This window comes from Streptomyces sp. NPDC050508, assembly GCF_040655155.1.
GTDB lineage: Bacteria > Actinomycetota > Actinomycetes > Streptomycetales > Streptomycetaceae > Streptomyces.
The window spans coordinates 99009-141627 of the sequence record NZ_JBFAJJ010000022.1 but is presented as its reverse complement, the minus strand read 5'-3'; the positions used below and the strand labels follow the sequence as shown (position 1 = coordinate 141627).

General features: G+C 69.6%; 36 protein-coding genes (1 of these 36 running past the window's edge). 8 read left to right on the top strand and 28 right to left on the bottom strand.

Annotation, left to right across the window (positions count from 1 at the left end; translation table 11 throughout):
• Positions 1-125 precede the first annotated feature (125 nt).
• From AB0I69_RS41820 to AB0I69_RS41805, 4 genes are all read right to left on the bottom strand, one after another.
• A complete protein-coding gene (locus AB0I69_RS41820; protein WP_363101024.1) occupies positions 126-830 on the bottom strand; it encodes a DUF2567 domain-containing protein in 705 nt (234 codons plus the stop codon).
• 34 nt (positions 831-864) lie between these two features.
• A complete protein-coding gene (locus AB0I69_RS41815) occupies positions 865-1692 on the bottom strand; it encodes an ABC transporter permease (protein WP_363101023.1) in 828 nt (275 codons plus the stop codon).
• A 64-nt stretch (positions 1693-1756) separates the two neighbouring features.
• A complete protein-coding gene (locus AB0I69_RS41810) occupies positions 1757-2728 on the bottom strand; it encodes an ABC transporter ATP-binding protein (RefSeq protein ID WP_363101033.1) in 972 nt (323 codons plus the stop codon).
• 124 nt (positions 2729-2852) lie between these two features.
• Positions 2853-4076, bottom strand: coding sequence for an NYN domain-containing protein (locus AB0I69_RS41805; RefSeq protein WP_363101022.1), 1224 nt, complete (start codon positions 4074-4076; stop codon positions 2853-2855).
• 224 nt (positions 4077-4300) lie between these two features.
• On the opposite strand from AB0I69_RS41805, the gene AB0I69_RS41800 reads away from it, so the two are divergent.
• Positions 4301-4465 carry a hypothetical protein gene (locus tag AB0I69_RS41800; RefSeq protein WP_199827393.1) on the top strand — a complete coding sequence of 55 codons (165 nt, stop codon included), beginning with the start codon at positions 4301-4303 and terminating at the stop codon, positions 4463-4465.
• Between the two features lie 90 nt (positions 4466-4555).
• On the opposite strand, the gene dnaE is transcribed toward AB0I69_RS41800, so the two are convergent.
• The gene (dnaE, locus tag AB0I69_RS41795; RefSeq protein WP_363101021.1) at positions 4556-8095 is read right to left on the bottom strand and encodes a DNA polymerase III subunit alpha; all 3540 of its coding nucleotides are present in this window, start codon (positions 8093-8095) and stop codon (positions 4556-4558) included.
• Between the two features lie 245 nt (positions 8096-8340).
• On the opposite strand from dnaE, the gene AB0I69_RS41790 reads away from it, so the two are divergent.
• From AB0I69_RS41790 to AB0I69_RS41770, 5 genes are all read left to right on the top strand, one after another.
• The gene (locus AB0I69_RS41790) at positions 8341-9666 is read left to right on the top strand and encodes a DUF2252 domain-containing protein (RefSeq protein WP_363101020.1); all 1326 of its coding nucleotides are present in this window, start codon (positions 8341-8343) and stop codon (positions 9664-9666) included.
• A gap of 68 nt (positions 9667-9734) precedes the next feature.
• A complete protein-coding gene (locus AB0I69_RS41785) occupies positions 9735-10424 on the top strand; it encodes a hypothetical protein (RefSeq protein WP_363101019.1) in 690 nt (229 codons plus the stop codon).
• An 86-nt stretch (positions 10425-10510) separates the two neighbouring features.
• Positions 10511-11329: a DsbA family protein gene (locus AB0I69_RS41780; protein WP_363101018.1), complete on the top strand. Its 819-nt coding sequence runs from the start codon at positions 10511-10513 to the stop codon at positions 11327-11329.
• An 80-nt stretch (positions 11330-11409) separates the two neighbouring features.
• Positions 11410-13071 carry an alkaline phosphatase D family protein gene (locus AB0I69_RS41775; protein WP_363101017.1) on the top strand — a complete coding sequence of 554 codons (1662 nt, stop codon included), beginning with the start codon at positions 11410-11412 and terminating at the stop codon, positions 13069-13071.
• Between the two features lie 97 nt (positions 13072-13168).
• Positions 13169-13492 (top strand): hypothetical protein, encoded by a 324-nt coding sequence (locus AB0I69_RS41770; protein ID WP_363101016.1) that lies wholly within the window; start codon positions 13169-13171, stop codon positions 13490-13492.
• A 15-nt stretch (positions 13493-13507) separates the two neighbouring features.
• Here AB0I69_RS41770 and AB0I69_RS41765 read toward each other — a convergent pair whose 3' ends face one another.
• Positions 13508-14077, bottom strand: a complete 570-nt coding sequence (locus AB0I69_RS41765; RefSeq protein ID WP_363101015.1) for a dienelactone hydrolase family protein — start codon at positions 14075-14077, stop codon at positions 13508-13510.
• 29 nt (positions 14078-14106) lie between these two features.
• Between AB0I69_RS41765 and AB0I69_RS41760 the strand changes: the two genes are divergently transcribed.
• Complete coding sequence (locus tag AB0I69_RS41760; protein ID WP_363101014.1) at positions 14107-15213, top strand: mechanosensitive ion channel domain-containing protein; 1107 nt, start codon at positions 14107-14109, stop codon at positions 15211-15213.
• A 326-nt stretch (positions 15214-15539) separates the two neighbouring features.
• Here AB0I69_RS41760 and AB0I69_RS41755 read toward each other — a convergent pair whose 3' ends face one another.
• The 6 genes from AB0I69_RS41755 to AB0I69_RS41730 all read right to left on the bottom strand — a co-directional run bounded on the left by AB0I69_RS41755 (position 15540) and on the right by AB0I69_RS41730 (position 21217).
• Positions 15540-16280 (bottom strand): SDR family oxidoreductase, encoded by a 741-nt coding sequence (locus AB0I69_RS41755; RefSeq protein ID WP_363101013.1) that lies wholly within the window; start codon positions 16278-16280, stop codon positions 15540-15542.
• A 132-nt stretch (positions 16281-16412) separates the two neighbouring features.
• On the bottom strand, positions 16413-17999 hold the full coding sequence (locus tag AB0I69_RS41750) for a Na+/H+ antiporter (protein ID WP_363101012.1): 1587 nt from the start codon (positions 17997-17999) through the stop codon (positions 16413-16415).
• Between the two features lie 105 nt (positions 18000-18104).
• On the bottom strand, positions 18105-18575 hold the full coding sequence (locus tag AB0I69_RS41745) for a GNAT family N-acetyltransferase (protein WP_363101032.1): 471 nt from the start codon (positions 18573-18575) through the stop codon (positions 18105-18107).
• A gap of 5 nt (positions 18576-18580) precedes the next feature.
• Positions 18581-19525 carry an RluA family pseudouridine synthase gene (locus AB0I69_RS41740; protein ID WP_026178396.1) on the bottom strand — a complete coding sequence of 315 codons (945 nt, stop codon included), beginning with the start codon at positions 19523-19525 and terminating at the stop codon, positions 18581-18583.
• A gap of 52 nt (positions 19526-19577) precedes the next feature.
• Positions 19578-20156, bottom strand: a complete 579-nt coding sequence (gene lspA / locus AB0I69_RS41735) for a signal peptidase II (RefSeq protein WP_363101011.1) — start codon at positions 20154-20156, stop codon at positions 19578-19580.
• A 101-nt stretch (positions 20157-20257) separates the two neighbouring features.
• Positions 20258-21217, bottom strand: a complete 960-nt coding sequence (locus tag AB0I69_RS41730) for a TraR/DksA family transcriptional regulator (RefSeq protein ID WP_363101010.1) — start codon at positions 21215-21217, stop codon at positions 20258-20260.
• A gap of 604 nt (positions 21218-21821) precedes the next feature.
• On the opposite strand from AB0I69_RS41730, the gene ileS reads away from it, so the two are divergent.
• Positions 21822-24959 carry an isoleucine--tRNA ligase gene (ileS, locus tag AB0I69_RS41725; RefSeq protein ID WP_363101009.1) on the top strand — a complete coding sequence of 1046 codons (3138 nt, stop codon included), beginning with the start codon at positions 21822-21824 and terminating at the stop codon, positions 24957-24959.
• A gap of 163 nt (positions 24960-25122) precedes the next feature.
• Here the strand turns inward: ileS and AB0I69_RS41720 are convergent, their stop codons facing one another.
• The 16 genes from AB0I69_RS41720 to rsmH all read right to left on the bottom strand — a co-directional run.
• A complete protein-coding gene (locus AB0I69_RS41720) occupies positions 25123-26361 on the bottom strand; it encodes a DivIVA domain-containing protein (RefSeq protein ID WP_363101008.1) in 1239 nt (412 codons plus the stop codon).
• Between the two features lie 52 nt (positions 26362-26413).
• On the bottom strand, positions 26414-26704 hold the full coding sequence (locus AB0I69_RS41715) for a YggT family protein (protein WP_019062316.1): 291 nt from the start codon (positions 26702-26704) through the stop codon (positions 26414-26416).
• A 50-nt stretch (positions 26705-26754) separates the two neighbouring features.
• On the bottom strand, positions 26755-27396 hold the full coding sequence (gene sepF, locus AB0I69_RS41710) for a cell division protein SepF (protein ID WP_363101007.1): 642 nt from the start codon (positions 27394-27396) through the stop codon (positions 26755-26757).
• Between the two features lie 128 nt (positions 27397-27524).
• Positions 27525-28244, bottom strand: a complete 720-nt coding sequence (locus AB0I69_RS41705) for a YggS family pyridoxal phosphate-dependent enzyme (protein ID WP_363101006.1) — start codon at positions 28242-28244, stop codon at positions 27525-27527.
• A gap of 6 nt (positions 28245-28250) precedes the next feature.
• Positions 28251-28979 carry a peptidoglycan editing factor PgeF gene (pgeF, locus tag AB0I69_RS41700; protein ID WP_363101005.1) on the bottom strand — a complete coding sequence of 243 codons (729 nt, stop codon included), beginning with the start codon at positions 28977-28979 and terminating at the stop codon, positions 28251-28253.
• Positions 28976-30163: a cell division protein FtsZ gene (gene ftsZ / locus AB0I69_RS41695; protein ID WP_363101004.1), complete on the bottom strand. Its 1188-nt coding sequence runs from the start codon at positions 30161-30163 to the stop codon at positions 28976-28978. The genes pgeF and ftsZ overlap by 4 nt, the downstream gene beginning before the upstream one ends.
• 277 nt (positions 30164-30440) lie before the next feature.
• Positions 30441-31235, bottom strand: coding sequence for an FtsQ-type POTRA domain-containing protein (locus AB0I69_RS41690; RefSeq protein WP_363101003.1), 795 nt, complete (start codon positions 31233-31235; stop codon positions 30441-30443).
• 25 nt (positions 31236-31260) lie between these two features.
• Entirely contained in the window at positions 31261-32352 is a 1092-nt protein-coding gene (gene murG / locus AB0I69_RS41685) for an undecaprenyldiphospho-muramoylpentapeptide beta-N-acetylglucosaminyltransferase (protein ID WP_363101002.1), read from the bottom strand.
• A gap of 6 nt (positions 32353-32358) precedes the next feature.
• The gene (gene ftsW / locus AB0I69_RS41680) at positions 32359-33726 is read right to left on the bottom strand and encodes a putative lipid II flippase FtsW (RefSeq protein ID WP_363101001.1); all 1368 of its coding nucleotides are present in this window, start codon (positions 33724-33726) and stop codon (positions 32359-32361) included.
• 21 nt (positions 33727-33747) lie between these two features.
• On the bottom strand, positions 33748-35181 hold the full coding sequence (gene murD, locus AB0I69_RS41675) for a UDP-N-acetylmuramoyl-L-alanine--D-glutamate ligase (RefSeq protein ID WP_363101000.1): 1434 nt from the start codon (positions 35179-35181) through the stop codon (positions 33748-33750).
• Entirely contained in the window at positions 35163-36236 is a 1074-nt protein-coding gene (gene mraY, locus AB0I69_RS41670) for a phospho-N-acetylmuramoyl-pentapeptide-transferase (protein ID WP_363100999.1), read from the bottom strand. Before mraY ends, murD begins: the two co-directional genes overlap by 19 nt.
• Entirely contained in the window at positions 36233-37648 is a 1416-nt protein-coding gene (murF, locus tag AB0I69_RS41665) for a UDP-N-acetylmuramoyl-tripeptide--D-alanyl-D-alanine ligase (protein ID WP_363100998.1), read from the bottom strand. Before murF ends, mraY begins: the two co-directional genes overlap by 4 nt.
• 4 nt (positions 37649-37652) lie before the next feature.
• On the bottom strand, positions 37653-39173 hold the full coding sequence (locus AB0I69_RS41660) for a UDP-N-acetylmuramoyl-L-alanyl-D-glutamate--2,6-diaminopimelate ligase (RefSeq protein ID WP_363101031.1): 1521 nt from the start codon (positions 39171-39173) through the stop codon (positions 37653-37655).
• A gap of 173 nt (positions 39174-39346) precedes the next feature.
• The gene (locus AB0I69_RS41655) at positions 39347-41332 is read right to left on the bottom strand and encodes a penicillin-binding protein 2 (protein WP_363100997.1); all 1986 of its coding nucleotides are present in this window, start codon (positions 41330-41332) and stop codon (positions 39347-39349) included.
• Positions 41333-41337: 5 nt separating this feature from the next.
• Complete coding sequence (locus AB0I69_RS41650; RefSeq protein ID WP_363100996.1) at positions 41338-41922, bottom strand: septum formation initiator family protein; 585 nt, start codon at positions 41920-41922, stop codon at positions 41338-41340.
• Between the two features lie 44 nt (positions 41923-41966).
• Positions 41967-42619, bottom strand: the 3' portion of a protein-coding gene (gene rsmH / locus AB0I69_RS41645; RefSeq protein WP_363100995.1) for a 16S rRNA (cytosine(1402)-N(4))-methyltransferase RsmH. The gene runs 304 nt beyond the window's last position; only the last 653 of its 957 coding nucleotides appear in the window; its start codon lies off the right edge, out of view; it ends in the stop codon at positions 41967-41969.

Sequence of the window (42619 nt, the reverse complement as noted above, 5' to 3'; positions counted from 1 at the left end):
GAGGACGAGGCCGTTCAGGCCGAAGCGGGGGTCTGGGGGCGGCAGCCCCCAGGGATGGGACGGGTAGGGGCGGCGGGGGCGAAAACTCCTCGCCGCGCCCACCACCCACCGCACACCACCCACCCCTAAGCCATCGGAGCCCCGTACCCATCCTCGGGAATCGCCCCCGGTTGCGCATACACCGGCTCAGGATCCCGAGGCCCGAACAACGCGGTCAGCCCGAGATGCACGACCAGCGCGGCAACGGACCACGCCATCAACGCCCCCTTCGCCCCCAACTTCAGCGGCGCGGAGAACGTAACCCCCTTACCCACGGCCTTGGCGTGCGCGAGCACATCCTTCGTGGGCCCGAACCACATCCCCAGCCGCCAGGCGAGGAACGAAGCGAGCAGCCCGCCCAAGGCCAGCGCGGCGACAAGCGGCACTCCCCCACGCCGCCGCAGCAAGAAGACAACAAGCGCGCTCACGACCCCGAAGGCGACCGCGAGCAGAGTGAACGTTCCGTCCACCCCCACGGCCTGCTCACCCTCGGAGTCCTTGAGGTAGACGACCCAGCTCTTGTCGACCACGTCCCCGACCAGCGGCACATGCGGCGCCAGCCACCACCACAGCACCCCGAGCAACACCCCACCGAGCGCCACGGCGACCGTGACGACCACGGCCTCGATCAGTTCGGTCTTCATCCCGGGCCCGTCCTGGCCGTAGGAGGCGTCCTGCGGGGCGTGCACGGGATATCCGGCACCCGGGGTGCTCGGGTCACCCGGAGGCTGCCACGGATCGTGCGGGGACTGGTCACGCGGCGGCGGAGGCGGAGTCAGCGGTGCGGTCACGATGCCATCGTGCCAGGCCCGGCTGTGCGGCGCGTCACCGGACGGCAGCCCGACGGTAGGCCCAGGCGGCGACGGCCAGCGAAACGACGCCGACCCCGGCGCATACGGCGAGGTCACCGAGGACGAGCGCCCAGTCCGGATGCGCCCCGAACGTCTGCGCGAACGCCTCCACGCCGTACGTCGAGGGCACCAGATCCCGCAGGAACCGCACCGCGTCCGGCATCCGATCGGCAGGCAGCACACCCAGCAACAAAGCTGCGGACATGCCCAACTGCCCAAGCAGCGTGGCGAGTTCAGGGCGAGGCGCAAGCAGCCCCAGGGCCGCTCCGAGCCCGGCGAGCGCGGCCCCGGCGAGCGGGATCACCGCCGCCAGGATCCAGATGTTCCCCATCGGCAGCCCGAACAGCACACACCCGAAGACGGCGGTCAGCACGGTCCCGGGCACGGTGAAAGAGGCGTACGCCCCCGCCGCACCCAGCACCACGGCCGCGGGCGGCACCGGCAGGGTGGCGTAGTGGTCGAGCCCGCCGCTGCCGCGCAGCTGGCCGAAGTACTGCGCGAGCAGGTTCAGCCCGACGTAGGCGACGACGAGCACGGACGAGCCGGCGACCACGAACTGGGCGTCGTGGCTCCCGGCGTCGACGACCCCGCGCATCATGATCAGGATGCCGACCGACTGGAAGGTCGCCACGAACAGCAGCGGGATCCGCGCGACCCGCGCCCGGGACAGCTGTGCCCGGTACACGGCGGCCATGGAGGGCCACAGCCTCGCCTTCGGCCCCAGCTCGGCCGCGCCCGTCCCGGCGGCCTCCGGCACGGCCAGGGGACCGCTGGGCAGAACATCGGCGGATACGACACTCACGTCGCGCTGCTCCTCTCGACGCCGGCAGTCGCCCTGTCCCATACGGATACGACGGCTCGTGTACTCATGCCTTCACCAGCCCCTGCGCGTTCCCGCCCAGCGTCAGATACACGTCCTCCAGGCTGGGCGTGGCCAGGGTGAAGTCGTCCAGGGCGGCGAAGGCGGCCCCGCCGGTCACCGTGGCGACGGCCACCCGGGCCTCCTCGGGGGCCAGCCGCAGCGTCCAGCGGCGGCCGGACTCGACGGCCCGGTCCCGCAGTGCGGCGACCTCGGGGACGTCCAGCGGCGGCTTCTCCCGCCACACCAGCTCGACCCGCACCTCGCCCGCGACCTGTTCCTTGAGCCCGGCGGGGGTGTCGCAGGCGATGACCTTGCCCTGGTCGAGGACGGCGACCCGGTCGAGGACGGTCTCGGCCTCGATGACGTTGTGGGTGACGAGCAGCACGGTGGACCCGCGCTCGGCCCGGCGCCGGTCGACGGCGGACCACACGGCCCTGCGCGCCACCGGATCCATCCCGGTCGTCGGCTCGTCGAGCACGAGCAGCGACCGCTCCCCGACCAGCGCGGCGGCCACACACGCCAGCCGCCGCTGCCCACCGGACAGCTTCTTGAGCGGCCGCCCGGCAAGGGCCGTAAGCCCCAACTCGTCGAGTACGGCGTCCCGTTCGGCCCGTGCGTCGCGCAGGTCCAGGCCGCGCAGCCGGGCGGTGGTCTCGGCGGCCAGTGACACGGTCAGCTCGTCGAGCGCGGAGGACTCCTGGCCGAGGTAGGCGAGGATCCGCGCGGCCCGCTCCGGGTGGCGCACGATGTCGTGGCCGAGGATCTCGACGCTGCCGGCGTCGGGCCGCATGAGCCCGGTCAGCTGGCGTACGAGGGTGGACTTGCCGGCGCCGTTCGGCCCGAGGAGCCCGAAGATCTCGCCCCGGCGGATGTCGAGGGTCACGTCGTCGGTGGCCCGCACCTCGGGGGTTCCCGGCGCACCGCGTCGTCCGCGCACCGCCGGATAGGTCTTGCTGAGTCCGCGCACCGCGCACACGACATCACCACCGTGTCGAAGTGCCTGTCCCGCGCGCGTGCTCACAAGGGACGAGGGTACGGGGTCGCGGAGCCCCGCCCGCCCTCGGGTTGGTCCATAACGACAAATACGCCGGTAAAGAGCGTCACTCTCCGGCAGGGGCGTGCTCGGCCGCCGTCCGTACGTCGATCTCGCGCCAGAACCCGGCCCGGATCGCGTACCGGTCGTGCTCGTCGATCTGGTCGTCCTTGTGGGCGAGGAGGCCGAAGCGGGCCGCGTAGCGCAGCAGTTCGCCGTCGATGCGGTGCGGGACGCGCGGGTACATCCCGGACAGTTTCTGCAGGTGGCTGCCCTGGTCTCCGAGTCGGCCCATCCAGCGGCGGGCGAAGACCTGCCCGACCTCGAAGGGGTCGCCGCCGACCGTGGTGATGTCCTCCTCGCGGTCGGCCCAGCGCTGCTCGGCGGTGGTCAGCTGGGCCAGCGTCGGCATCGAGGCGATGTCGGGCGACTCGGCGGCGCCGCCCGGCCGGTCGACCCACCCTTTGTCGGAGGACCAGCGCAGGGTCGCGCTCGCGGGATGCTGTGCGGGCGCCGCGGCACCCGGGGCCTTCAGGCTCGCCAGGTCCTTCGGGGTGGGCACGCCCTTGGCGGCGGGCACCCGCTCCTGTGTGCCGTTCTCCGAGCCGGCCTCCGCCGCTGCGTGCTCGCCCTCCTCGACGGGCCGCTCGCGCGCCGCCGGCGCGGACTCCGGCAAGGGCGCGGACAGGATCGCGGCGATCTCCGGCCGCGGCACGGGCTGCGGCGCACAGACCCCGCCGAGGTCCTTCGCGCGTACGGCCTTGGTGATCCACGTCCGGTCGAGCACCCGCCGCTCGTCGGCCTCGGCGACCAGGTCCTCGGACTGGTTGTAGTCCCCGTCCGCGGCCTGTACGGCCCACAGGTGTACGGCGACGCCGTGCTCCTTGGCGGCCATCATGCCGGGCAGCAGGTCCCCGTCGCCGGTGACGAGCACGACGTCGGAGCAGGCGCGGTTGCGGGCCAGCTCGGTCAGCTCGGCGTGCATGGCGGCGTCGACGCCCTTCTGTGCCCAGCGGCCGTCGCTGCGGGTCAGGGCGCCGAGGCGGACGGTGACCCGGGGCATCACGCGCAGCCTGCGGTGCTCGGGCTGCGGGACGCGGTCGGGGGCGCCGTCGAACCAGTAGATGCGCAGCAGCGGTCGTTCCGTGTCGGACTCGGCTCGCTCGCGCAAACCCTGGATGAGGGCGGCGTGATCGACGGTGATACGGGAACGCGAGGGCTCTCCGGCGAGGAGACTGGCCGCCGCCCCCAGCAGATACCCGGCGTCCACCAGGACGATGCAGCGGTCCACGCGACTCACCCTCTTCCCGGTCGGTTTGCTTCGGGCTTGCTTCGAGTCTGCCCGACCGCGCAGGGGTTAACGGCCCGAACTCGATCTTCGGCGTGGCGTTTCGGGGCTTCTCTCTCGTATCAACCATGTCACACACGGTAATTATCCGAAATGCGTTCTTCGTCAGCCTATGTGAATCTGGTCGCGGCCCTGGCCCCTAGATCCCCCTCAGGAGGCAGATCACCATGGCCAAGAACAAGCACCGTGACCGCAAGCAGCCGCAGTCCGAGCGCGCCGAGGAGCAGGCCAAGTCGTCCTCGATGCAGGACCAGGCCGAACAGCGCATATCCCAGGCGACTCCGAGCGACATGGCCCGCAAGGGTCGGGAGAAGCGCTTCGGCCACAACTGAAGCCTGTTTCAAGGGTTGTTGAACGACTGAGGGGCGCATCTGTCGACGGATGCGCCCCTCGGTACTTCTCTACTTCTCTGTGTCGCTTGCTCAGCCGGCCAGGCAGGCCGGGCCGAGCAGCACCTTCAAGTCGCCGAACAGGGCCGGGTCGGGCTTCACCCGGTGCCGGTCCAGGCGCAGGACGGTGGTCTTGGTCGGGCCCTGGAGCTTGATGCGGACCTCGCTGTCGCCCCGGTGGTGGCTGAGGATCTCACCGAGCCTGCTGATCATCGGCGGGGTGACCCTGGTCGCCGGGATGGTGAGGATCACGGGCGCGTTGGTGCCCGCGTTCGACACGTCCGGGACCTGCATCTCCATCGCGACCAGACGGGGCACGTCCTCGCGCTTGTCGAGGCGGCCCTTGACGAACACGATGGTGTCCTCGACGAGTTGGGTCGACACCAGCTGGTAGGTCGCCGGGAAGAACATGCACTCGATCGAGCCCGCGAGGTCCTCCACGGTGGCGATGGCCCACGCGTTGCCCTGCTTGGTCATCTTGCGCTGGAGGCCCGAGATGATGCCGCCGATGGTGACGACCGCGCCGTCCCCGTGCTCACCTCCGGTGAGCTGGGCGATGCCCGCGTCGGCCTTGTCGGACAGTACGTGCTCCAGGCCGAAGAGCGGGTGGTCGGAGACGTACAGACCGAGCATCTCCCGCTCCTGGGCGAGGAGATAGGTCTTCTCCCACTCGTCGGTGGTGAACTCCACGTCGAGTCCGAAGCCGGGCTCGCTGGTGTCCTCCTCGCCCATGCCGCCGAAGAGGTCGAACTGGCCCTCGGCCTCCTTGCGCTTGACCGCCACCACGTTGTCGATCATCGGCTCGAAGTGCGCGGTGAGGCCCTTGCGGGTGTGCCCCAGGGTGTCGAACGCACCGGCCTTGATGAGGGATTCGGTGGTCCGCTTGTTGCAGGCGGCGGCCTCGACCTTGTCCAGGTAGTCGGGGAAGGAGCCGTACTTCCCCTTCGCCTTGCGGGACCTGATGATCGAGTCGACGACGTTCGTGCCGACGTTGCGCACGGCCTCCAGGCCGAAGAGGATCACGTCGTCGCCCTGGGCGGCGAAGTTGTGCACCGACTCGTTCACGTTCGGCGGGAGCACCTTGATCTTCATGCGCCGGCACTCGTTCAGGTAGATCGCGGACTTGTCCTTGTCGTCCTTGACCGAGGTGAGGAGCGCCGCCATGTACTCGGCCGGGTAGTTGGCCTTGAGGTAGGCGGTCCAGTACGAGACCAGGCCGTACGCGGCGGAGTGCGCCTTGTTGAACGCGTAGCCGGCGAAGGGGACCAGGACGTCCCACAGGCCCTGGATCGCCTCGTCGCTGTAGCCGTTCTTCCGGGCGCCCGCCTGGTAGATGGTGAAGTTCTTCGCCAGTTCCTCGGGCTTCTTCTTGCCCATCACGCGGCGCAGGATGTCGGCCTCGCCGAGCGAGTAACCGGCGACGATCTGGGCGGCCTTCTGCACCTGCTCCTGGTACACGATCAGGCCGTAGGTCACCGCGAGGACCTCCTCAAGAGGCTCCTCCAGCTCCTTGTGGATCGGGGTGATCTCCTGGCGCTTGTTCTTGCGCTCGGCGTAGTTGATGTGCGAGTTCATGCCCATCGGGCCGGGGCGGTACAGGGCCGAGACGGCGGAGATGTCCTCGAAGTTGTCGGGCTGCATCTGGCGCAGCAGTGAACGCATCGGGCCGCCGTCGAACTGGAACACGCCCAACGTGTCGCCGCGGCACAGCAGTTCGTACGTCTTGGGGTCGTCCAGCGGGAGGGCGAGCATCTCCAGGTCGATGCCCTTGTTGGACTTCACCATCTTCACGGCGTCGTCCATGATCGTGAGGTTGCGCAGCCCCAGGAAGTCCATCTTGATCAGGCCGAGCGACTCGCACTGCGGGTAGTCCCACTGTGTGATGGTCACTCCGTCCGTGTGCCGCACCCAGATCGGGGCGTGGTCGACGATGGGCTCGCTGGACATGATGACGCCGGCGGCGTGCACGCCCATCTGCCGGACCAGGCCCTCGACGCCCTTGGCGGTGTCGATGACCTTCTTGACGTCCGGCTCGTTCTCGTACATCCCGCGGATCTCGCCCGCCTCGCCGTAGCGCGGGTGCTTGGGGTCGGTGATGCCGGAGAGGTCGATGCCCTTGCCGAGGACGTCGGCGGGCATCGCCTTGGTGAGGCGGTCGCCCATGGCGTACGGGTAGCCCAGCACGCGCGCGGAGTCCTTGATCGCGTTCTTGGCCTTGATCTTGCCGTAGGTGCCGATCATGGCGACCTTGTCGGCGCCGTACTTCTCGGTCACGTACCTGATCACCTCGACGCGCCTGCGCTCGTCGAAGTCGATGTCGACGTCGGGCATGGAGACGCGCTCGGGGTTGAGGAACCGCTCGAAGATCAGGCCGTGCGGGATGGGGTCGAGGTCGGTGATGCCCATGGCGTACGCGACGATCGAGCCGGCCGCGGAACCACGCCCTGGCCCCACCGCGATGCCGTTGTTCTTCGCCCACATGATGAAGTCGGCGACCACGAGGAAGTAGCCGGGGAACCCCATCTGGATGATGACGTCCAGCTCGTACTCGACCTGCTTCTGACGGTCCTCGGGGACGCCGCCCGGGAAGCGGCGCTCCATGCCGAGGCGCACCTCCTCCTTGAACCAGGTGACCTCTGTATAGCCGTCCGGGATGTCAAACTTCGGCATGAGGTTCTTCGCCTCGAACATGCCGGTGGTGTCGATCTGTTCGGCGACCAGGAGGGTGTTGCGGCAGCCCTCCTGCCAGGCGTCCGAGGAGTCCACGGCGTACATCTCGTCCGTCGACTTCAGGTAGTAGCCGGTGCCGTCGAACCGGAAGCGGTCCGGGTCGGAGAGGTTCTTGCCGGTCTGAATGCACAGCAGGGCGTCGTGGGCGGTCGCCTCGTGCGCGTACGTGTAGTGCGAGTCGTTCGTCACCAGGGGCGGGATGCCGAGCTTGCGGCCGATGTCGAGCAGGCCGTCACGGACCCGGCGCTCGATCTCGATGCCGTGGTCCATCAGCTCCAGGAAGTAGCGGTCCTTGCCGAAGATGTCCTGGTACTCGGCCGCCGCCTTCAGGGCCTCTTCCTCCTGGCCCAGGCGCAGCCGGGTCTGCAGCTCGCCCGAGGGGCAGCCGGTGGAGGCGATGAGCCCCTCGGACCACTGGGAGATGGTCTCCTTGTCCATGCGCGGCCACTTCTGGAGCCAGCCCTCGGCGTACGCGTCCGAGGACAGCTTGAAGAGGTTGTGCAGGCCCGTCTTGTTGGCCGCCCAGATCGTCTTGTGGGTGTAACCACCGGAACCGGACACGTCGTCGCGCTTCTGGTGCGGCTGGCCCCACTGGATCTTGCGCTTGTTGCGCCGCGACTCGGGGGCGACGTACGCCTCGATGCCGATGATCGGGGTGACGCCGGCCTTCGTCGCCGTATGGAAGAAGTCGTAGGCACCGTGGAGGTTGCCGTGGTCGGACATCGCGATATGGGTCATGCCCATCTCGTTGCACGCGTTGAACATGTCCTTCAGCCGCGCGGCACCGTCCAGCAGCGAGTACTGGGTGTGGACGTGCAAGTGCGTGAACGGCGGCTTTGACACGGCTTGGCCTCCAGGGATAACAGGGGAAACGATCGACAAAGAGCAGCGGACGGTCTGGGGGGACGAGACCGAATCCTATGCCTCGCCACTGACATAAGAGATGAGTACTGTGACGCGGAGCGTCTCGTTGGGGGGCGGTGGTCGGGTGACGGGTGGGCGGGCACTCCCGCGTACCTTCAAGCGTTGGAATGTGACGACAGACCCGTCACATGTCACGTACCACCCGTACCAGGAGGCACAGAGCGATGTCGGTTCCGCAGCTCAACGACGAGCACCGCGGCGAGGAGATCCTTGCCGTCTTCGACACCGCCTTCGGCGAGCTCCTGGCCGCCGACCCGGCCGCGTTCCGCGTGAAGTTCCGGAAGATGGCAGCCTCGGCGTTCGCGTTCTACCGGGGTACGGCGTGCCTCTTCTACCACGACCTCGATGCCGAGAAGCGGGGCGGCCCGTACCTGGACGACCGCACCTCGCGCGTGTGGATCCACGGCGACCTGCACGCCGAGAACTTCGGCACGTACATGGACTCCAACGGCCGTCTGGTCTTCAACGTCAACGACTTCGACGAGGCGTACGTCGGCCCGTTCACCTGGGACCTCAAGCGCTTCGCCGCCTCCGTCGCGCTCGTCGGGTACGCGAAGGCGCTCAGTGACGAGCAGATCACCGAGCTGGTGAAGGTCTACGCGGGCGCGTACCGCGAGCGGGTGCACGCGCTGGCGACCGGCGCGAAGAGCGACGAGGTGCCGCCGTTCACGCTGGACACCGCCGACGGCCCGCTGCTGGGCGCGCTGCGTACGGCCCGTTCGTTGACCCGGTTCGAGCTGCTGGACTCGATGACGGAGATCCGCGACTTCGAGCGCCGGTTCGCGTCGGGCGGCGGCTCCATCGAGCTGGACGCGGCGACCCGCTACAAGGTCCTCGCGGCCTTCGACGGCTACCTGGAGACGCTCCCCGAGTCCTCCCTGGACCGCCCCGACTCCTACCGGGTCAAGGACGTCGTGGGCCGCCGCGGCATCGGTATCGGCTCGGCCGGGCTGCCGTCGTACAACATCCTCCTGGAGGGCAACAGCGACGCCCTGGAGAACGACGTCGTGATCTACATCAAGCAGGCGCAGACCCCGGCCGTCTCCCGGCACATCACGGACGCGGCGATCCGGGACTACTTCCAGCACGAGGGCCATCGCACGGTGATCTCCCAGCGCGCCCTCCAGGCGCACGCCGACCCGTGGCTGGGCTGGACCGAGCTGGACGGCTCGGGGCAGCTGGTCGCCGAGGTGTCGCCGTACGCGGTGGACCTGGACTGGAGCGACATCGACGACCCGGAGGAGATCGCCGCCGTGGTCGCGGACCTCGGGCGGGCCACGGCCACGATGCACGCGGCGGCCGACGACCAGTCCGGCGAGTCCCTGGTGCCGTTCTCCACCGAGCGGGCCATCGACGCGGCGATCGCGGCCGACGAGGACGGCTTCGCGGGCGTCCTGGTCGACTTCGCGCACAGCTACGGCGCACGCGCGCGTGCCGACCACCAGACCTTCGTCGACCTGTTCCGCAACGGCCGGATTCCGGGTCTGTAACCATCCGTACGCTCACAGGAACCCTTTAGGGGTCCCTTACCGGAGCACATGACAGACTCACCTCCGCTATGGACATATCCGGGATCCAGCTCAGGGCCGTACGCGCGGCGCTGTTCACGGCACTGGTCGTGACGCTCAGCACCGCGTCGCACGTGCTGCTGTCCCGGGTCCCGCTTCCGTTCGGCACGGTGGCGGCGATCGCCGCCACCGTGTTCGTGATCGCGTACGCGCTGGCCGGCCGCGAGCGCGGCTTCGGCCGGATCGCCGCACTGCTGATCCCGCTGGAGCTGGCCGCCGACACGGTGTTCACCACCGGCCAGCACGCCTGCTACGGCAGGGCGGGCGGCCCGGTCGCCGGACCGCTGCGCGCGGTCGGCCTGGACGTGCTGTGCAGCGGCGGCAGCGTGGGCACCTCGCTGGCCCGGATGACCGACGACCCCCATCAGGCAGCGGCGCTGCTCGCGCACACCGACGCCACCGCCGCCTGGCTGCTGCTCGGCGCGCACATCGGCGTCGGACTCCTCGCGGCCGCCTATCTGCGCCGCGGCGAGCGCGCGCTGACCGAACTGCTGCGCGCGGCGACGGCGCTGGGCTTCCGCCCGCTGCTCCTCGCCGTGACCGCGGTGTCGGGCCGGCGCACCTCGGCGGTCCGCCGGCTGCCGCGCGCCACGCACCGCATCGCCACCGCCCGTGAGCGGCTGCTGGTGCACTCCCTGGGACGGCGTGGACCGCCGTGCTCGGTCCTCCTCGCGGTCTGAACACCCCACAGGTACCTGAGCACACATAAGTCCCCCACACGTATTCCGCGTACGACGTGTACGCGTCCCATATGGAGATCACCAACATGAGCAAGCGGAACAGCGCGGCGGCGAAGACGGCGGCCCGTGAGCGGCTGCGTGCCGAGCGCGAGCGCGAGGCCAAGCGTGCCAAGGTCAAGCGGCAGATCATCGTGGCCGGTTCGGTCGTCGGCGTCCTGGCGATAGCCGGCGGCATAGGTTACGCCGTCGTGCAGAACAACAAGCCCAGCTACTGGGAGGGCCTGAAGGACGCCAAGGTCACGGCCCCGGCCAACACCTCGGGCACCAAGGGCACGACGGTCGTCATCGGCAAGTCCACGGCCAAGAAGACCCTCAAGGAGTACGAGGACCCGCGCTGCCCCGTCTGCGCCCAGTTCGAGCAGACGGTCGGCTCGACCGTCGTGAAGGACATCGACGACGGTAAGTTCAAGATCCAGTACATCGGTGGCACGTTCATCGACAACAAGGACAACGGCGTGGGCTCCAAGAACGCGCTGAGCGCCCTGGGCGCCGCGCTGAACGTCAGCCCCACCGCGTTCCTGGAGTACAAGACCGCGCTGTACTCGACGAAGTACCACCCGGACGAGACGACCGACAAGTTCAAGGACGACAGCTACCTGATCAAGGTCGCGAACACGGTCTCCGCGCTGAAGGGCAACACGAAGTTCCAGACCGCCGTCAAGAAGGGCACGTACGACGCCTGGGCGATGGCCATGTCGAAGACCTTCGACAACAACAAGGACGGCGTGACCGGCACCCCGAGCTTCGTCATGGACGGCAAGAAGCTCACCGCCGACACCGCGGGCAACGCGCCCATGACGGTGGTCGACTTCAACAAGGTGGTGGACGCGGCCCTCAAGGGCTGAGACAACGGCTGGTGGAAGAGCGGGCGAACTTTTACGAGTTCGCCCGCTCTTGTTAATACCGGTCAGTAACCTAATCGCTCGTGACCAGTCGATACAGAGCACCCGAGGGCGTCAACCCGCCCTCCCCGCGCCGCCGTACGGTCGTCAAGGCCGCGGCCGCCACCGCCGTCCTCGCAGCCCCGCTCGTCGCCGCGCTGCCCGCCGGGGCCGCCACCGAGGCCCCGGCCTTCCTGCACGGGGTCGCCTCCGGGGACCCGCTCCCCGACGGCGTCCTGCTGTGGACGCGGGTGACGCCCACCACCGAGGCGGTCCCCGGTTCCGGGCTCGGCCCGGACACCGAGGTGAGCTGGACCGTCGCCACCGACAAGGCGTTCACCACCATCGTGTCCAAGGGCTCCCTCACCGCGACGGCCGCCTCCGACCACACCGTGAAGGCCGACATCCGCGGCCTGGCACCGGCCACCGACTACTGGTTCCGCTTCTCGGCCGGCGGCACCGAGTCCCCGGCGGCGCGCACCCGCACCGCGCCGGCGGCGGACGCCAACGTGTCCGGCCTGCGCTTCGGCGTCGTCACCTGCGCCAACTGGGAGGCCGGCTACTTCTCGTCGTACCGCCATCTCGCGGCCCGCAACGACCTCGACGCGTGGCTGCATCTCGGGGACTACATCTACGAGTACAAGTCCGGCGAGTACGGGACGCGCGGCACGGTCGTACGGCCGCACGCGCCCCTGAACGAGATCATCACGCTCGCCGACTACCGCACCCGGCACGGCAAGTACAAGACCGACCCCGACCTCCAGGCGCTGCACCTCAAGGCGCCGGTCATCGCGATCTGGGACGACCACGAGTTCGCGGACAACGCCTGGTCGGGCGGCGCGGTCAACCACACGGAGGGCGCCGAGGGCACCTGGACGGCCCGTCAAGCGGCCGCGAAACAGGCGTACTTCGAGTGGATGCCGGTCCGCCCGGCGATCGCGGGCACCACCTACCGCCGTCTGCGCTTCGGCAAGCTGGCGGACCTCTCCCTCCTCGACCTGCGCTCCTTCCGTTCGCAGCAGGCGAGTTCGGGCAGCGGTTCGGTGGACGACCCGGACCGTACGATCACGGGCCGCGCCCAACTCGACTGGCTGAAGGCCGGGTTGAAGGCGTCGGACACCAAGTGGCGGCTGGTCGGCAACTCGGTGATGATCGCGCCGTTCGTCATCGGCTCGCTCACCGCCGACCTGCTCAAACCGCTGGCCAAGCTGCTGGACCTGCCGCAGGACGGCATAGGCGTCAACACCGACCAGTGGGACGGCTACACCGACGACCGCCGTGAACTCCTCGCCCATCTGCGCTCGAACGCGATCGGCAACACGGTCTTCCTCACCGGCGACATCCACATGTCCTGGGCCAACGACGTGCCGGTGGACGCCGGAACGTACCCGCTCTCGCCGTCCGCCGCAACGGAGTTCGTGATCACTTCAGTCACCTCCGACAACCTCGACGACCTCGTGAAGGTCCCCGAGGGCACGGTCTCCGCGCTCGCCGCACCGCTCATCCAGGTCGCCAACCGGCACGTCCACTGGGTCGACACGGACCGCCACGGCTACGGCGTCCTCGACATCACGGCCGACCGCGCGCAGATGGACTACTACGTCCTGTCCGACCGCACTTCGGCCACCGCGACCTCGTCCTGGGAGCGGTCGTACCGCACGCGCAGCGGCACGCAGAAGGTCGAGCGGACCTACAACCCCGTGTAGCCGAAAAGCAGTTGAAGTGGTCTAGACACTGCTGTGTACATTGCGACACGTCAAGATCAACCATGATTGGAGTCAAATGGCCACCCCCCAAGGTGTTTTGACGAAGACCGCAGTACTCACGGCCGCCCTGGCCTTCGCCGGGCTCACCTCGACCTCCGCCCAGGCCCTGGAAAGCTCGGCCGCGGCGGCACCGGCGTTCGTCAACCTGGTGACGGCCGAGAGCTCTCCCATATATGCCCAGCCGACGTCCTCGTCGACGAGGTACCGCACGGAGCCGGCCGGCACGACCCTGCGGATCCAGTGCTCGACCACCAACACCCCTTCGGGGGCGATGTGGTACAGGATCTACGACGCCCAGCCGACGTCCTGGGTGTGGTCCGGGCACTTCCAGTCGCTGGTCAACCCGCCCAAGAAGTGCTGACCCGGTAGGCAGCCGCTACAGGCTGTCGAGGAAGCCGAGCGCCACCCGCCAGGTGGCCTCGGCGGCCTCCTCGTCGTAGTCCGGGAGGCCGGGGTCGGTGTACAGGTGACCGGCCCCGGCGTACCGGTAGATCTCGACGTCGGCGCCTGCCTTGCCCATCTGGAGATACCAGGAGCTGAGCCAGTCGTCGGTCTCGAACTGGTCGGGCTCGGCGACGTGCAGTTGCACCGGCAGGTCGTCGACGGAGGCGTTGGCCGCGATGTCCGAGGTGCCGTGCAGGAGCAGCAGCCCAAGTGCCTTCTCGTCCCCGAGGGCCAGGGTCTGGGCCACGGAGGCCCCGAGCGAGAACCCGGCGTAGACAAGCCCGCGCTGCGAATAAGGGGCGGCGGCGAGCACAGCCCGCTTCAGCACCTCGTCCTTCCCGATCCCGTCATTGAAGGCCATGCCTTCCTCGACCGTCTCGAACGTATGCCCCTCGAAGAGGTCCGGCGTCCACACCTCGTGGCCCGCCGCGCGCAGCCGCTCGGCGGCGTCGCGCACCGCCGGCCGGAGACCGTACGTCGAGTGGAAGAGCATGATGTTCATGAAGCCATCGTGCCAGTACGGTCGGACACATGGAGAACGTACTGCGCCCGCTGATCGTCATCGGCGGCTCCGTCGTCCTCACACTGCTCATCGGCTGGGTCACCGACCTGCTGTTGCGCAAGGCGGACGCCCGGCACGACGACACCACGCTGTGGGGCCTGCTGCGCCGAGGCCGAGTGCCGTACCAGCTGGTGCTCTGCGCGGCCTTCCTCAGAGGCTCCTACGACCAGGCCCAGCTCCTGGAGGAACACCGGATCGGCATCGGCCAGACCCTCACCCTGGTGCTGATCGGCGCCACCGCGTGGCTGATGATCCGGGTCGCGGCGGCGATCGTGGAGTCCTCGTACGCGCGCTACGCCCGCGCCTCCCGTGACCCGGCCCGGGTCCGCAGGGTCCGGACCCAGGTGACGCTGATCACGCGGGTGGTGGCCGCGATCGTCGGTGTGGTGGCGGTCGCAGCGATGCTGCTGACGTTCCCGGCGATGCGCGCGGCCGGTGCGTCCCTGCTGGCCTCGGCGGGCGTCCTGGGCATCGTCGCCGGTGTCGCGGCCCAGTCGACACTCGCCAACCTCTTCGCGGGACTGCAGATCGCCTTCGGCGACATGGTGCGCATCGGCGACACGGTGGTGGTGGACGGCGAGTGGGGCACGGTCGAGGAGATCACGCTGACCTTCCTGACGGTACGGACCTGGGACGAGCGCCGGATCACCATGCCGGTGTCGTACTTCACGTCCAAGCCGTTCGAGAACTGGTCCCGCGGCACCCCGCAGATGACCGGCATCGTCTACTTCCAGGTCGACCACTCGGCCCCCGTGGACGCGATGCGCACGCAACTCCGCGAGATCCTCCGCGCCTGCCCCGCCTGGGACGGCCGCAGCTACGGCCTGGTCGTCACCGACACCACCCCGAACACCATGGAGGTCCGGGCCCTGGTCACGGCGAAGGACGCGGACGACATCTGGACGGTACGGGTCACAGTCCGCGAGCAGATGATCCGCTGGCTGTACGTGGAGCATCCGTACGCCCTCCCCCGCGTCAACACGGCGGACGCGGCACCGGTACCGGGCGAGGACCCGTCGCCCAACGGGGGCGCTACTCGCCCGGCTCATGAGCCGCCGGGGCCGAACCGGGGTTGAGGGCGGGGCGGGGGTACCAGGGCTGCGGGCTGCGGGGCGGCTCCGGGGGCCTCAACGTCCGTGCTCGGCAGCGCCGTTGGCCTGGGAAACCTGCGCGGCGACCGGGAACCCGCTGCGACTTCGCCTGCGACTGATCGACACGGGACGCCTCAACGCCCCCGCTCGGCACCGACGTTGACCTGGACCACCTGCTAGGTCACGCGCCCGGCGGGCTGGCGGCTGGCGAGACCAGCCGGTCCAGGGTCGCAGCACCCGTGCCGGGCGAGAGCCCCTCCCTCGCCCACGAACGACCGGTTCCAAGCCGGGGCCAAGCGGCTGCGAGCGCCTCAACGCCCCCGCTCAGCCCCTCCATTGACCTGAATAACCTGCGAAGTGACGTGTCCGGCCGCCGGGGACGCGAGCCAGTGCAAGGTCGCGGCGACGTCCCCAGGGGTACCGGCCCGCCCAGTCGACGTGTCGTTGATGAGCCGCTCACGCCGAGCGGCATCGATCTGCGGGCCGAAGAACTCCGTGTCCTCGATGTACCCGGGCGCGACCACGTTCACGGTGATGCCGCGCGGGCCGAGATCCCGGGCCAGATCATGGGCGTACGGGTGCAACGCGGCCTTGGCACCGCCGTACGCCCCGCTCCCCGAACCCCGGTACGCGGCAATGGAACTGACGAACAGCACCCGCCCACCCGGTTCCGCGAGCCGCGCCTTCAGGGCCTCGGTGAGGAGCGCGGCGCTCAGGGTGTTGATGCGGAAGTTGACGGTCCAGTCGTGCGCGACGCGGTCCAGCGGATCACCGCTCGTGCTCCCCGGCTCCAACGCCCCGGTACCGCCCGCGCTGTGCACCAGCACATCCACGGTGCCGAACTCCTCGGCGACGAACTGCCCGACGCCCCGCACCACTTCGGGCTCACTCAAGTCCCCGGCGTACGTCAACGCCCCCGGCACCCCTGCCTTCTCCAACACCTCACGCCGCCGCCCGAGCAACAGCACCCGATCCCCGCCGGCCGCGAAGGCATGCGCCGCGGCGAGCCCAATTCCCGTACCACCACCACTGATCACAACGTTGCGAGCCATGGTGCGAGCGTACAAAAAAGTGGTGGCCGTGCACGAGGCAATTCGACCCGCGGTCGCCGACGGCGCTCAGCCCCCACGGGAGACGTCCACCCCTCAATCGCCAGTAAACGGGCGGTGCGTGGGTGGGAGATCTCACCTCAAGCTACGCACGTCCAGATGCCGAAGCACCCGGTCCACGATCTCCGGATCCGCCCCCGGCTCACTCCGCGCCGCCAGCACCTCATGCCGAGCCGCGCTCATCATCTCCCCCTGGATCCGCCGCATCCGCTTCACCCGCCGCGCCCGCTTCTCGTACCCCTCACGCCGCTCCCCCTCCCCGATATCAGGACTGATCCGCACCCCGATGTCGAACGCCCGCCGCAACAACTGCTCGGACGCCTCCTCCGACAACTCCTCCACGTCCTCGATCTCCCGCAACCGCCGCTTCGCGGCCTTCGCCGCCCGCACCGCCAGCTCCTTCTCGAACGCCTTCTCGCTGTCGGTGTCGGCCCGTACCCCGAGCCGTTTCACCAGCCACGGCAGCGTGAGCCCCTGGAGCACCAGCGTCGCCATGATCACTCCGAAGGCGATGAACACGATCTCGTCGCGGTCGGGAAACGCCGACCCGTCGTCCATCTTCAGCGGGATCGCCAGCGCCAGGGCGACGGAGGCCACCCCCCGCATCCCCGCCCACCACATGATCACGGTCTCCCGCCAGGAGGTCGGGATCTCCTCGTCGTAGTCCCGCTTGGCGTGCAGCCGTTTGGTCAGCCAGGTCGCCGGCAGCAGCCACGCCAGCCGTACGACCACGACGACGCCGACGATCGCGGCGGCCCAGCCGAGCATCTCGCCCCAGCGCCCGGACGCCGTACGGATCGCGTTGTGCAGTTCGAGCCCGATGAGCCCGAAGGCGACCCCGGTGACCAGCGTGTCCACCACGTCCCACACCGTCGCCCCGGCGAGCCGGGTCAGGACGTCGTCGGCGCCGAGGGCGTACTCGGCCAGGAACAACGCGGTGGTGAGCACGGCGAGCACCCCGGAGCCGTGCAGTTCGTCGGCCAGGACGTACGACGCGAACGGCACCAGGAGCGTCAGACCGATCTGCAGGGTGGCGTCGTCGAGCACCGACATCAGCTTGTTCGCGGCCCACCCGAGGGCCAGTCCGACCGCGACGGCGACGACGGCGGACAGCACGAAGTCGAGGCCCGCGCGCCAGGGGTTGAAGCTCCCGCTGACGACGGCGGCGATCGCCACGTGGTACAGCACGATGGCCGTGACGTCGTTGAAGAGGCCCTCGCCCTCCAGGATCGACACCAGCCGCCGCGGCAGCCCGAGTTGCCCCGCGACGGCGGTCGCGGCGACCGGGTCGGGCGGTGCGACGAGCGCGCCGAGCGCCACGGCGGCGGCGATCGGCAGGCCCGGCACGATCGCGCTCGCGACGGCGGCCACGGCGAGGGTGGTGACGAAGACCAGCGCGACGGCCAGCAGGAAGATGGGGCGGATGTTGGCTGTGAACTGCCGCCAGGAGGTGCGCCGTACGGCCGCGTACAGCAGGGGTGGCAGCAGCAGGGGCAGGATCAGGTCGGGCGGGACGTTCACGTTCGGCACGAAGTCGGCGACCGCGAGGACTATCCCGAGGAGGGTCATGAGCACCGGCGCCGGCAGACCGAACCGGTCCCCCAGCGGGACGCTCACCACAGCCCCGAGCAACAGGACGAAAAGCAGGGCCAATTGATCCACGGTCAGGGCTCCGGCGGGCTCTCGGCGTTCACACAGCGGACGCTCAAGCCTGCCACGCCACCTGCCCCACCAGCTCTTTCGACGCCCCTCGGTTGGAGAAACCGGTTACAGCGCGCGCCGCATCGCCCGGTGCGGAATGCCCGCGTCCGGGAACTCCGGGCCGTACGCCTCGTAGCCGAGCCGTTCATAGAACCCGAGGGCGTGCGTCTGAGCGTGCAGGTCCACCGCGGCCAGCCCACGCGCGCGTGCCGCGTCTTCGATCGCCCGCACCAGCGCGACCCCGACCCCGAGCCCACGCGCGTCCTCGGTGACGGCCAGCCGCCCCAGGGAACCCACGGTCAGGTCGCCGTCGGTCTTCGCCGCAGCCGCCTCGCCGTACAACAGCCGCCCAGTACCCAGCGGCGTCCCGTCCTCCCGCACGGCGAGCACATGCGTCGCTACGGCGTCGTACGCGTCGTACTCAAGCTCTTGCGGCACGCCCTGCTCGACGACGAAGACCTCCTTGCGCACCGCGAAGCAGGCCTCACGGTCGGCCGGATCCTCGGCGACGCGCACGGCGTACGACGCCTTCGGCACGGCACTCACGCGTACGTCTCCTCGCGCACCAGGTCCAGGGCCTGCTGGAGGTCGTCCGGGTAGCCGCTCTCGAACTCGACCCACTGGCCGTCGGCGGGGTGCTCGAACCCGAGCCGGACGGCGTGCAGCCACTGGCGGGTCAGGCGCAGCCGCTTGGCGAGCGTGGGGTCGGCGCCGTAGGTCAGGTCGCCCACGCACGGGTGGCGGTGGGCGGCCATGTGCACGCGGATCTGGTGGGTGCGGCCGGTCTCCAGCTTCACGTCGAGCAGGGAGGCCGCGCGGAACGCCTCGATGAGGTCGTAGTGCGTGACGGACGGCTTGCCCTCGGCGGTGACCGCCCACTTGTAGTCGTGGTTCGGGTGGCGGCCGATGGGGGCGTCGATGGTGCCGCTGGTCGGGTCGGGGTGGCCCTGGACCAGCGTGTGGTAGCGCTTGTCGACCGTGCGCTCCTTGAACTGGCGCTTGAGCGAGGTGTACGCGCGCTCCGACTTGGCGACCACCATCAGGCCGGACGTGCCGACGTCGAGGCGGTGCACGATGCCCTGGCGCTCGGCGGCACCGGACGTCGAGATGCGGTACCCGGCGGCGGCGAGCCCACCGATGACGGTCGTCCCGGTCCAGCCGGGGCTGGGGTGGGCGGCGACGCCGACCGGCTTGACGATCACGATCACGTCATCGTCGTCGTAGACGATCTCCATGCCCTCGACCGGCTCGGCGACGATCTGCACGGGCGCGGGCGCCTGCGGCATCTCGACCTCCAGCCAGGCCCCGCCGTGCACCCGCTCGGACTTCCCGACCACCGAGCCGTCGACCGTGACCTTCCCCGCCGAGGCCAGCTCGGCGGCCTTCGTGCGGGAGAAGCCGAACATGCGGGAGATGGCGGCGTCGACACGCTCGCCCTCCAGGCCGTCGGGCACGGGCAGGTTTCGGATCTCGGGAACTGTGCTCACTCGGTCGAGTATGCCGGACGGGTCCGACACCGCCTTACCCGATCCCGTGCGCTCAGTCCTTGTGGACGGTGCCGTCCGGGTCGAGACCGCGGAAGGAGAGCAGCACGATCAGGATGCCGCCGCACACGATCGCCGAGTCGGCGAGGTTGAAGACGGCGAAGCCCTTGGGCGCGATGAAGTCGACGACCTCGCCCTGGAAGATGCCGGGCGAACGGAAGATCCGGTCGGTGAGGTTGCCGAGCGCGCCGCCCAGCAGCATGCCGAGCGCGATGGCCCACGGCAGGCTGTAGAGCTTGCGGGCCAGCCGCGCGATCACCACGATCACGGCGGCGGCGATCATCGTGAAGATGACCGTGAAGGCCGCGCCGAACCCGAAGGCCGCGCCGGGGTTGCGGATCGCGTGGAACTCCAGCCAGTCCCCGAAGACCTCGATCGGCGCGTGGTGCTCCAGCTTGGCCACCACGAGCAGCTTGCTGACCAGGTCGAGGGTGTACGCGAAGGCGGCCACCACGAACAGCACGGCGATCCGGCGCCTGCCCCTGGGGGGCGAAGCGGTGTCGCCCTGCTCCGGCTCGGCCCCCGCCGCCTCTGGGGTATCCGGCGTACCGATGATGCGCTCCGCCTCTGCCACGTGAGTCCCTCGAACCTAGGTACCTGACTGAGGAAGAGGGTACGGCACACCTCTCGGCACCCTCAGTACCGGCGTTCGGTGCCGACCTTCAGTACCTGCCTTCAGTACCTGCGTTCCTGCTTCTGCTTGCACTCGACGCACAGGGTGGCCCGCGGGAAGGCCTGCATGCGGGCCTTGCCGATCGGGTTGCCGCAGTTCTCGCACAGGCCGTACGTGCCCGCGTCCAGCTTCCCCAGGGCACGCTCGGTCTGGATCAGCATCTCGCGCGCGTTGGCGGCCAGCGCCATCTCGCTCTCCCGCGTGATGTTCTTGGTGCCGGTGTCGGCCTGGTCGTCGCCGGCACCGTCCCCGGAGTCCCGCATCAGACCGGCGAGGGCCTGCTCGGTGGACGTGATCTCCTCGCTGAGCCGCGCCGCCTCGGACTGCAGTTCGGTGCGGGCCTCCTCGACCTCCTCCGGCGTCCAGGGGGCCTCGCCGGGGCGCACCGCGAGCTCACCGGGCACCACCGCGACCCGCGCCTTGGGAACGGCGGTCTTCGCCGCCGTGGCCGTGCCAGGAGTCTTCTTCGCAACCACCGTCGTGGCTCCCGTCTGCTCCGCGGCCTGCGCCGCGCCCGCCTTCGCCTTCTTGGCCGCGCTCTTCTTCGTGCCGGTCGTGCTCTTGGTTCCCGCAGTGCGATTCGTGCCCGTGGTGCTCTTCGTGGAACCGCTTTTCGCGCCGGCGGTGCTCTTCGTAGGACTGTTCTTCGTCGACGTGCTCTCAGGGGCGGTCTTCTTCACGGCCGCTTTCTTCACGGCCGTCTTCTTGGTGTCCGTAGCCTTCGGGACGGCCGTCGCCTTCGTGGCGGTCGTCTTCGTGGCCGTGACCTTCGCAGCTGCCGCCTTTTTCGTCGCCGTGGATTTCGCGGCGCTCTTCTTGGCCACCGTCTCCTCGGCCACCGCCTTCTTGACGGCCCCCGGTCTCTCGGCCCCTTCCCCGGTCGCCTTCTTCGAAGAAGCCGCCTTCGTAGCGACCGCCTTCTTCGCCGCGGTCTTCTTCGTTGCGGTCTTCTTCGCCACCATGGCCGCGGCCCCTTCACATTTTGTGATCACGCACGCGAATCGTGCTGGGACGATAAATCGACTTGAGTCCCGCGGCAACGGGGCACGCCGCCCGATTCGTCCACCCCCCTGGCCCCGCGCGGCAAGCCTTCATGCGTTGTGCCCAGCTCCCCGCCGGGTAATCCGCCGAGTCCGACACCCCGAACATCGAACGCGCGTTCAGCGCCATTCGAGTCATGAAACGTGTTCGCAAGCCTCCCGCCGCGGCCCTCGCAAAACCGGTCGGCCGCTGTCCGTGCGGCCCCGTACACTGGGCGGAGCGAGAAGCGTGGATGGGGACGAGTAGCGGCGTACGCAGCCCAGAGCGACCCGGGGACGGTGGAAGCCCGGGGGCGAGCGCGACGTGAAGATCACCCCGGAGCCGCCGGAAGAAAGCCGCAGCACACCAGCCGCGGCCGGTAGACCCGGTATCGCGACCCCAATGAGGGGGCTCACTGGTGTGCAAGGTGCACCGGGGAGCCAAGGAGGGTGGTACCGCGGGAGCGCGCCGCACACGGCGTACGGAAAGTCGTAGCTCTCGTCCCTCCGGACGGAAGGCAGAAAGTCCGCCGGAGGAAGCTCGCTGATGACAACGCCGACGTACCGCCAGGTGCCCGCCCAGGTCGACCTGCCCGCGCTGGAGCACGCCGTGCTCGACTTCTGGCGCGAGCAGAAGATCTTCGCCAAGACCCTGGACCAGTCCGAGGGCCGCCCCGAGTGGGTCTTCTACGAGGGCCCGCCCACGGCCAACGGCATGCCGGGCGCCCACCACATCGAGGCGCGCGTCTTCAAGGACGTCTTCCCCCGCTTCCGCACCATGCGCGGCTACCACGTGGGCCGCAAGGCCGGCTGGGACTGCCACGGCCTCCCGGTGGAGCTGGCGGTCGAGAAGGAGCTGGGCTTCACCGACAAGCAGGACATCGAGGCGTACGGCATCGCCGAGTTCAACGCCAGGTGCCGCGAGTCCGTGACCCGGCACACCGACGCCTTCGAGGCGCTCACGACCCGCATGGGGTACTGGACCGACCTCGAAGACCCGTACCGCACGATGGACCCCGAGTACATCGAGTCGGTCTGGTGGTCCCTCAAGGAGATCTTCGACAAGGGCCTGCTGGTCCAGGACTACCGCGTCGCCCCCTGGTGCCCCCGCGACCAGACGGGCCTCTCGGACCACGAGCTGGCGCAGGGCTACGAGACCGTCGTGGACCCCTCCGTGTTCGTCCGTTTCCCGCTCACCTCCGGTCCGCTGGCCGGCCGCGCCGCACTCCTGGTCTGGACGACGACGCCCTGGACGCTCGTCTCCAACACGGCCGTCGCCGCCCACCCCGAGGTCACCTACGTCGTCGCGACGAACGGCGAGGAGCAGCTCGTCGTGGCCGAGCCGCTGCTCGCCAAGGCCCTCGGCGAGGGGTGGGAGACCACCGGTGAGACCTTCACCGGCGCCGAGATGGAGCGCTGGACGTATCAACGTCCGTTCGAGCTCGTGGAGTTCCCGGAGCCGGCGCACTACGTCGTGAACGCGGAGTACGTGACGGTCGAGGACGGTACGGGTCTGGTCCACCAGTCCCCCGCCTTCGGTGAGGAGGACCTCAAGGTCTGCCGCGCGTACGGCCTGCCGGTGGTCAACCCGGTCCGTCCGAACGGCACGTTCGCCGAGGACGTCCCGCTGGTGGGCGGTGTCTTCTTCAAGAAGGCCGACGAAAAGCTCACCGAGGACCTCAAGGACCGCGGCCTGCTCTTCAAGCACGTGCCGTACGAGCACAGTTACCCGCACTGCTGGCGCTGCCACACCGCGCTCCTCTACTACGCGCAGCCCTCCTGGTACATCCGCACCACGGCCGTCAAGGACCGCCTCCTCCAGGAGAACGAGAACACCAACTGGTTCCCGGACACCGTCAAGCACGGCCGGTACGGCGACTGGCTGAACAACAACATCGACTGGGCGCTGTCCCGCAGCCGCTACTGGGGCACCCCGCTGCCGATCTGGCGCTGCGAGGACAACCACCTCACCGTCGTCGGCTCCCTCGCGGAGCTGACCGAACTGACCGGCACCGACCAGTCGGGCCTCGACCCGCACCGCCCGTTCATCGACGCGGTCACGTTCCCGTGCCCCCAGTGCGCGGAGACCGCGACCCGCGTGCCGGAGGTCATCGACGCCTGGTACGACTCGGGTTCGATGCCGTTCGCGCAGTGGGGCTACCCGCACAAGAACAAGGAACTCTTCGAGTCCCGTTACCCGGCGCAGTTCATCTCCGAGGCCATCGACCAGACCCGCGGCTGGTTCTACACGCTGATGGCCGTCGGCACCCTGGTCTTCGACAAGTCGTCGTACGAGAACGTCGTCTGCCTCGGCCACATCCTCGCCGAGGACGGCCGCAAGATGTCCAAGCACCTGGGCAACACCCTGGACCCGATCCCGCTGATGGACCGCCACGGCGCCGACGCGGTGCGGTGGTTCATGGCGGCGGGCGGCTCCCCGTGGGCGGCACGCCGCGTGGGCCACGGCACCATCCAGGAGGTCGTCCGCAAGACCCTCCTGACGTACTGGAACACGGTCGCCTTCCAGGCCCTGTACGCGCGCACGTCCGACTGGGCGCCGAGCGCGGCGGACCCGGCCCCGGCCGACCGCCCGGTCCTGGACCGCTGGCTGCTGTCCGAACTCCACGCGCTCACCGACCAGGTGACGCAGGCTCTGGAGTCCTACGACACCCAGCGCGCCGGCAAGCTCCTGTCGGCGTTCGTCGACGACCTGTCCAACTGGTACGTCCGCCGCTCCCGTCGCCGCTTCTGGCAGGGCGACAAGGCCGCGCTGCGCACCCTGCACGAGGTCGTCGAGACGGTCACCCAACTGATGGCCCCGCTGACCCCGTTCATCACCGAGCGGGTCTGGCAGGACCTGATCGTGCCGGTGACCCCGGGCGCCCCGGAGTCCGTCCACCTGTCCTCGTGGCCGGAGGCGGACCTGTCCGTCATCGACCCGGAGCTGTCCCAGCAGATGGTCCTCGTACGGCGCCTGGTGGAGCTGGGCCGGGCCACGCGCGCGGAGTCGGGCGTCAAGACGCGCCAGCCGCTCTCCCGCGCGCTGATCGCGGCCACGGGCTTCGCCGCCCTGGACCGCGAACTGCACGCGCAGATCACGGAGGAGCTGAACGTCGAGGGGCTCGCCTCACTGAGCGAGGTCGGCGGCTCGCTGGTCGACACGACGGCGAAGGCCAACTTCCGCGCCCTGGGCAAGCGGTTCGGCAAGCGCGTCCAGGACGTGGCGAAGGCCGTCGCGAACACGGACGCGGCGGCGCTGTCCCTGGCGCTGCGCGAGGGCACGGCGTCCGTCGAGGTGGACGGCGAGACCATCACGCTGGCCCCCGATGAGGTGATCATCACAGAGACCCCGCGCGAGGGCTGGTCCGTGGCCTCCGACTCGGGCGCGACGGTCGCCCTCGACCTGGAGATCACCGAGGAGTTGCGGCAGGCGGGCCTGGCCCGTGACGCGATCCGGCTGATCCAGGAGTCCCGCAAGAACAGCGGTTTGGACGTCGCCGACCGGATCGCCCTGCGCTGGACGTCGACCGACCCGGCGGTCATCGCGGCCCTGTCCGAGCACGCGGCCCTGATCGCCGACGAGGTCCTCGCCACGGACTTCGCCCAGGGCGAGGCGGACGACAGCTACGGCACCCCGTTCACGGACGAGGGCCTGTCCCTGGTGTTCCGCCTGCACAAGGCGTAACCACCACCGGCGCGAGAAAGGGGCCCGGCCTCCCTCACAGGGGGGCCGGGCCCCTTTCGCATGTCTGTTGGTCACCCGGAACGGCAAAAGGGCGGGGCCCCGGATCGAAATCCGGGGCCCCGCCCTGAACGCTGCCGACGCCTATGGCGTACTAAAGGCCGGTCTAGTTGTCGTCCTCGTCGATCAGGAACCCGCGCATCGGCGAGGGAGCCTGACCCATCGGGGACGGGCCCTGCGGCCGTACCGGAGCCATCGGCTGGGTCATCGCCGGGGACATCTGCTGCTGGCCGCCGTAGGACGGACCGGCGGGCGGCGGGCCGCCCATGCCCTGGTTGCCGCCGTACGACGGGGCGCTCGCGCCGGCCGGGGCCATCGAGGGCGCCGGGGACGGCGGAAGCGACGCGGCGACCGGGGCACGCGGCGGGGCCAGCGAGTCGTCGGCCTGGGTCTCCAACTGACGCAGCTGGGACTCCAGGTAGGACTTCAGACGCGTGCGGTACTCGCGCTCGAAGCCGCGCAGGTCCTCGACCTTGCGCTCCAGCGTGGCGCGGGCGGACTCCAGGGAGCCCATCGCGACGCGGTGCTTCTCCTGCGCGTCCCGCTCCAGGGCGTCGGCCTTGGCACGGGCGTCACGCTCAAGACCCTCGGCACGCGAACGCGCCTCGCCGACGATCTTGTTGGCCTCGGAACGGGCCTCGGCGATCGCCTGGTCGGCGGTCTGCTGGGCCAGCGAGAGGACACGGGCGGCGCTGTCGCCACCGGGGCCCTGCTGCGGCATGCCGCCACCCATGGGACCGCCCATGGGGCCACCCATCTGCTGCTGCATGGGGGGCTGGCCGCCCATCTGACCCTGCATCGGGCCCTGGCCCATCTGCTGCATCTGGCCCTGCATCTGCCCCTGCATCGGACCCTGGCCCATCGGACCCTGACCCATGGGGCCCTGTCCCATCGGACCCTGGCCCTGCGGGCCACCCTGGCCGCCGGGGCCGGCGGGCAGCTGCGGGGCGCCGCTCGGCAGCTGGGGCGGGCCGCCCATGGGGCCGCCCATCTGCTGCTGCGGCGGGCCCGATATGCCGGCGGGCACCGGGCCGCCCGGACCGCGCATGCCTTGCTGCGGCATGCCTTGCTGGGGCATGCCCTGCGGGGGCATCCCCTGCTGCTGCATGCCGCCGCCCTGCTGCTGGTCCTGTTCGGGGGGCTTGCGCATGTTCTGCTGGTTCTGGGCAGCAGCGCGCGTGGCCGCGGCCAGTTTGGCGCGCAGGTCCTCGTTCTCCCGCAACAGGCGGGTCAGTTCGGCTTCGACCTCGTCGAGGAAGGCATCGACCTCGTCCTCGTCATAGCCTTCTCGGAGGCGGACGGTCGTGAACTGCTTGTTCCGCACGTCCTCGGGGGTCAACGGCATCTCTTCACCTCAACGTAGTCATCGGCAGTCGGCAAGACCGTATCGTCCACTGTCACCTCGCGAGATTGCCCACGATAGAGATCAAGATGTAGACGATGATCATCAGGACGAAGAAGGACAGGTCGAGCGCCACGCCCCCGAGACGCAACGGCGGAATGAACCGCCGTAGAAGCTTCAACGGTGGATCGGTGACAGTGTAGGCGGCCTCCAGAACGACCACCATCGCCTTGCCGGGTTGCCATGAGCGGGCGAACTGGAAGACGTAGTCCATGACCAACCGGAAGATGAGCACGATGAGGAACACCATCAGCGCGATGTAGATCACCTGCGCGAACACGCTCATGGTCTGTCTTTCCCTCTCCCCTGTTCCGTGCTTCCTAGCGGCTGTCTGTCTCAGCTCTGATTGAAGAACCCGCCCTCTGCGATGCGGGCCTTGTCCTCCGCCGTGACATCGACGTTAGCAGGCGACAACAGGAACACCTTCTGCGTCACCCGCTCGATGCTGCCGTGAAGACCAAACACCAAACCGGCCGCAAAGTCGACAAGTCGCTTGGCGTCTGTGTCATCCATCTCAGTCAGATTCATGATCACCGGGGTGCCTTCACGGAAGTGTTCCCCGATGGTACGGGCCTCGTTGTAGGTCCGGGGGTGAAGTGTGGTGATCCGGTAAGGCTCTCGTTCCGACACGACCTTGGGCATGATCACCGGTGCGTTCTTCTCCAGGGACGAGCGTTCTTGTGTGATGGATGCCACGGGCGCGATACGCGCCGGACGCCCTGATTCCGCACCCAGTGAAGCGGAATGGGACACCGGCTCGCGAGGGGCCGGAGGCTGCACCACTCGTACCGATTCGTCCCTTTGAGACTGATGCGGACTGTGTGACTGGTGCGACGGCTCGTGCCGTCGCCGGTCCCGCTCGGGCTCCGGGTCCAGTTCGGGTTCGAAGTCGTCGTCGGGGTCGAAACCCCGGCCGTCGTACCCATCGTCCTCCACGAGGCCGAGGTAGACCGCCATCTTGCGCATCGCGCCGGCCATGCTCTGAGTCCTCCGCTCTGTGGTGGATCGGCTGACGACTGCCAAGTGCCCGCGATCCACGAGGTCGTTACGCCCGCCTTCGGCGGCATTGACCATATTTTCTGCTGTGGTCCGACTTCCTGGCGACGTTACCCGAGCCTGGGGCGCACGCCGAGTACCGAGGTACCGACGCGCACATGTGTCGCTCCGGCCGCCACGGCCTGTTCGAGGTCCGCACTCATCCCTGCAGACACCATGTTCGCAGCAGGATGGGCTCGGCGCAGGTCAGTCGACAAATCCATCAACCGCCCGAACGCCTCCAGTTGGCGTCCCGCGTACTCGCCGGTGAGCGGAGCGACGGTCATCAGACCGTCGAGCCGCAACCCCGGAGACCCGGCGACGAGATCGGCCAACTCCCCGATCCCGCCCGGCCCGACGCCTCCTCGCTCGCCCCGCCCGCTCACTCCCGCGTCGAGCGCGACCTGGATGAGACAGCCCAGTTCACGCCCGGACCGCTCGGCCTCCTTCGACAGCGCGGTGACGAGTCGGGAGCGGTCGACGGACTGCACGACATCGGCGTAACCGACCACGGATCGCACCTTGTTGGTCTGCAACTGACCGACGAAGTGCCAACTCAGCGGCAGATCCGCGCATTCCGCCGCCTTCGGGGCGGCGTCCTGGTCCCGGTTCTCGGCGACATGACGCACCCCGAGTTCCGCCAACGTCCGCACGTCGCTCGCCGGATAGGTCTTGGTGACCACGATCAGGGTCACCTCTTCGCGCTTCCGCCCGGCCGCCGCACAGGCGGCGGCGATGCGCTCCTCGACTCTCGCCAGATTCACGGCGATTTCTTGCTTACGGTCCGTCATGCCCGATCAGTCCAGCCAGACATAGCTCGCGAGCCGCCCGGTCGTGCGGTCGCGGCGGTACGAGAAGTGGTCGTCCGATTCACGGGTGCACACCGGCGACTGCTCCCGGTCGTGGACCCCGAGCCGGTCGAGCTGCGCGTGCGCTCCGGCGGTCACGTCGACCGCGGGAGTGCCCCAACTCGTCTCGGCGTACGCCGCGGGTTCCACGGCGGCAACATCGGCGCGCATGTCCGCGGGCACTTCGTAGCACCGGCCGCAGACGGCGGGTCCGGTGCGGGCGAGGATCCGGGCGGGATCGGCGCCGAGTTCCACCATGGCCCGTACGGCCGCGGGGACGACCCCGGCGACCATGCCCGGGCGTCCGGCGTGGGCCGCGCCCGCGATCCCGGCGACCGGGTCGGCGAGCAGGACCGGCGTGCAGTCGGCGGTCAGCACGGCGAGGGCGAGGCCGCGCCGGGCGGTGACGACCGCGTCGACGGAGGGGATGTCCGAGGCGCCCCACGGCCCCTCGACGACCGCCACGTCGGCGCCGTGCACCTGGTTCATCCAGACCACCAGGGCCGGGTCCAAGCCCAGTGACTTGGCGGCCAGTTCGCGATTGGTACGTACCGCGTCGGGGTCGTCGCCGACCGCGCCGCCGAGGTTGAGCTCCTCGTACGGAACGGCGCTCACCCCGCCCCACCTGTCGGTGAAGGCGAAATGCGCGCCGCTCACGGTGTCGAACTGTCCTATCACTTCAGGAAGTCCGGTACGTCCAGCTCCTCGGCGGCGCTGTCCGAGTAGGTCCGCGACGGCGGGACCGGCGGGGCGACCGGGAGGTCGGCGACCGGCTCCGGCGCGGGCTCCGGGTCCTCCTTCGGCTTGACGCTGCCGAGCGAGCCGAAGGACGGGCGGCTCTCCTGCCGTACCGGAGTCGGCTCGTCGCGGCGGGCCGAGGTCGAGCCCATGGTGGACTCGCGGCGGGTCGGCGGCTGGCCGCCGTCGAAGCCGGCCGCGATCACGGTGACCCGGACCTCGTCGCCGAGCGCGTCGTCGATGACCGCGCCGAAGATGATGTTGGCCTCGGGGTGGGCGGCCTCGCTGACCAGTTGGGCCGCTTCGTTGATCTCGAACAGGCCGAGGTCGGAGCCGCCGGAGATGGAGAGCAGGACGCCGCGGGCGCCGTCGATGGAGGCTTCGAGGAGCGGCGAGGAGATCGCCATCTCGGCCGCCGCCACCGCGCGGTCGTCGCCGCGGGCCGAGCCGATGCCCATGAGGGCCGAACCGGCCTCGGACATCACGGACTTGACGTCGGCGAAGTCGAGGTTGATCAGGCCGGGCGTGGTGATGAGATCGGTGATGCCCTGAACGCCGGAGAGCAGGACCTGGTCCGCCGACTTGAAGGCGTCGAGGACCGAGACCTGGCGGTCCGAGATGGACAGCAGCCGGTCGTTCGGGATGACGATGAGGGTGTCGACCTCTTCGCGGAGTTCGGCGATGCCGTCCTCGGCCTGGTTGGCCCGGCGCCGTCCCTCGAAGGTGAACGGGCGGGTGACCACGCCGATGGTGAGGGCGCCCAGGGAGCGCGCGATGTTGGCCACGACGGGCGCGCCGCCGGTGCCGGTGCCGCCACCCTCGCCGGCCGTCACGAAGACCATGTCGGCCCCCTTGAGGACCTCCTCGATCTCCTCGCGGTGATCCTCGGCGGCCTTGCGGCCGACGGCCGGGTTGGCGCCGGCGCCGAGTCCGCGGGTGAGTTCGCGGCCGACGTCGAGCTTGACGTCGGCGTCGCTCATCAACAGCGCCTGCGCGTCGGTGTTGATGGCGATGAACTCGACGCCCTTGAGGCCGACCTCGATCATCCGGTTGATGGCATTGACACCACCGCCGCCGACACCGATGACCTTGATGACTGCGAGGTAGTTCTGCGGTGCTGCCACGTCGAAGGCCTCTCGCCTCGAATTACGTCGCCGTCACCGTCGCGGTTCCGCGCGGGACGGCAGATGCCGAATGGGACGGTCCGTAGCGCCGACCCGAACCCTAACGTTGAAGTTTAGGGTTACCAGTGTGTCCGTTCCTTGAAGTCTTCTGAACAGGACACTAAGTCGACAAGTGGCGCACGTTCAACGAACACGCCGAACCTCCCGTTTTTCTTTTCACCCTATGTGATCAGCCGTAGCGCTGCCCAACCAGGGTGCTGGCCTGCGCGAATGTGCGTCAACTCCCGGCTGACGCAGGGGCGGTGGGAACACTTACGTCGAAGTGCCGGGCGCCGGGAGCTGCTTTCATGAGAGCGGTGAGCGTACGCGCCTTCGCGGCGCCCTTGTCGCCACTTCCCCAGGAGACGGTCCGGCCGCCACTCAACTCCAGTGAGATGTCGTCGTAGGAACGGACCTTGACGACCTGGGTGTCATGCGCGACGGCGGCTGGAATGTCACCCGCGACCCGTACCGCCTCCCGGAGGAGTCGGGCCTCGCCGAAGCGGCGCAGGCCGACGGTGGACGAACCCGATTCAGAGAGCGTCAATTCGAGGGTGGGGATGGACTTCGGGGGCTCGGAAACGGTGGCGAATCGCACGCCCTCGTCGTCCACTTCGACGAAGTTTCCGCCCTTTTTCACCACCAGAACCGGGGTGCGTTCGGTCACTTTCAGCCCGATTCCATGAGGCCAGGAACGGACTACGTCAACCGCGTCAATTCGGGGCAATTTCCGGCGGAGTCGGGCCTCGATCGCATCGGTGTCGACGGAAATGAGTGGTCCGCCGACCGGTACGTCGGCGGCTTCGCGCACCTGCTCCGGCGTCAGGACCTCGGTGCCGGAGACCGACACCTTCTCCACCCGCAGCCACTGCGAGCCGTAGAGCAGCCAGACGGCGGCGGCGCCCAACAGGACTGCGGCGAGAGCGAGTACGACAATCAGACGAAGGCGCCGTGGTCCCAGGCGCCGGACAAGGGGCGGGCCGGACGACTCCTGTTGGCGTTCACCGCGTTCGGCGGTCGTCGGTCCGGCCACGATCCCCTGCCTCTCTCACATCTGGCTAGCGGTGCCGCGAGGCGATCGCCTCGTACACCATGCCGACGAGCAGGTCGTCGGCGTCCCGGCGGCCGAACTCGCTTGCCGCGCGCGACATCTCGTACAGCCGGTGCGGGTCGGCGAGCACGGGCAGGACGTTGCCCTGGACCCACTCGGGCGTCAGTTCCGCGTCGTCGACCAGGAGTCCGCCGCCGGCCTTGACCACCGGCTGGGCGTTCAGCCGCTGTTCGCCGTTGCCGATGGGCAGCGGGACGTAGGCGGCCGGGAGCCCGACAGCGGAGAGTTCGGCGACGGTCATCGCGCCCGCGCGGCAGAGCATCATGTCGGCCGCGGCGTACGCGAGGTCCATCCGGTCCACGTACGGTACCGGGATGTAGGGGGGCATCCCCGGCATCTGGTGCACCTGCGGCAGTTCGTTCTTCGGGCCGACCGCGTGCAGGATCTGGATTCCGGCCTGTTGGAGGTACGGCGCGACCCGCTCGACCACCTCGTTCAGGTGCCGGGCGCCCTGCGAGCCGCCGGAGACCAGCAGGGTCGGCAGGTTCGGGTCGAGCCCGAACGCGGCCCGGGCCTGGGGCCGTACGGCCGCGCGGTCCAGGGTGGCGATCGTGCGGCGCAGCGGGATGCCGATGTAGCGGGCGTCGCGCAGCTTGCTGTCCGGGGTGGAGACGGCGACCCGGGCCGCGTACCGCGAGCCGATCTTGTTGGCCAACCCGGGCCGGGCGTTGGCCTCGTGGATCACGATCGGCACGCCGAGGCGCTTGGCCGCGAGATAGCCGGGCAGTGCCACATAGCCGCCGAAGCCGACGACGCAGTCCGCCTTGGTGCGCTCCAGGATCTGCTCGGCCGCCTTGATGGTGCCGCGCAACCGGCCCGGCACGGTGATCAGTTCGGGGGTGGGCCTGCGCGGCAGCGGTACGGCGGGGATCAGCGCGAGTTCGTAGCCCCGCTCGGGTACGAGGCGGGTCTCAAGGCCGCGCTCCGTGCCCAGGGCCGTGATCCCCACGGTGGGGTCCTGCCTGCGCAGGGCGTCCGCGAGGGCGAGCGCGGGCTCGATGTGGCCGGCGGTCCCCCCACCGGCGAGTACGACATGCACCGAAATTCACCGCTCTCCGGACGAACGCGCCGCCGAGGCACGCCGTCGCATCGTGTTCCATCTCCGGGGACTTCGGCCGGAACCGGGTCCCCTGCCCCCCCGTTTTCTACCAAAGCGGGGTTGCCGCATCGCAAGCGCCGCCCGCGCAGCGGGGTCGTCGCGCGCGAAGGCGATCAGCAACCCGATGGCGAACATGGTCGGCAGCAGGGCGGAACCCCCGTAGGAGAACAGCGGGAGCGGGACGCCGGCGATCGGCAGCAGGCCGAGCACCGCACCGATGTTGATCACCGCCTGAGCGATGATCCAGGTGGTCACGCCTCCCGCGGCATACCTCACGAAGGGGTCCTCCGTGCGTCCGGCCACGCGGATACCCGCATAGCCTAGAGCCGCGAAGAGGGCGAGAACCGACAGTGTCCCCGCGAGACCCAGTTCCTCACCGGTGACGGCGAAGATGAAGTCGGTGTGTGCTTCGGGGAGTTGACCCCATTTCTCCACACTCGCACCGAGCCCGGAGCCGAAGATCCCGCCGGATGCGAGCGCGTAGATCCCGTGCACGGCCTGCCAGCAGTCGGCGACCCCGGTCTTGGGCTCGGTGGCGCCGATGCAGGCGAGCCGGGCCATGCGGTTGGGGCTGGTCTTGATGAGGATCACACCGATCAAGGCCGCGATCGACAGCACGCCGGCGAAGAGCCGGGTCGGCGCTCCGGCCAGCCAGAGCAGGCCGAACAGGATCGCGGTGAGGATGATCGCCGTACCCATGTCGCCGCCGAGCATGATCAGCCCGAGCAGCATGAAGGCGACCGGCACCAGCGGCACCAGCATGTGCTTCCACTGGGACAGCATCGCCTTGTCCTGCTTGCGAGCCAGCAGGTCGGCGCCCCACAGCACGAGGGCCAGCTTGCCGAACTCGCTGGGCTGGATCTGGAAGGAGCCGCCGAGCGAGATCCAGTTCCGGTTGCCGTTGACCGACATCCCTATCCCCGGCAACTGCACCAGCGCCATCATGAAGACGGCGCCCGCGAGGATCGGATAGGCCAGCGCCCGGTGCAACTTGACCGGCATCCGCGAGGCGGCCAGCGCCAGCACTCCGCCGATACAGGCGGCGAGGAACTGTTTGCGGAAGAAATACGAGCCGGGCAGCGAGAGTTGGAGTGCGGTGATCTGGGAGGCCGAGTAGACCATCACCAGACCCAGCACGGTGATCAGCACGCTGCCGCCGGCGATCAGGTAGTAGGCGGTCAGCGGGCGGTCCCAGGCCCGGCGCGCGTTGGCGTAGAGCCGTCGTACGGGGTTGTCCCGTACGGTCCGTGCGGCGGCGGGACGTCTGGGGGGCCGCTGTTGCACGGGCGGCCGGCCGGTACGGCTACTGGGCATCAGCGCCTCCGCTCACGTCGGTCAGGCGCCGAGTTCGCGAACCGCCTGGGCGAACGCGTCACCGCGCTTGTTGTAGTTGGCGAACATGTCCATGGAGGCGCAGGCCGGGGCGAGCAGCACCGTGTCGCCGGCGGCGGCGAGCCGCTGTGCCTCCTGGACAGCCGCGAGCATCGCCCCAGTGTCGGTCCGGTCGAGGTCGACGACGGGTACTTCCGGCGCGTGTCGCGCAAGGGCTTCGGCGATCAGCGCACGATCGGCGCCGATCAGCACCACGCCCCGAAGCCGCTTTGCCGACTTGGCGACCAGTTCGTCGAAGGTGGCGCCCTTGGCGAGTCCGCCCGCGATCCACACGATGGACTCGTAGGCCGCCAACGAGGCTTCCGCCGCATGGGTGTTGGTGGCCTTGGAGTCGTCGATGTACGCGACACCGTCCACATCGGCCACGTGCGCGATGCGGTGCGCGTCGGGCGTGAAGGCCCGCAGCCCGTCCCGTACGGCCTTGGCGGGCACCCCGAAGGCGCGCGCGAGGGCAGCGGCGGCAAGGGCGTTGGCGATGTTGTGCGGGGCCGGCGGATTGACGTCCGAGACCTCGGCGAGTTCCTGGGCGTTCTTCTGCCGGTCCTCGACGAAGGCACGGTCCACCAGAATGCCGTCCACGACGCCGAGTTGGGACGGCGCGGGACTGCCGAGGGTGAAGCCGATCGCCCGGCAGCCCTCCTCGACATCGGCCTCGCGGACCAGTTCTTCGGTGGCCTTGTCGGCGACGTTGTATACGCAGGCGACCCGATTGCCTTCGTAGATACGGCCCTTGTCGGCGGCGTACGCCTCCATGGAGCCGTGCCAGTCGAGGTGATCGGGCGCCAGATTCAGTACGGCGGCGGAGTGGGCGCGCAGCGAGGGCGCCCAGTGGAGCTGATAGCTCGACAGTTCCACGGCGAGGACGTCGTACTGCTCGTCGCCGAGTACGGCGTCCAGGACCGAGACGCCGATGTTGCCGACGGCCGCCGTGCGCAGGCCTCCCGCCTTCAGGATCGAGGCGAGCATCTGGACGGTGGTGGTCTTGCCGTTGGTGCCGGTGACGGCCAGCCAGGGGGCCGCTTCCGGGCCGCGCAGGCGCCAGGCGAGTTCGACGTCGCCCCAGATCTCGATACCGGCTGCCCGGGCTGCCGTGAACAGCGGCTTGTCGGGCTGCCAGCCGGGGGTGGTGACGATGAGTTCGGTGCCGGCGGGCAGGGTCGCCCCGTCGCCTAGGCGCACGGTGATGCCGAGCGCCTCCAGGTCGGCGGCCTGGGCCCGGGAGCGCTCGTCGTCGCCGTCGTTGACGACCGTGACGAGCGCGCCGAGACCGTGCAGGACCTTGGCCGCCGGGATGCCGGAGACTCCGAGCCCGGCGACGGTGACGTGCTTGCCCTCGAAGGAGAGCCCCTGCCCTTCGGTCACTTTTCCGCTGCCCATCCCGCGTAGAAGAGGCCCAGGCCGACGATCACGCAGATGCCCTGGATGATCCAGAAGCGGACCACGATGAGCACTTCGGACCAGCCCTTGAGTTCGAAGTGGTGCTGGAGTGGCGCCATCCGGAAGACCCGCTTGCCGGTGAGCTTGAAGGAGCCGACCTGGATGACCACCGACATCGTGATGAGGACGAACAGACCGCCCATGACGGCCACAAGGAGCTCGGTGCGGGAAAGAATCGCCAAGCCCGTGACGACACCGCCGAGGGCGAGCGAACCGGTGTCCCCCATGAAGACCTTGGCCGGCGAGGTGTTCCACCACAGGAAGCCGAGGCAGGCGCCCATCAGCGCCGAGGCGATGACCGCGAGGTCGAGCGGATCCCGTACCTCGTAGCAGGCGTTCGGGTTGGTCAGGGTCGTCGCGTTGGCGCAGGACTCCTGGAACTGCCAGACACCGATGAACGTGTAGGCGCCGAAGACCAGGACCGAGGCGCCGGTGGCCAGGCCGTCCAGACCGTCCGTCAGGTTCACGCCGTTCGACATCGCGAGGATCATGAACAGCGCCCAGATCACGAACAGGATCGGGCCGATCTTCCAGCCGAAGTCCGTGATGAACGACAGTTTCGTCGAGGCCGGGGTGTTGCCGCGGGAGTCCGGGAACATGAGCGCGAGGACCGCGAAGCTGATGCCGACGATCAGCTGGCCGGCCATCTTCGCCTTGGCCCGCAGGCCCAGCGAACGCCGCTTGACGATCTTGATGTAGTCGTCGAGGAAGCCGACCACACCCATGCCGCACATCAGGCCGAGCACCAGCAGCCCCGAGTAGGTCGGGGGGTAGCCGGTGATGACCTTGGAGAGGAAGTAGGCGGCAACCGTCGCCAGGATGAAGGCGATACCGCCCATCGTCGGCGTACCGCGCTTGCTGGCGTGCTCGCGCGGGCCGTCGTCACGGATGTACTGGCCGTAGCCCTTGCGGGCCAGCAGCTTGATCAGCAGCGGGGTGCCCACCAGGGTCAGGAACAGGCCGATGACTCCTGAGAACAGGATCTGCTTCATCATCGGGCGGCAACCTCACCCTCGGTACCGGCCTCGACGAGCGCCTGCGCCACGCTCTCCAGACCGACCGACCGGGACGCCTTCACGAGAACGACGTCTCCCGGGCGCAACTCGCTGCGCAACAGGTCGACCGCCGCCTGTGCGTCGGACACGTGCACCGACTCCTCACCCCACGAACCCTCGTTATATGCGCCCAGTTGCAGCCAGGACGCTTCCCTGCCCCCGACCGCGACGAGCTTGCCGACATTGAGCCGGACAGCGAGCCGTCCGACCGCGTCGTGCTCGGCGAGCGCCTCGTCCCCGAGCTCGGCCATCTTGCCGAGCACCGCCCAGGTCCGCCGCCCCCTGCCCATGGCCGCGAGCGCGCGCAAGGCGGCTCGCATGGACTCGGGGTTCGCGTTGTAGGCGTCGTTGACGATGGTCACGCCGTCCGGTCGCTCGGTGACCTCCATCCGCCAGCGGGAGAGGGAGCCCGCCTCGGAGAGCGCGGTGGCGATCTCGTCTGCGGACATGCCCAGCTCATGGGCGACGGCGGCCGCGGCGAGCGCGTTCGACACGTGGTGCTCACCGTACAGGCGCATGGTCACTTCGCTGCACCCGGAGGGTGTGTGAAGGCTGAAGGCGGGCTGTCCGCTGTCCGTGAGTCTCACGTTCTCGGCACGTACGTCCGCTTCGCCGGACTCTCCGAAAAGGATCACCTTCGCCTTCGTACGGGACGCCATGGCCCGTACGAGCGGATCGTCCGCGTTGAGGACCGCGACGCCGCCGTCTTCAACTGAAGGGAGGGCCTCTACGAGTTCGCCCTTTGCCTGCGCGATCTGTTCCCGGCCGCCGAACTCGCCGATGTGGGCGGTGCCGACGTTCAGGACGAGGCCGATCTTCGGGGGCGTCAGATCCGTGAGGTAGCGGATGTGACCGATGCCGCGGGCGCCCATCTCCAGGACGAGGAACCTCGTCTCGTCGGTGGCGCTCAGCGCGGTCAGCGGCAGCCCGATCTCATTGTTCAACGATCCCGGTGTGAACACCGTGGGCGCCTTGCGCGCGAGCACCTGGGCGATGAGGTCCTTGGTGCTGGTCTTGCCCGCCGAGCCGGTGAGGGCCACGAGGGTCGCGCCGAGTCGTCGTACGACATGACGGGCGAGGGCGCCCAGGGCGCTCTGGACGTCGTCCACGACGATCGCGGGGACGCCGACCGGGCGGGACGCCAGGAGGGCCACCGCGCCCGCCTCGACGACCGCGTGTCCGAAGTCGTGGCCGTCGACGCGCTCGCCGACGAAGGCGACGAAGAGGCTGCCCGGTTCCACTTCTCTGGAGTCGCGGACCACCGGGCCGGTGACCTGGACGGACGGATCCGGTATGTCGTGCGTCTGCCCGCCGACGACTTCAGCGATCTCGGCGAGGGAGAGGGCGATCACAAGTTCATCCCTGAGTCTTCTGGATAGCTTCGCGAAGCACCTGGCGGTCGTCGAAGGGACGGACCACTCCGGCGATGTCCTGGCCCTGTTCATGGCCCTTGCCCGCGACCAGCACGGTGTCCCCCGGCTGTGCGCGGGCGACGGCTGCGGCGATGGCGGCGGCCCGGTCCTCGAAGACCTGGACCTCGCCGCGCTCGTGCGCGGGCACGGACGCGGCGCCCTGGAGCATGGTCGCGAGGATCGCGAGGGGGTCCTCGGAGCGGGGGTTGTCGGAGGTCAGTACGGCGGTGTCGGCGAGCCGGGCGACGGCGGCACCCATCGGCTCGCGCTTGGTCCTGTCCCGGTCGCCGCCGCAGCCGAGCACGACGTGCAGCTTGCCCTCGGTGACCTTGCGCAGCGCACGCAGGACCGATTCGACGGCGTCCGTCTTGTGGGCGTAGTCGACGACCGCGAGATACGGCTGCCCGGCGTCCACGCGCTCCAGGCGCCCCGGCACGCCCGGCACCGCGGCGATGCCGTCGGCGGCGAGCTGCGGGTCGAGCCCCGCGGCGGCCAGGGCCGCGATGGCGGCGAGGGTGTTGGCCACGTTGAAGGAGCCGGCGAGCGGCGATCTGGCGGTGATCAGCTCGCCCTTGGGGCCGATCGCGGTGAACGTCGAGTCCATCGGGCCGACTTGGACGTCCTCGGCGCGCCAGTCGGCGTCCGGGTGGCCCTCGGCGGAGTAGGTGACCACGGGGACGGTGGCCTCGGCGGCGAGCCTGCGGCCGTACGCGTCGTCGAGGTTGACCACGCCGCGCCGGCTGCGCAGCGGCGTGAACAACTGCGCCTTGGCCTGGAAGTAGTCCTCCATGCCCGTGTGGAACTCCATGTGTTCCGGGCTGAGGTTGGTGAAGACGGCGATGTCGAAGATGCAGGCGTCGACCCGGCCCAGGACCAGCGCGTGGCTGGAGACCTCCATGGCGACCGCGTCGACCCCGCGCTCCAGCATGACCGCGAACAGCGCCTGGAGATCGGTGGCTTCGGGGGTCGTGCGCTCCGACTTCATGCGCTCGTCGCCGATGCGCGTCTCGACCGTGCCGATCAGCCCGGTGGACCGGACCGTCTTCAGGCCGCCCTCCACGAGATACGCGGTGGTGGTCTTGCCGGAGGTGCCGGTGATGCCGATCTGGAGCAGATCGCGGCCGGGGTGGCCGTAAATGGTCGCTGCCAGCTCGCCCATCTGCCCGCGCGGATCGGCTACGACCAGTACCGGCAGGCCGGTTGCGGCCGCGCGGTCGGCGCCGGCCGGGTCCGTCAGTACGGCGACGGCGCCGAGGCCGGCCGCCTGCGTGACGAAGTCGGCGCCGTGCAGACGGGCGCCGGGGAGCGCGGCGTACAGGTCGCCGGGGCGGACGGCGCGCGAGTCATGGGTGATGCCCGTGATCTCGGCGGTCGACACCGGCTCGGCGGCGCCCAGTTGGTCGGCGAGTTCCGCGAGGGGTGTGGCGGAGAGCTGCGCCGGCCTGGGCGGCCCCGGGTAGGTCACGGATGCGCCCTTCTGGGGGTTTTGGGACTGATCGGCGGGTGGCACGGCGGTGAGCGTACCGGGCGCACCCGCCCCGGAGCGAAGTGAGGGGCGGGGCCCGCTGTCCTGCTGGCCCTGGTTCCCGGACTGGGAGGTGATCATGGTCACGGATCGGTTCCTGGCTGTTGCGCTGATCAGGGTGTGAAGGTCACGGGCAGATTCGCGGCCTTCGCCCCGGTGGGCGGGACCTGGAGGGTCTTGAGGGCGAACTCCATCACCTGCTTGTAGATCGGTCCGCAGATCTGACCGCCGAAGTAGCTTCCGCTGGTGGCGTTCTGGATCGCGCAGTAGACGGTGATGCGGGGGTTGTCGGCGGGCGCGAACCCGGCGAACGACGAGGTGTAGCCCTTGTACTTGCCGGTGGCCGGATCGACGCGGTTGGCGGTGCCTGTCTTGCCCGCGACCCGGTACCCCGGAATCGCGGCCTTACCGCCGGTGCCCTGCTCGTCGTCCACCACGGACTCCAGCATCTGGGCGAGGGTCTTCGCCGTCTTCGCACTGATGACCCGGGTCTTCTTGGGCGTCGCGGCGGGTGTGAAGCGGCCGTCGGCCCCCTTCGTACCGCGTACCAGGGTGGGTTCGACGCGGACTCCGCCGTTGGCGACCGTCGAGTAGACGGAGGCCGCCTGGAGGGCGTTGAGGGACATGCCCTGGCCGAAGGGAATCGTGTACTGCTGCGAGGTCGACCACTTGTCGGGGGTCGCGAGGATGCCCTTGGTCTCGCCGGGGAAGTCGAGCCCGCTGTAGGTGCCGATGCCGAACTTGTGCAGATACGAGTACAGGACTTGGTTGGCCTGCGCCTGTGTCTTGCCGAGCTGACCGGCCGCCTCGATGGTGCCGATGTTGCTGGACTTGGCGAGGACGCCGTTGAGGGTCAGGTTCCAGGTCGCGTGGTCCACGTCGTCCTGGAAGAGCCGGTCACCTCGGTGCAGCCGGTTCGGCACGACGACGTGCGTCAGCGGGGTGGCCGCGTTCTGCTGCAGTACGGCGGCCATCGTCATGACCTTGGCGGTGGAGCCGGGCTCGTAGGCGTCCTGGAGGGCCGCGTTGCCCAGGGACGCCGCGTTGGCCTGGGCGAGGTCGTTCGGGTCGAAGCCGGGCGCGTTGGCCATGGCGAGGATCTCGCCGGTGCGGGTGTCCTGCACTATCACGTACCCGCGGTCCGCCTTGGACTTCTTCACCTGCTCGGTGATGGCGTTCTGCGCGGCCCACTGGATGTCACGGTCGATCGTCAGCTCGACGTCGGAGCCGGGCACCGCCGGCGTCTCCGTGGAGCCCGCGGTGGGCACCTGGAGACCGCCGGACTGCGCGTAACGGACCTTGCCGTCCTTGCCGGTGAGGTCCTTGTTCAGCTGCTGCTCGACCCCGCCGCCGCCCTTGCCGTCGGCGTTGACCCAGCCCAGTATCCCGGCGGCGAGGTCGCCGTTCGGGTACACGCGCTTGGTGGTGGGGACGGCGAGGACGCCGGCCAGCACATTGACCGTGGTCGGGTCGGTGGCCGACTTGGTGTTCAGCGCGCTCTTCAGGTCCTTGATCTGCTTCCAGACCTGCGGGGTCTGGCGGTTGGCGAGGACGACGTAGCGCAGGTTCTTGTTCGCGGGCCTGAGCTTCTTGACCAACCCGGCCTGGTCCACGCCGAGGATCGGGGCGAGGAGGGCCGCCGCCTGCTCGGGCCCGTCGTCGATCTTCAGCTGCTTGCGGGTGAAGAGCGTCGGGTCGGCGGTGATCGTGTAGGCGTCCACGCTGGTCGCGAGGGCGACCCCGGAGCGGTCGGTGATCTCGCCGCGCTCGGCGGCCAGGACGTAGTCGACGTACCGGTTCTGCGCGGCCTTGGCGGCGTACGCGCTCGCGTCGACGGCCTGCACCTGCAGCAGCCGTACGACGAAGGCGATCAGTACGAGGGTCAGCGCGAGGCTGATCATGCGCAGCCGGGGGCGGGGGCTGCCGAGGCGGAGGGAGCGGGGGCCCGTCGGGCGGCCTGCCGCGGGAAGGGGTGGTCCGGGGCGGCGGGCCTGGCGGGCGCCGGGCTCCGGGCGGCGCCGGGCGGCGTTGCCTCCCGCTGGACGTTCGGGCCTGGCCGGTCCTGGCACTCGGCGGCGCGGCGGTTCCCTGTCGGACACTTCCGTCACCTGCCGGGGGTTGTCGGGGTGGAGGACTGGGCTGTGGCGGTCTGGGCCGTCGAGGACTGGACGGGCTGTACGGGCCGGGCGGTTGCAGCGGAGCCGGCCGCCGGAGCCTGTGCGGGTGCGACGGCCGTGGGGCTGGGGCTCGGGCTCGGCCTGCTGACGAGTGCTTCGGGTGCGAGGACCGCCGGTGTGCTCACGGTCTTGGCGGCGGCCTGCTCCGGGACACCCTTCACGGTGCCGTTCGGGTCGAGGAAGGCGGGGTCCCCGCCGGGCACCATGCCCAGCTCGTGGGCGCGGCGCTGGAGGGCGTCGGGGGCGGAGTAGGCGTCGACGTCCCGCTGGAGGGCCTGCTCCTCGTCGGTGAGGCTCTTCGTCTGCTTCTGGAGGTCGTCCAGCTTGAACTGCCCTTCGCTGAGCGCGGAGTTCAGCACGAGCAGTCCGATCAGGCCGCCCCCGAGGAGAAGCACGACAAGGAGGACGAACGGGGTCCGGGCCGCCTGCGTCCCGCCCGCCTGCGCGGGCCCGGTCGGGAAGAGCCGCGCGAGTCGCGCGGCCCTGCCCCTCAGTTCGGGTTTCCTACTCACTCACGCACCCCGCACCCCACGCCCCGCACCGACTTGGTACGTACTCACCCGATGTCCTCCCTGATGCGCTCGGCCCCCCGCAACCGCGCGGGTGCCGCTCGTCGGTTCTCGGCGACCTCTTCCTCGGTGGGAAGTTCGGCACCGCGCGTCAGGAGCTTGAGCCGGGGCTGGTACTGCTCGGGCACGACAGGCAGCCCAGGAGGCGCGGTGTTGGCGGCACCGGCCGCGAACACCTGCTTGACCAGGCGGTCTTCGAGCGAGTGGTACGACAGAACGGCGATCCGGCCGCCCACGGCAAGGGTCTTCACGGCGGCGGGGATCGCACTCTCCAGGACGGAGAGTTCGCCGTTGACCTCGATGCGCAGCGCCTGGAAGGTGCGCTTGGCCGGGTTGCCGCCGGTGCGCTTGGCGGCCTGCGGCAGCGAGTCACGGATCAGCTCGACGAGCCGCGCGCTGTTGCTGAACGGCTCCTTGTCGCGCTCGCGTACGACCGCGGACACGATCCGCTTGGCCTGCTTCTCCTCGCCGTACGCCCGCAGGATGCGGACGAGTTCGCCGGGCGCGTAGGTGTTGAGGACCTCGGCGGCACTGATGCCGGTCGTCTGGTCCATGCGCATGTCGAGGGGGGCGTCCTGGGCGTAGGCGAAGCCCCGGTCGGCCTCGTCGAGTTGCATCGACGAGACACCGAGGTCGAACA

Coding starts and splice junctions, on each gene's coding strand:
- ileS (WP_363101009.1), top strand. CDS start 21,822: ATGACAACGCCGACGTACCGCCAGGTGCCCGCCCAGGTCGACCTGCCC.
- AB0I69_RS41760 (WP_363101014.1), top strand. CDS start 14,107: ATGGAGAACGTACTGCGCCCGCTGATCGTCATCGGCGGCTCCGTCGTC.
- AB0I69_RS41705 (WP_363101006.1), bottom strand. CDS start 28,244: ATGACGGACCGTAAGCAAGAAATCGCCGTGAATCTGGCGAGAGTCGAG.
- AB0I69_RS41800 (WP_199827393.1), top strand. CDS start 4,301: ATGGCCAAGAACAAGCACCGTGACCGCAAGCAGCCGCAGTCCGAGCGC.
- AB0I69_RS41755 (WP_363101013.1), bottom strand. CDS start 16,280: ATGGCTCGCAACGTTGTGATCAGTGGTGGTGGTACGGGAATTGGGCTC.
- sepF (WP_363101007.1), bottom strand. CDS start 27,396: ATGGCCGGCGCGATGCGCAAGATGGCGGTCTACCTCGGCCTCGTGGAG.
- AB0I69_RS41720 (WP_363101008.1), bottom strand. CDS start 26,361: ATGCCGTTGACCCCCGAGGACGTGCGGAACAAGCAGTTCACGACCGTC.
- AB0I69_RS41715 (WP_019062316.1), bottom strand. CDS start 26,704: ATGAGCGTGTTCGCGCAGGTGATCTACATCGCGCTGATGGTGTTCCTC.
- mraY (WP_363100999.1), bottom strand. CDS start 36,236: ATGATGAAGCAGATCCTGTTCTCAGGAGTCATCGGCCTGTTCCTGACC.
- AB0I69_RS41730 (WP_363101010.1), bottom strand. CDS start 21,217: ATGGTGGCGAAGAAGACCGCAACGAAGAAGACCGCGGCGAAGAAGGCG.
- AB0I69_RS41785 (WP_363101019.1), top strand. CDS start 9,735: ATGGACATATCCGGGATCCAGCTCAGGGCCGTACGCGCGGCGCTGTTC.
- AB0I69_RS41765 (WP_363101015.1), bottom strand. CDS start 14,077: ATGAACATCATGCTCTTCCACTCGACGTACGGTCTCCGGCCGGCGGTG.
- AB0I69_RS41790 (WP_363101020.1), top strand. CDS start 8,341: ATGTCGGTTCCGCAGCTCAACGACGAGCACCGCGGCGAGGAGATCCTT.
- murD (WP_363101000.1), bottom strand. CDS start 35,181: ATGGGCAGCGGAAAAGTGACCGAAGGGCAGGGGCTCTCCTTCGAGGGC.
- AB0I69_RS41780 (WP_363101018.1), top strand. CDS start 10,511: ATGAGCAAGCGGAACAGCGCGGCGGCGAAGACGGCGGCCCGTGAGCGG.
- ftsW (WP_363101001.1), bottom strand. CDS start 33,726: ATGCCCAGTAGCCGTACCGGCCGGCCGCCCGTGCAACAGCGGCCCCCC.